Source organism: Acinetobacter sp. YH12135 (assembly GCF_013418565.1).
GTDB classification, from domain to species: domain Bacteria; phylum Pseudomonadota; class Gammaproteobacteria; order Pseudomonadales; family Moraxellaceae; genus Acinetobacter; species Acinetobacter towneri.
The window spans coordinates 57,672-115,342 of sequence record NZ_VPBU01000006.1; the positions used below are offsets into that span (position 1 = coordinate 57,672).

Sequence of the window (57,671 nt, forward strand, 5' to 3'; positions counted from 1 at the left end):
CTTTATTTGCTACCGCCGTGTTCATTGACACGTAATCGGTGAAGTTTTTCACTTCAAGTTGAATACCTGCTGCTTTGGTTTCAGGTAAGTCGGCAATAAAACGCCAAATATCTGCATCTGAACCAGTCGATGCCATAGTGACAGTGTGTAGAGCAGAAGAATCTTTTTGTGCCGCGTCAGTCGCAGGCGCTTCTTGTTTGCCACAGCCAGCCAAGCCAACTGAAAGACCAAGTACAAGACCAAGGAGCTTTTTCATGAATATATCCCGAGCAAGTTTAAGCCGTGCCTAAAGTTGCCAATGATTGAGAAGAATCAAATCAGCACGATGGATGGAATCGCATGATGATGATTTTGTATGTTTCTCAAATATGTTGTAGGTATTGTTTGAGTACTGAAAAAGTCAGCCCACAGCTCAATCAATAATTTTGAGATGGATGGGCAATTCACTTTTTCAAAAGATGCACCATCATAACAATAAAAAATAATTCTATATAGTGCTGTGTATGTTATGCATATCACTGTTTTTACAACAGAAAGCGAATAAGTCAAAATAAGTTCTTATAAATAAATATATTCTGTAAAGATTAAGGATTTGAACAAGTGTTTAAATATTTAGGTGCTTTAAAATTTATTCTGCAATCGATAGTAAAAAAAGAGATATGAAATTGTCGGTATGAAATCGGCTTAGTTACAAGAATCAGAACATGGCTGTAAATACATAAAAGAAGTTATGAATGATTTTTCCAACGATAATATATCGCCCATATATAAGGCAAACAGAGTAACAATGAACCTATCCCTATAAAAACATAAGCCAAATATATTAATCCTGCAAAAATAAAAAGTATTTGCAATGTAAACTCAACGAATATTGAAATTAAAAATTCTTTGAAGCTTTTTATTTTTTGCATGTTTATTGATCTAAAGTATTTTATAAACGTAGATCATCACAATGTACATGGGTTACAACCTGATAAACAAAAAGCTCGTACAGTGACGAGCTTTTTTATGGACTTAAATTTTTAGGCTAAACTAAAAATTTTAAGCATTTTCACGAGCAATGGCACGATAGCCAATATCTTTACGATATTGCACACCATCAAAGGTAACTTTTTCGCACAGTTCAAGGGCTTTAGCTTGCGCTTCGCCAATGGTATTACCGAGCGCAGTTACACACAGTACACGACCACCATTGGTCACAATCTCACCATCGGCATTGCTTGCTGTACCTGCGTGGAATACTTTCGCATCTGCCATTTGTGTTTCTAAACCAGAAATCACATCACCTTTGCCTGAAGTTTCAGGGTAACCCGCAGTCGCCAATACAATCCCGACAGTTTTGCGTTCATCCCAGTCTGCTTCGGCAGGTAAGTTGCCAGCAATACCTGCTTCAACCAAATCTACCAAAGATGACTTTAAGCGCATCATAATTGGTTGTGTTTCTGGGTCACCAAAACGGCAGTTAAACTCGATCACTTTTGGTTGACCTTTGTCGTCAATCATTAAGCCTGCGTATAAGAAACCTGTATAAACATGACCGTCTTTTTTCATACCTTCAACAGTAGGACGCATCACTTCATTCATGGTTTTTTCAAATACGTCTGCAGTCACGACAGGGGCAGGAGAGTATGCACCCATACCACCAGTATTTGGACCTTGGTCGCCTTCAAAAATACGCTTGTGGTCTTGTGAAGTTGCCATAGGAAGGATGTTGTCGCCATCAATCATACAAATGAAAGAAGCTTCTTCACCTGCAAGGAATTCTTCAATGACTACACGTGAACCTGCATCACCAAATTTGTTGCCTGCTAGCATGTCATCAATTGCATCAAATGCTTCTTGATTGGTCATCGCCACGATCACGCCTTTACCTGCAGCAAGACCGTCCGCCTTGATCACGATTGGAGCACCATTTTTTTCAACAAATGCTTTTGCCGCATCAACTTCGGTGAATACGTCATAGAATGCAGTTGGAATGTTGTGACGTTTTAAAAAGTGCTTGGCAAAGGCTTTAGAACCTTCAAGCTGTGCAGCAAACTGGGTTGGGCCCCAAATTTTTAAACCCGCTTCACGGCAGGCATCTACTACACCATTGACCAGTGGTGCTTCAGGGCCAACAATGATTAAATCAACAGCATTATTTTTGGCAAAGTCGATGATTGCAGGGTTATTTTGAATATCTAACGCTACATTCTCGCATTTGTTTTCTGTTGCCGTACCTGCATTACCCGGTGCAACGAAGACTTTAGCGACTTTGTCATCTTGTGCGATTTTCCATGCCAACGCATGTTCACGACCGCCGCTACCTAAAACTAAAATATTCATCTAAAAATCCCTCAAAGAATAAAATCCCCCTAGCGAAGCTATGCTTTTCACCCTTGAAAAGGAAGGAGATTGTGCATAAAAACACAGTTCCCTTACGTGAAAAGTCCCCCTTTTATAAAAAAGGGGGATTTCGGAGGATTATTAAATACGACTTCTAATTAATGAGTTTAATTAGTGACGGAAATGACGCATGCCAGTGAAGACCATTGCAATACCAGCTTCATCTGCTGCTGCAATCGTTTCTTCATCACGCATAGAACCACCCGGTTGAATAATGCATTTGATACCAGCTTTAGCTGCGTTATCAATACCATCACGGAATGGGAAGAATGCGTCAGATGCCATTACTGCACCTTCAACCACTAAACCTGCATGTTCTGCTTTAATGGCAGCAATACGAGCAGAGTTTACACGGCTCATTTGACCTGCGCCAACACCAATGGTCTGACGGTTTTTCGCATAAACAATTGCGTTCGATTTTACGTATTTCGCAACTTTCCAAGCAAAGATCATATCGTCAATTTCTTGTTCAGTTGGTGCACGTTTGGTCACAACTTTTAAGTCATCTTTCGTGATCATGCCCAAGTCTTGGTCTTGAACCAATAAACCGCCGTTGACACGTTTGTAATCCATTTGTGGAGCGCGTGCATCAATCGCAGGAAGTTCGCCACATACCAGTACACGTACGTTTTTCTTCGCGCCAGTCACTTCAAGTACGCCATCAGCAATGCTTGGTGCAATGATCACTTCAACGAATTGACGGTCTACAATCGCTTGTGCAGTGGCAACGTCTAACTCACGGTTAAACGCAATGATGCCACCAAATGCAGATTCAGGGTCAGTTGCATAAGCAAGGTCATAAGCCGCTTGAATACCGTCTAAAGATACAGCAACACCACATGGGTTCGCGTGTTTTACGATCACACAAGCAGGTTTTGCAAATGATTTCACACATTCAAGTGCGGCATCAGTATCTGCAATGTTGTTATAAGATAATTCTTTACCTTGAAGCTGTTTCGCTGTAGAAACAGAAGCTTCAGTTGCAGCAGGGTCTACATAGAACGCTGCAGATTGATGCGGGTTTTCGCCGTAACGTAAATCTTGCGCTTTGTTCAATTGTGTATTGAATGTACGTGAAAATTGGTCAGCAGTACCTTCTTCTTTACCTACACGTGCACCTAAGTAAGAGGCGATCATGCCGTCATATTGTGCAGTGTGTTCAAATGCTTTCACTGCCAAATCAAAACGAGTTTCGTAAGACAATGCACCGTTGCTTTTCATTTCTGCAATAACAGTCGCATAGTCAGAAGCATTTACTACAATACCTACAGAAGCATGGTTTTTCGCTGCAGCGCGAACCATAGTAGGGCCACCAATGTCGATGTTCTCAATCGCATCTGCAAGTGAACAATTTGGTTTTGCAACAGTCGCAGCAAATGGATAAAGGTTAACAACAACCAAGTCGATGGCATCAATATTGTGTTCTGCCATGACTGCTTCGTCTAGACCACGACGAGCCAAGATACCGCCATGAATTTTTGGGTGTAACGTTTTTACACGACCATCCATCATTTCAGGGAAACCAGTATGCTCTGATACTTCTACGACAGCAATATTGTTGTCTTTAAGCAACTTATAAGTACCGCCAGTAGATAAAATTTCTACCCCAAGAGCAGCAAGGTCTTGTGCAAATTCAACAATACCTGTTTTGTCAGAAACAGAGATTAAAGCGCGTTTAATAGTCATGATCTTCGTCACAGTTTTCAATTACAGATTAAAACAAACTAGCAAAATGCAGGTAAAAAAAATGCCTGCGGAGGTCGCAAGCATTTTATCACTTATTCACTCATTAAACCGTGAGCTTTTAACTTTTTACGTAAAGTACCACGGTTTAGTCCAAGAATTTCAGCAGCGCGTGTTTGGTTACCGCGAGTGTATTCAAGAACAACAGATAAAAGAGGTTTCTCCATTTCTGCTAACACCATGTCATACACTTGTGAAGGTTGTTCACCTTGTAGTTGTGCAAAATAATGGCGAACTGCGCGATCTACGTGAATACGTAAAGCAACATCAGATTGTGCAGTAAAAATAGGAGATTTGCTATTCATGCGAATTAATCCGAAAATCAGATATCACTGGGATAAAGTGATATATCAATGTGGTCTATAAATTAAATGAACTCCGTTTTAGATCCTAAAACGGGAAGTTCTAAAACTGGAACATTTAGCTTGCCACAACTCTAGGCATTGGTCGAAATTTAAGCGTAACAATACATTAATAATTGTTACAGACCAAAATCAAAACAAAAAATCTACTCTGTACGCGATATATAAAAATAAAGCGCATTAGACAGATCTATATTTGTTGTGAATCTTGCGAGGAGTTTGCAGCACAAAGCTTTCGTGGCGCGTATGATACCATTGTATGAGAAAAAGTGAGCAAGAAAACTGCAATTTTTTTAATTTTTTTCGCTATTTTTTCACTATTTTTTTGTGAATTAAGGCTTGATAATTTCTAAAGTATAGGCATCGAAGTCGTTTCGTGATATTGGAACTAAAATGTCAAACTTAAATGGACTGTTTTTAGGAATACGTTGAATGCTCGAAAGACTTTCGACCAAATACTCCTGTGGGGAATAGATGTAAGTCGATAATGTTTGTTGTTTTTCTTTTAAAGTGACTTTGATATTAGGCAAAGCCAAGCTTTTATCATAGTAATTGATCAGCTCACCCGTAAATTGTGTATTCATACGATCTACACGTTTAACCTTCACGCGATTTGCTGAAATTAAGCTATAGCGTTCTTCTAAACTGCTACAGTTAAAAAATTGACAGACTTGGGTAAACACAGAATTCAGTGCAGGGCTGCTGTTTAAAAACTTTGGGTTAAACCACAAAATTTGGAAGATCAACAAGCCAATCAATAAAAGATTAATAATTCCCCAAAGTAAGTAGTAACCATTGCCATGCTTTTTTTCACTTTCAAGATCAGGCGCAGACAACTTCATGGCAGGAATGTTGCCAATCGGTTCAGTACTGAAATAATTGAGGTTATTCAGATAGGTTTTCAGATCAATATTGGAATGTTCAACTTTACGCTGAAAAATATCTAAAATATGTTGCGGTTGCGCAAGTTCAGCAGTTGCCTGCATAAAACTGCGGTTTTGAATGTGATGTAATTGTGATGTGACTGAGTTTTTATTTTGAGGAAAGGCAAATACCAAATGCGAAAGAGCATTAAAGGTATTGTCGCATTTAGGACAACAAACCATCCCTTGCGCAACGGTCAGCTGCGCAACGGATACTTTATAAACAGTTTGGCATTCAGGGCACTTGGTTTGCTTGTCACTCATAACTCAAAAATTACAGTTAGTGGGGATGGCGTTTCCCAGAAATTCGACACCAGTTTTCTTCACGTTTTTCGACTTGTACTATATCAAAAAATTCAGAATAAACACTAGAAACTTCAGCAACTTGCTCTTCAATTACACCTGCAAGTGCGAACTCGCCCTCAGATTTAATTAAAGTTGCAAACTCTGGCGCAAGCATCATTAATGGGCCTGCCAAAATATTGGCAACCAAAATGTCTGCTTTTTCATTGCCAATGGTTTCATTGAACTCTTCTGGAAGTCCAACATATAAGTTTTTAAGTACACCGTTGAGTTCAGCATTTTGTTTGGTCGCTAAAACTGCTTGCGGGTCAATATCAGTCGCATAGACTTTTTTTGCACCGAGCAACAAAGCCGCTACTCCTAAAATACCTGAACCACAACCGTAGTCGATCACGACTTTATCTTTTACATTGGTTTTACCTAACCATTGCAGGCACAGGAACGTACTGGCATGGTTACCTGTACCAAAAGCCAAACCTGGGTCAAGTTTGATATTGACTGCATCTGCCTCAGGTGGTTCTAACCATTCAGGTACAATCCAGAATTTCTCTGCAATCTGGATTGGCTCGTAGTAATCCATCCATGAGCGTTCCCAAACCTGATCTTCCAAAAATTCACTGCGTAAAGGGGCATCTGGCATTTGCGCACGAATAAAGGTTTCTAAGGCTGCAACATCAATTTCTTCACCTTCGTCTTGTGCATAAATACCTGTCACAATGACTTTGTTCCAAAGTGGTGTTTCACCTGGTAGTGGCTCAAGTAAGTCCTGATTTTCCGCATCATCTAAGGTTACGCTGACTGCGCCCAATGAACTGAGCAGGGTTTCAGTAAAATCGACTTGCGCTTGATCAACAGTAATATGTATTTGTAACCACTTCACGGAGATAACCTAAAATTTAATGCGTAAGCGCTATTGTAACTGAACTGCTGCAGGCGCTGTTATTTTTTATTAGGATTGCGAAAGGGAAAACTCTATACGATTGGAAGTTTCAAATTCGCTTTATGCTTATAGTCGAATAATGTGACAAAAATATAACTCTAAAAAATATAAGTTAAGAATTTGTTTGAACCATCATCGCTCAATCATCCCTAAAACAGTCAAATTGCTGGATTGGGGATGATTGAGAGACTTGTTTTAGGATGCAGATTGCTCCGATGCAGGAGTCGGCACAAATTTATTTAGTAATGTGCCTAAAATTGCGGCAAAAATATACATGAAAATAGAATAAACCGCAGCAGGCATGGCAATGGTTGAGCTTGCCATAACGGTTAGGGCGATGGTCATTGCAAGGGTACTGTTGTGAATGCCAATTTCAAAGGCGCAGGCACGGGCTTGTTGGCTGTTCACACCAAAGAAACGCGGGACAAAATAACCAATCAATAAACTGCAGGCACAGAACAGAGCAGTGGCAAGTCCTACATCTGCCAAATAAAGCATGATGTTATTTCGCTCTTTGGCAATCGCGCCAATAATAATCACTATCAGAAAAACCACAGCAAAAATACGCACAGGTTTGTTTAAACGGTCTGCCGTTTGCGGGCTAAAATGGCGTACCAACATCCCCAAAGTGACAGGGATAATAATAATTAAAAACACCTGTAATACTTTGGCAAACTGTAAGCCGACTTGTTGCCCATCCTGCATAAAATGTTGAATGGCAAAGTTGACAATCAGGGGCAAGGTAAATGCTGCAATCACGGAATTCACGGCAGTGAGGGTGATGTTTAGTGCAATATCACCTTTATATAAGTAGCTAAATAAGTTGGCTGTTGGCCCACCTGGAGATGCTGCTAGTAGCATGAGTCCGACTGCAAGCAGTGGTGGTAAATTCAGCAGTTTACAAATAAAGAATGCAATTGCTGTCAGGACGACCAATTGACAAAATAAAGCAATAAACACTGCTTTGGGGTGTTTGCTCACCCGTTTAAAGTCGTTAGGAGTGAGTTCTAAGCCAAGTCCAGCCATGACCACGGCCAAAGCCAGCGGCAAAAATATTGTGATTAATCCTGAATCCATAAACACTCCTTTGTTTTTACATCTACAATAATTTATTTGATATTTAACTGTTTGTTTAATATGTAGTTAATTTTGCTCACGTTTTAAATTGTATTTTTATTGTGGTTTAAACTCTGCTCCTGTTTGTGTTGATGGGCAAGTTTGGCCGATTGTCTAGCTAACATACTCCCTAAAATAAAGCTGAACATATACATAAAAATGGTGTAAATCGCAGAAGGAATGGCAATTTCAGTGCTTTGCAAAACCGATAGCGCAACGGTTAAAGAAACAGCAGTGTTATGAATGCCAATTTCAAAACAACAAGAGCGTGCTTGTTGATCAGGCACACCCGCCAAATACGGCACAAGATAACCAATAAGTAAACTTAAAAAGCAAAAAAGCGCTGTGGCGATACCAATCGCACTGAAATAGTCAAAGACATTGGCGCGTTCGCGGAAAAGCGCATAAAAGAATAAAGCGAAAATGAAATAAATGGACATCAAACGCATAGGTTTGCCCAACTGTAATGCAATTTGTGGCATTGCATTACGCACCGCCATTCCTACACAAACAGGCACAATAATCAGTAAAAAAACCTGTGCCATTTTTTCAATTGGCATGCCAATTTGTTGTTGATCGGTCATAAAATACAGAAAAGACAAATTAACAATAAAAGGCAGCGTAAAGGTCGCCATCACAGAGTTCATTGCGGTTAGGGTAATATTTAGGGCAACGTCACCTTTATAAACATAGCTAAATAAGTTCGCAGTAGGCCCCCCTGGTGAGGCAGCAAGCAGCATTAAGCCAATTGCCAAGAGCGGTGGCAATTCTAAAAATAAACAAATTGAAAATGCTAAAACAGGCAAAATGACCAATTGTGAAAAAAGCGTTAAAAAAATGACTTTAGGAAATTGATTGACCCGAATAAAGTCTTTAGGCGTGAGTTGTAAGCCTAAGCCCATCATCATCACAGCTAAGGTCAGTGGTAGAAAAAAGGTAAAAAAGCCTGAATCCATAGCACATCCTTTATTTTTTTCTTATGGGTATAATTTTCCCTCTCTTTGCAGTGTAATTGTTTTTTGAGCTTGTGCAATAAACAAAGCAGTCACTTCTTATAAATGACTGCTTTGGTGTTATTTTCATGCTTTCAGTTTGAATGAATACCCGATCTGTTCATGAAAATATAGATTAACTGATTGATCACATTGCAGCAGGGCGTGGTGGCGTAAAGCCTAAGGCACATTTGCCTTTTAACTCAGTACCATTGACTGTAATGACGGTGCTTTGCGCATCTGCCATACAAGAACGGTATAATTCAGGCTCATTGCCTTGTAATTGCACTGCTTTAGATGAACTAAAGAATTGTGGTTCACAGGTACCATTCCAGATAATCCCACGATAAGCAAAGCTTACAGGTGCGCCCTGAGTTTTACCTTTACAGACTTGCTGGAATTTTTGCGCGTTATAGACGGTTTCTACTTTATCATTTGCCTGCACTGCAAATGGACTGAAAAATAAGCCACAAAGCATACAGGACAGCAAAATTTTCTTATTCATGATGTTTCCCTTTGTTTCTCATATCTGTGCTATTAGGATAAAAAATAGACAAATTAAAACAACGGTGATCTGGTTAATTTTTAGGTCTAAATGTTTTTATGTACAGTAAAAATGCAAATTTGGATTACAAAATATTAATTTTGTAGCGCGGTTAAGCCAATAAAATCGACTGAATCTGTCAACTTATGCCACAAGTTTTGCTATAATATTCCGTCTTTATTTTTTATCTCTCATTGACCATTATGCACTATCCTAAAGTTTACGATGTCATTGTTATTGGTGGCGGTCACGCAGGCACCGAAGCGGCGCTTGCAGCAGCACGTATGGGTCGTCAAACCTTACTCTTAACTCATAACATTGAGACTTTAGGGCAGATGAGCTGTAACCCTGCAATTGGCGGGATTGGTAAGTCGCATTTGGTACGTGAGATTGATGCCTTAGGCGGCGCAATGGCATTGGCTGCCGATAAAAGCGGGATTCAATTCCGTATTTTAAACTCGCGTAAAGGTGCTGCTGTTCGTGCAACACGTGCGCAGGCAGACCGAGTTCGCTTTAAAGCTGCGATTCGCGCCACTTTAGAAAACCAAGCCAATTTAGATATTTTCCAACAAGCAGCCGATGACCTGATTGTAGAAGGCGATACTGTAAAAGGTGTAGTCACTCAAATGGGGATTCGTTTTGATGCGAAAACCGTGGTATTGACCACAGGTACATTCTTGGGTGGTGTGATTCACATCGGTTTAGAAAAATCGAGCGGTGGTCGTGCAGGCGATCCTCCATCAATTGCTTTGGCGGCACGTTTACGTGAATTAAATTTGCCTGTTGGGCGTTTAAAAACAGGTACGCCACCACGTATTGATGCACGCTCAGTCGATTTTTCGGTCATGATTCCGCAGCCAGGTGATTTCCCATCACCAACCATGTCATTCATGGGTGATGTGTCGATGCACCCTGAACAAGTGAACTGCTATATCACCCATACCAATGAACGTACTCACGAAATTATTCGTGGTGGTTTAGATCGTTCACCGATGTATACAGGTGTGATTGAAGGTGTTGGCCCACGTTACTGCCCATCGATTGAAGATAAAATTCACCGTTTTTCTGATAAAGACTCGCATCAGGTATTTTTGGAGCCTGAAGGTTTAGATACACATGAATTGTATCCAAACGGGATTTCAACCTCTTTGCCGTTTGATGTGCAGTTCGAGTTAGTTCGTTCAATTCGTGGTATGGAAAATGCGCATATTTTGCGTCCGGGCTATGCAATTGAATATGATTACTTCAATCCACAAGCCTTGAAATTCACTTTGGAAACCAAAGCCATTAATAACTTGTATTTTGCAGGTCAAATTAATGGTACGACTGGTTATGAAGAAGCGGGTGCGCAAGGTGTGTTAGCTGGTTTGAATGCGGCACGTCGCGCTTGGGATCAGGAACAATGGACACCAAAACGTGACGAAGCTTATATTGGTGTATTGGTTGATGATTTGATCACGCTAGGTACCAAAGAACCGTACCGCATGTTTACCTCACGTGCGGAATACCGTTTGATGTTGCGTGAAGATAATGCCGATCAGCGTTTGACGCCAATTGGTCGTGAGCTTGGTTTGGTGGATGACACTCGTTGGGCAGCTTACTGTGAAAAAATGGAAGCAGTAGAACGTGAAACAGGGCGTTTACAACATTTGTGGGCTGCACCAAACAACCCAATGGGTAAAAAATTTGTTGAAATGACAGGTGCAGATTTATCCAAAGAATGTTCTGCGATTGATCTGTTAAAACGTCCAAATATCAGTTTTGCGCAAATCGCAGAATTAACGGGTTCAGACGTTTCTGCACAAGTGGGCGATCAAATTGAAATTGCAGTGAAATATGCAGGTTATATCAACCGTCAGCATGAAGATGTCGCACAATTAAAACGCTTGGAAGAAACCAAAATCCCTGCCGATTTTGATTATGATGCAGTGTCAGGTTTATCGCGTGAAATCACGCTAAAATTGAAGCATGTTTTGCCTGAAACTTTGGCACAAGCCAGTCGTATTCCAGGTGTGACACCTGCCGCAGTTCAATTGGTGATGATCACCATTCGTAAAAATGCACAGTCACGTAAATCTGCTTAAGGTTTGATGGATTGATGAAGAAGCCCACAATTTAAATTGCGGGCTTTTTTATGCGCCAAAGTAAATCAGATGCTAAGCAAAGAAGAAGTTGCGTATAAGAATAAATCTGATTTCGACTGCATATCTTATGATTTCACAGCTAGATCAGGAGCATTTAAAGTGACACTTATCAACATAGATAGGAGCAAAATATGACTTTAAAAAGCATTCGTTATAGTACAGCTGAACTGGCATGCCCACGCTGAACGATGCCGAGTCAATTTTAATTTTAACTTCAATCAGCAATCACAATAATTTGATTTAAAAGAGAACGATAATGCTATCGCCCCAATATATTTGGGGCTTTTTTATTCCTGAGTTTGATACACCGCATTGGCAACTTCTACAGGTTCAATCTGAATTAGCTTTTTACCAAAACTACGCAACCACCAAACCAATTGTGAGGTAAACGGCACAGTGGCAGTCACCAACACATTACCATTTTCCAGTGTTTCCATAGTTTGATCTTTGCTTAATTGGCTTTCATCGAAGTATATGGCATCAGCTTTTTGCATGGTAAGTTTGAGCTGAATATTTTCAGTAGCTTTACTGAAATCGACTCTAAAACCTAATTCGCCAGATTCAATATAGGCATCAATATCAAAATTAACAGGATGCAAGGCGCGTGAATCTAAAACTTTGGCTGCTTTAAAACGATGCAGGGCAAAGGTTTGAATGTCGGTTTTGTCAAATCGAGTACAGATTAAATAAATCACCGCACCTTTTTGCACCAAAGCCAAAGGATTCAGCACATAAGTTTTTTCTTCGCCTGAATTGCTGCGTGATTGATAAATACATTCTAGTTGTTTGTCTTGGAGCAAGCCTTCATATATCGCCTGTTGTGCATTGCGGTCTACGACTGGTGGAATTAAAGGTTGTGTTGCAGGCACAATTCGCACACGATTAATCCATTGGCGGACATTGTTTTGGGTCGATAGACTGCGTCGTGCCAAATCAAACCATGGGTTCATTTCTTCAATCAAACTTGGCGGCAGCAGATGTTTTAAATGTTCCTCGACCATCATAAACGTTACCGCTTGAGAGCTGGTCATGTGCGGTAAACTTTGAATCGGTGCATCTGAACGCCAGCGCCAACCTTGTGGTACGGTACCATTACTTTCAATTGGAAAGCGCTGAGAAATTTGATTTAAGTCACGTTGAATCGTACGCAAACTAATGTCGATACCTTCACGTTGCAGGACATCGTGTAATTCACGTGTGCCCATCCATTTACCTGTAGAAAGGCGCGATAAAATTTGCCATTGGCGATATAAACTATTCGATGTTTCTTTTTCTTGTATAGACATATTCAATATTTACTAGGTCAATTCATACGGATGAAAACTTGTTCTTCCACACAATAAGAAAACTCGGAATGATTAGCAAGTTTTTTACTGAAAAAGGGCAAAATATAACCGCAGATTTTGCAGTAAATATCACAAAATTTGGACGGGCAAAGTTAATCAAATAATAGAAGTGAATCAGAAACTATGACCTCAAGCCATACTTGGATCAATTAGAAAAGCAAGATTGAATAGTTGTGTTTAAGTGAAAACCCGTCATTGTTTTGTATGGTAGATACAGGTTTATGTAAATAAAAGCGGTCTGAGTGGATGAGTGCTGTAGGTTAATTGGGCAAGGCGATTGAGGTGCTTTATCGCGATGAATTATCAACAGACCTTAGAGTTAGGAGGATGAAACAACCGTGAATTTATCTAGCAGCGATGCGCGAGAAATTTTTTGGTTAGCCCGATATTTAACCCGTATTCAATATGTATGTCAGCAATTTCCATTTAAACAAAATGATGCTGCTTTGACTTATGCACATGCCTTTTGTTTGCCTGCATTTGATGCAGCTTCTTTAAATGAATTGATTTTAAACGAAGAACAGCCTGCTTCATTTGCGATGCAGTTTGAGCAAACACGGACAAAAATTCAAAACTTGGCACAGGTGTTTTCTAAAGCTACTTATGTTGAATTACAGCAATGTATTCAAAATGCGTGCGATAACGCGAGTTATATTTGTGATGTGGTACAAGACTGCGAAGCACTATTAGATGCAGAACCACAGCAGATATATTTATTTTTCCAATTGGGGCAAAAAATTGAACAATTAGACCGACAAATTCGGTTAAAACAATCGACTGAAAAGACTTTGTCGCAATTGGAAATGATTGTGCAATGCCTAAAAGATTTAGGTTGGACGTCGTTTGTAGACGCATGGCAACAGCTGAAACAGCAACCCGATACCATGCATTTTTATCACTTTAGTGATCATATTCAGCACTTACTTTCGGTGGATTAAGCAGAACTTGTCATGTCAAATTAATCGACAACAATATTATTTTAAGCTCTGTGTAGTTAAAAAAATAGTGGAAGCCGAAGCTCCCATTATGTCTTAACTTATTACTGGCTTTGAACAGCTATCAAATTCAATAGCTTTGACTCGTGCAGTACTTTCGGCTCGGTTACTTAGTCGCGTTCAACCGCAAGTGCAACACCCATACCACCGCCGACGCAAAGCGTTGCGATGCCTTTTTTTGCATCACGGCGTTGCATTTCGTGTAGTAACGTCACAAGGATACGGCAACCAGAAGCACCAATCGGGTGACCGAGGGCAATTGCACCGCCATTCACGTTTACTTTATCTAAGTCTAAGCCTAGTTCTTTGGCAACGCCTAAAGCCTGAGCGGCAAAGGCTTCGTTAGCTTCAATCAAATCAACTTGATCTAAGCTCCAGCCTGCTTTATTCAGGGTTTTCTTTACCGCTTCAACAGGGCCAAGACCCATAATTTCAGGCTCAATACCCGACATTGCATAGGCTTTAATACGTGCTAAAGGTTGTAGACCTAAGGCTGCAGCTTTGTCTGCACTCATCATCAACACTGCTGCTGCACCATCGTTAATACCAGAAGCATTGCCTGCGGTTACGCTGCCATCTTTTTTGAACGCAGGGCGTAATTTATTCAGGCTTTCAAGGGTAGTATTGGCTTTGATGTATTCATCTTCAGCAAATACAATTGGGTCGCCTTTACGCTGTGGAATGCTTACAGCCGCAATTTCATCTTTAAATTTACCAGCCGCTTGTGCTGCAGCCGCGCGTTGTTGTGAAGTCAGTGCCAATTGGTCTTGTTCTTCACGGTTTAAACCAAGTTTTTCTACAATATTTTCTGCAGTAATACCCATGTGATATTGGTTATAGGCATCGGTTAAACCATCAGCCACCATGCTGTCGATCAACTGGGCATTCCCCATTTTTTGACAGTTTCGCAATTGCATATAGTGTGCGCTTTGTGACATTGATTCTTGACCACCAGCAACCACAATTTCTGCTTCATCACACTGAATCGCTTGTGCAGCCAAATGTACGGCACGTAAACCTGAACCACACACCACGTTAAGCGTTGATGCAGGTACTTGCACAGGAATACCTGCAGCAATTGCGGCTTGGCGTGCAGGGTTTTGTCCTACACCTGTAGTGAGTACGTTGCCCATAATCACCTGATCGACTTGTTCAGGCTGTACTTTGGCACTGTCTAAGACTGCACGAATTGCTGTTTGCCCCAATTGTGGTGCAGATAAAGAAGCGAGACTACCTAAAAAGCTACCAATTGCAGTACGTTTTGCAGCAACAATGACAACATCTTTCATTTTATATCCTTAAATTTTATGTTTACGTTTCTGTGGATGCACATGATATATAGCATGTGCATTGCTGTTGTTATATGACTGATTAAAATAAATTTACCAAAACATAGCGACCTGGTGCTGCTTCTATCATTGGATATTGCGCATTACCTAAGGCGCGGGCAGGGACTTGTTCGCCTGCATACGGTGTGACCCAAGCCTGCCAGCGTAGCCACCAAGATTCAGGATGATACTCTGCACCATCTAGCCATTGCTTGGTATTTTCAAACTTGGCAGAGTTGGTATAGCAGCCGTATTTATTACGACTTGGCGGATTCACAATGCCTGCCACGTGTCCAGATTCACCAAGTACCAGTGTAGATTCACCGCCTAAGTAATCTGCACCACGGAAGCTTGTATCCCAAAGTGCGATATGATCTTCCTGCGTTGCAATAAAGAAGCTTGGTGTTTTGACACGAGAAAGGTTGAGTCCAACACCGTTTACTTTCACTGCGTTTGGTGAAATCAATTCATTATTCAAATACAAATTACGCAATAAGAAATTATGAATTTTGGCAGGAATATTGGTGCCGTCGCTGTTCCAATACAAAATATCGAAATCTGAAGGCTCTTTGCCTTTTAAATAGTTCTCGATGTAGTAGTTCCAGTACAGGGTATTTTCACGTAACAAACTGAACGTAACTGCCAATTGGCGACCATCAAAATAACCGAATTGATTATTTAAGGTTTCTAAACCATTAATCACAGGTTCATTAATAAATACGCCTAAGCTGCCTGGGTTTTCAAAGTCGATAATGGTTGCCATATACGTGGCAGATTTCACATGACTTTTCAGGCGTTTTGCCACGTAATAAGCCTGCGTTGCAGCAAGTAAAGTACCACCAATACAATAGCCGATACAGTTGGCTTCTTTTTCTCCTGTAATTTCTTCAATAACACGCAAAGCTTCAACCGCACCTGCGGTGATCAGATCAGCGAAAGTGAGTTCTTTTTGTTCAGCATTTGGGTTACGCCAAGACATTAAAAAGACCGTATGACCTTGCTGACGTAACCAGTTCACCAATGAGTTTTGTTCGCGTAAATCCAGCACATAATATTTATTAATAAATGGCGGCACGATTAGAATCGGGGTTTGATATACATTTTCTGTCGTTGCTTCATATTGCAACAACTGGAAAATTTCATTTTCAAAGACCACTGCGCCTGGTGTATAGGCTAAATCTTTACCCAAGCTAAAAGAGTCACTATTGACTATGCGAATAGATAAATATTTTCCGCTATTGACCACATCATCATGGAAAATTTGCATACCACGGACAAGGTTTTCGCCTTGTTCGGTAATGGTTTGCTGAATCACTTCAGGGTTAGTCCAAAGAAAATTGCTTGGTGATAAAGCATTAATCATTTGACGGGTAAAAAAGTGAATGCGGTAACGCACTTTGTCTGGAATGCCTTCTACGACATCCACCATATTTTGTACCAGTTGGCTAAACAGCAAATAAGACTGCGATAACAGGTCAAAATTGGGTTGTTCTTGCCATAATGGGCTGTTAAAACGACGATCACCACTTTCAGGTTGAATGAATGGTTCGATGTCTTTTGCCACACTGCGCATCATCACATTTTGGTAGATTTGCATTTGACCTTGCCACCAGCTCCATTGCATTTCCATCAAGCGTGCTGGATTTTTAGACAAAGCTTCAAAGAACATAGACATATCTTCTTTGTTGAGCTGTGTTAAGGCGTCATTAATAGGGCTTTGCCCATAATAAAATTCTTGTAGTTTTTTCCAGATATCATCGTGGCTAGAGAAAAATTGTAATATATTTTCTTTGAATTGAAATGAGTTCTGTTTCATTTCATCGCTCCATAGCACATGGCTTTTATCAATCAAATTGAGTGCAAGGCTGAAACTAAAACGGGGAAATTTTCACACTTCCCCGTAACATTCGTCCTGATAACGCATGGTTTTCAGAGCAGTGTTTATTTATTATTTGGCATTGAATCGCTGACTAACTTTTCAAATTCTGCTTTGACTTCTGAAGTCAGTGTTGCTAATTTTTTGCCATCTTCAATCATTTGCTGACTGAGTTTGTTCATAGTTTCTAATTGCTTGGTGGTGCAGTTCACCATGCTTTGCATGTCTTTCACTTCGCTATTGGCAAACATTTGTGCTAAACCAATGTTGGCATAGTTGCGTGCTGCTTCTAATTGTAGGTTGGTTAAGTTAGCAAAATTTTTTGCAACTATACTGTTGAATTTGGTGTACGGTTCAAACACGTTTTTGTATTGAGCATTCATGTTTGAAAATAAGTCGCCGTATAGCATGGGTGTCACTCCAGTAAATAAACTTGTAGATTAAAATGAGGTGTTACACGCTTAGTGCATGTATAAGCCGCCGTTGATTGATAAGGTTTCGCCTGTTACGTATGCAGCATGATCACTCACTAAATACATAACTGCTGCCGCAATTTCGGTAGGGGCGGCAAGACGTTGCAGAGGAATTTGTGCTTCAATGCTTTTAATTACTTCTTCGCGCATGGCTGTGACCATCGGGGTTGCGGTATAACCTGGTGCAACGACGTTCACGCAGATATTTGAACGTGCGCCTTCTTGCGCCAAAGCTTTGCTAAAGCCGATGATGCCTGCCTTAGTTGCAGAGTAGTTGGCTTGACCAAATTGACCTTTTAAACCGTTCACCGAACTAATGTTCACAATGCGACCAGACTTTTGTTCTAACATTTTGTTAAATACAGGCTGAGTCACGGTAAAAAGTGTTTTTAAGTTGGTTTCAATCACTTCAGACCACTGCGTATAGCTCATTTTTTTGAAAGTTGCATCGCGGGTAATACCAGCATTGTTGACCAACACATCTACACGACCTTCAGCATCAATTGCTTCTTGAATGGCTGCTGTAGCCGCTTCATGCTCATTTAAGTTGGTTAAAACAAAGCGCACATCACTTTCTGTAAAGCCTTCGTCTTTAAGCCATTGCTTTTCGCGATCTTCTTCTCTTGGTACAACCGTTGCAATAATTTTATAGCCTGCTGTAACCAGTTGACGGCAAATCTCACTGCCAATACCACCTAATGCGCCCGTCACTAAAGCTACTTTTTGTTCAGACATATTCTTTTCCTAAGCAGAATAAGGTTATAAAAATTAAGGAGTTTTTCCTCTTTATTCTTGTTTAGAAATTAAGCGTTTTATATTTCAAAGAGGCTGCAGTTTGATGATGCTTTGAAGTCAAAAGTAAACAAATATTGGTAATAGATTATTTTCTTATCATGTGGATGCTTTTATAAATGGCTTAAATAGTCGTGAAGTCATTGATTCATCGTAGCGCGCAGCACAAACTTCTGAGAACTGGTGAAATGTGATTAATCCATGAATTTGAAGCGATGTGGCAGTTTAAAGACAGTGCGCGAGCATATTGTTTTTTCTTGAGATTTTGAGTGTGATTTTCAGCTAAATATTTGGATGACTGTAAAGCGCTAAATGCAAATGTGGGTGACCACAAATTTTTATCAATATGAATGGAAATACAGTGAATTTAAGAAAGTAAAAAGCGAAAAGAAAAATATAAGAAAGAAAAAGAGAATGGCTTAGACGATTGCATGCAGCAAAACTGCTACATGCAACAGATCGAAAAAAGAAAGTTAAATGCTGGTTGCCTTGCGCTGTGGGCGAGGGCTTAAACGACACAACAACTCATAGCCAATCGTACCATTGGCTGTGGCAACATCATCCACCAAACGGTGTTTGCCCCATAGTTCAACTTGTGTGCCTAATTCAACGTCTAAACCTGTGACATCAATGGCAATCATATCCATAGACACACGACCAAGTACAGGCGTTAATTTTGTACCAATCGCAACAAAATTTGGCTGCACAAATGTACGTGGATAACCATCGCCATAGCCAATTGAAACAATCGCAATTTGCATGGCTTGTTCTGCAGTAAAGGTTGAACCGTAGCCGACGTGTTCGCCTGCATCAATTTCATTTAGTGCGATCACTTCTGCGCTTAAAGTCATCACAGGCTTTAAGTCGAGTGTATGCACATTATGTGCGGCAAAAGGCGTTGCACCGTAAAGCATAATGCCTGGGCGTACATAATCAAAATGCAATTCGGGATAACGATAGATTGCAGCAGAGTTACAGCAAGAAGCAAGAATAGGGCTGCAATTGTCTTTGACATGCAAAAATTGCGCGACTTGTTGATCATTTAAAGCATGATCACCATCGGCATTGGCAAAATGCATGGTCAACACACAGGTAAAACCTTCGGCTTTGAGCATGTGAATCACATCAATAATTTCAGGAATTTTAAAACCTAAACGATTCATGCCACTGTTGAGTTTGACCCAGACTTTTAAGCCTTGTGTGATGTAATCAGCTTTATGTTGTAGCAGCCAGTCGAGCTGTGCTTGATGATGCACCACACATTCTAATTTGTGTGCTAACACACTTTGCATTTCATCGGCAGAAAAAACACCTTCAATCAGGGTGATGGGCTGCGTATATCCCAATTCACGAATTTCTAAGGCTTCTTCAACGCAAGCGACACCAAAGGCATCGCTGTCTTTTAAGGCTGCTAAGCAGTCTTTTACACCATGTCCGTAAGCATTGGCCTTGACCATGCTAACAATTTTCGCTGTTGGGGCAAGTTGTTTGACACGGTTTAAATTATATTGCAGTGCCTGACTGTCAATATAAACTGTTGCTTGGCGCACCCTAAATACTCCTTGGGAATGACAATTGGTAATTTGTGTTAGATACACTGTGGAGTGATAAATAAATACTAAAAATAGTTCTATTTAAAAATATTCACTATTGTAGACCTATCAACCTCAAATAGACATGAACATTTAAGTTTTTGATCATAAATTAATTTAAGATCGAAAAATCTATTAGGTTATTGATTGCAAATAATTTGTAAAAGTTTCAGACTTTATTTTTCATATAAAACTATACGTTCTAAAAGCTATTATGGTGTTAGATGCTCTCACTCAGGAAATTCTAAACTGTACGAGTTATGGCAAGATTCAGATGATTGTGGAGAGTGGGTTCGTAATTTAAATGAACTCAAAGAGAGATTAAACAATGCATTTTAAACTTGGATATGTTGAATAAATAATGAAAATATTTTGTTATCTGGGATGGAGTACTTTATTTTTTTGTCAGTCAGTTATGGCTTGTATGCCACATTCACCCAATGACGTTTTTATTGCCCGTTACCAAGGTTCACTGGCAGTACAGGAGAGTTCAGACTTCATTTTTGAACTCAGTTCAGGTCAATTTATTTTTCGCTCAATACTAGATGAGGTTAAATATAAAAAGCCTACTCAATGGTACAGTGGATTTTCAGGTAAAAGTACAGCTAAAAACCAATTAATTATTGGTTTAGCTTATGCACCAGATGGTGCTAAACCCCAGCAATATCAAGTAGTTTCATTTGCAACATTAAACTGTAAGAATGACCAGCTTGTTTTATCTAAACCGATTGTCCCATTTTTAGCTTGGAATAAGCAGACATCAAATTGTTCTACAGGCGATAGAGCAGAGGTTGGGATTTTAGATGGTTTTATAGACTATGATCAGACACATTATTTGGCGCAACTGCAACAAAAGTATCCGACATGCGAGCAACTAAATAAAGCATTTCCATCATTTGAAATGGAAGAAAATAGCCAAGATTGGAATTTACTCTCAAGCTGGAAACTATGGTGGGCAAAGTTAATAAGTCAGATTAAATCATGGTTTTAATAAAAAGAGCAATGCAAGCATTACTCTTCATCATCATACTGAGCATAATACTCAGGAGATAAATTACTAAAACGGGTATATTGTCCTTCAAAAGCAAGACGTACCGTACCAATAGGGCCGTTACGCTGTTTACCAATAATAATTTCGGCAGTGCCTGCTTCTTTAGATTCTTTATTGTAAACTTCGTCGCGGTAAATAAACATGATTAAGTCCGCATCTTGCTCAATTGCACCAGATTCACGCAAGTCAGACATCACAGGGCGTTTATTAGGTCGGTTCTCTAATGAGCGGTTGAGCTGTGACAAAGCAATCACAGGGCAGTTCATCTCTTTGGCCAAGGCTTTTAAGCTACGTGAAATTTCTGAGATTTCGCCGACACGGTTATCGCCCATGCCTGGGACTTTCATTAACTGCAAATAATCGACCATGATACAGCCAATTTTACCGCCATGTTGTTTGGCAATGCGTCGCGCACGTGCACGTACTTCCGTAGGCGGCAGGGCAGATGAGTCATCAATATACAAATGCTTTTCTTGCAGTTGTAAAATCGTGCCTGTGACTTTTGACCATTCATCGCCACTGAGTTTACCTGAACGTAAATTCCCTTGATGCACTTTGCCGTATGCAGAAATTAAACGCATTGCGATTGAGTCTGCAGGCATTTCCATAGAGTATACAAGGGCAGGCAAATCATTGTTAAACAAAACACTTTCGACCAAGTTCATGGCAAAGGTGGTTTTACCCATAGATGGACGCGCAGCGACAATAATCAAGTCACCTGCTTGCATGCCCGAAGTTTTATTATCTAACTCCACAAAGCCTGTGGTTAAGCCTGTGATGTTACCTTCCATTTTAGAAAGTTCATCAAGTTTGTCGAATACATCGGCAACCACACTCGAAATGGCTTTTGGGCCTTGCGCTTTGGCATTGTTATTGTGTTGTTCGGCAATTTGGAAAATATTAGTTTCAGCCAAATCTAAAATCTCACTTACACTACGCCCTTTGGTGTCATAGGCATTTTGTAAAATTTCAGAACTGACTTTAATCATGTTTCTGAGGGTTGAGAATTCTTTAATTTTCGTGGCATAGGTTTCTAGGTTATAAAAACTAGAAGGTGAGTCTGCCATGAGCTGCATTAAATATTCTTCACCGCCCGCAGCTTCGAGTAAATTTTGTTTAATCAGCCAGTCATTCACCAAAACAGCATCATAAGGTGAGTTTTCTTTAGATAAAGAATCAATAGCGCGGAAAATATATTTGTGGCGTGTCGCGTAAAAATCAGATTCTTGTAATACATCACCCACTTGTTCAAAAGATTCGGCTACAGTCATCAACGCAGCCAAAACAGCTTGTTCGATGGCTAAGTTATGCGGTGGGGTACGAAACTCTTTAAGCGGGCTGTTCTCATTTGGTTTTAGATCAGACTTTGCAGTATGTTGCTTTGCGCTAGCAGTCGCCTGTGACATATAAATCCCTGATTTTTAAAACAGTAAATGCTGAATAATGCACGGGGGTTAGAACTTGAAACTCATATTCTTTCCACTTCCCGATGATACGCCCTCTAGAAAAAAAAGCGAGTAGATTTTGGTGAAGGATAAGTCAAAGCGTATAGATCGATTTAGGAAAATTGTACTAACTGTATATTCTAAAGACAAAAAAAGAGCATGCGATTAGGCATGCTCTTTTCTTTTGCAGAAAATTACTCAGATACGATAGTAACGAGAACTTCAGCAACAACATCATGGTGCAATTGGATTGCGATGTTGAATTCACCAGTGTGACGAAGCGCACCGTTTGGTAAACGAACTTCTGCACGGTCAACTTCAAGACCAGCATTCGTTAACGCGTCAGCGATGTCACGAGTACCGATAGAACCGAAAAGTTTACCTTCATCACCAGCTTTAGCAGTGATTACGATGTTAACTTCGTTCAATTGGTCAGCACGTGCTTGAGCAGCAGCTAAAATTTCAGCTTCTTGCTTCTCAAGTTCAGCACGACGAGCTTCAAATGCAGCAGTGTTTGCTTCAGTTGCAGCAACTGCTTTACCTTGAGGGATCAAGTAGTTACGGCCGTAACCAGCTTTAACTGAAACTTTATCGCCTAATTTACCAAGGTTCTTAATGCGTTGTAATAAGATAATATCCACAGCTCAACCTCACTTATGATTGTCAGTGTAAGGGATCAACGCTAAGTAGCGAGCTTGTTTAATAGCAAGCGCTAATTGACGTTGGTAACGAGCTTTAGTACCTGTAATACGGCTAGGAACAATCTTGCCATTTTCAGTGATGTACTGTTTTAGTGTATCGATATCTTTGTAGTCGATGTACGTAACGTTCTCAGCTGTAAAGCGGCAGAACTTGCGACGACGGTAAAAACGTGCCATTGATGTTCTCCTTAAGCTTCAGCAGAGTCTTGGTTAGCGTGTTGTGCTTCTTCACGTTGAGCTTTACGCGCACGTTTTTCTTCAGCACTCTTAGCCAATAATGACTCTTCAGTGATAGCGTTTTCACGACGGATGATCAAGCTACGAAGGATCGCGTCGTTATAACGGAACAATTCTTCTAACTCGTCAAGCGTAGTTTGACCACATTCAACGTTCATAAGAATGTAGTGCGCTTTGTGAATTTTGTTAATTGGGTAAGCCAATTGACGACGGCCCCAATCTTCTAAACGGTGAATTTGACCTTCAGCTTCTTTGATGTGAGTTAGGTAACGTTCTACCATACCCACAACTTGATCGCTTTGGTCTGGGTGTACCAAAAGTACGATTTCGTAGTGACGCATTGTCAGCTCCTTACGGTTTATGCAGCCCCTGACTAAATTGAGCCAGAAGCAAGGAGTCACAACCGAAGTTGTGTCGCAAAATTGCGAAGCGTGAATTTTAGAGCTTTTACCAAGTAAATTCAAGGCTTGGTCTAAGAAAAGATCGGCTTGGGTAAAAAGGGAATGTAATATTTTGCATCTATGATTGGAATTTAAATTTTATGCTTTGTATTTGTATGTCACTAACTTTTAGAGTGTTTAATGCAAAAATTATTAAGGACGAATAATTCAAAGACAGATAAATTGTTATTATTTAAATATTGAAGTGTGGAGAGGGTAGGCACTCCATTAAAAGATAGAGCTAAACTCTATCTTTTAAAAAAGTATGATTTGCGTGCTTGGTGCGGTTGCTGTAAAGCTAAAACATAAACTCACAACAGTAATTAAAATAACCGAAAATAGGAAAAAGCGTTTTGCCCATAATTGATCATTTTCTGCTTTGAAGCCAATGACGCCAATATAGAACCAATAAATACAAAGTGCATTCAAAATAACCAGATATAGCCAGTTTGCATAACCAAATACAAACAGTCCATTCATGGCAACGGTAAATAACACCACATAAATTAGTGATTCAATTTTCGTTCGTAAAATTGAACGAGCAACTGGCAAAATTGGAATCCCCGCATTTTTGTAATCATCAAAACGGTAAATTGCAATCGCCCAAGAGTGGGGCATTTGCCAAAGTGCATAACCTAAAAAGATAAGTAGTGCAGCTAAGTCAAATTGATTTGCAACAGCGGTATAACCAATGACAGGTGGGCTTGCGCCTGAAATACTGCCAATAATGGTTTGATGAATTGTTGTGCGCTTTGTCCATAGGCTATAAAAGCCCACATATACGACAAAACCAATCAGCGCAAAAAGAAAAGCGTATGCATTAACTCCAAACCATAAAATACTAAAACCGATTAAGCCCAATACAACCGAATAAATCAGCGCAATTGGAACAGAAACAGTTTTTTTCACTAATGCACGGTTTTGTGTGCGTTGCATTTTTTGGTCGATGTCTTGGTCAATAATATTGTTGACCACACATCCTGAGGCGACAACAAGTGTTGTACCAAGCAGAGTAAGCAGTAGGAGAAGGAAATCTACAGAACCTTGGGCAGCTACAAAGTAGCCACCCAAAGTGGTAATGAAATTACCAAAGAGAATTCCTGGCTTTGTCAGGAATAAATACTTTTTCAGCATGACAACCAGTTTAGATCATCATGTTGTAGTGTAGGTAGTTCATGATCCATACAGAACCAACCAAAAGGATGGCAATGGTCAGAATGGTATACACGAATGCAATCACGTTCCAACGTTGCTCTGAAGAAGAATTCATATGCAAGAAATAAATTAATTGAATAAGAATCTGAGCAACTGCTGTAATCGAAATAACAGTGATCAAAATACCACGGCCAAAACCACCTGCCATTACCATACCAAAAGGAATAATGGTAAGAATAACAGATAGGATAAAGCCAATCGTATATTGCTTAGTGTTACCGTGTGATGCACCAGCAGAGTTGTGATCGTGACTCATTAGAGAACTCCCATCAAGTAAACTACGCTGAATACACAGATCCAAACGATGTCAAGGAAGTGCCAGAACAAGCTTAGGCAAGCTAAACGACGCATGTTAGGAAGAGTCAAACCATATTTCTTGATTTGAATCATTAACACGATCATCCAAACTAAACCTGAAGTTACGTGAATACCGTGCGTACCAACCAAAGTAAAGAACGCAGATAAGAACGCACTTACACTTGGACCATGACCAGCATGAACTAAATGGTTGAACTCATAAAGTTCCATACCAATAAAGATCGCACCGAAAATCCAGGTAATACCTAACCAAGTTAAAACCTTAGCAACATCTTTCTTGTAAGCAGCTAAAACGGCAAAACCGAAAGTTACAGAAGAAATCAACAGGGCAAAAGTTTCTGTTAAAACGAAGCCTAATGACTCGCCAAACAAATCTTTAGCTGTTGGAGTGCCTACTGGAACGTGGCTACTTAATACAGCGAACGCGATGAAAAGTGTACCAAAAATTACAAGGTCACTCATCAAGTAGGTCCAGAAACCAAAGACGGTGATGTCGGTATCATCGTGGTGATGATGCTCATCGTGTCCGTGGTTGTCGTGATGAAGTACTTCAGCCATGTCTTAGTCCTTCTTCAAGTGTTTTTCAAGGATCGCATAGCGTTCGTTTTCAATACGCTCAACTTCAGCAGCAGGAACATAGTAGTCCACTTTCTTCGTGAAAGAACTCACGATGAAGCTGATGATTGCAGCGATAAAGGTAACGAATACTAACCACCAAATATGCCAGATTAACGCGAAGCCCATTACTGTAATAAACATTGCAATAATGAAACCAGCTGCACGGTTGGTTGGCATGTGGATGTCTTCATACTTCGTTGGACGCGCGTATGCAACACCATTTTCTTTGTCAGTCCAGAAAGTATCAATACCATTGATCTTTGGAAGGTGAGCAAAGTTATAGAACGGTGCTGGAGAAGAAGTCGCCCATTCAAGCGTACGACCATCCCATGGATCGCCTGTAAGGTCTAAACGTTGGTTGCGTTGTAAGAAACCAACCACGATCTGCATAACGAAGCAGAATAAACCGATAGCAATTAACACAGAACCGAAGAACGCGATTGACAAGTACGGATCCCATTCTGGGTTGTCATAAGTATTCAAACGACGTGTCATACCCATGAAACCAAGGATATACAACGGCATGAATGCAAAGTAGAAACCGAAGAACCAGAACCAGAATGCTGCTTTACCCCAAGTCTCATTCAGTCTCCAACCAAACATTTTTGGCCAGTAGAAAATGATACCTGCGAACATCGCGAATACAACACCACCAATAATTACGTTATGGAAGTGAGCAATCAAGAATAAAGAGTTGTGTACAAGGAAGTCCGCTGGTGGAACTGCCATTAATACACCTGTTAAACCACCGATACCGAAAGTCACAAGGAAGCCAAGTGTCCATAGCATTGGGGTAGTGTAGGTAATACGACCCTTGTACATAGTGAATAACCAAGAGAAGATTTTCACACCAGTAGGAATCGCAATAATCATGGTCATGATACCGAAGAACGCGTTAACGTTGGCACCTGCACCCATGGTAAAGAAGTGGTGAACCCATACAACAAGTGATAACACACCAATTGCAACGGTTGCGTACACCATTGATTTGTAACCGAACAAAGTTTTGCGCGCAAAAGTCGCAGTTACTTCAGAGTAAATACCAAATGCTGGTAATACTAAGATATATACTTCTGGGTGACCCCATGTCCAAATCAAGTTTACATACAACATTGGGCTACCACCCATGTCGTTGGTAAAGAAGTGGAAACCGAAGTAACGGTCAAGCGTTAACATCGCAATTGTCGCAGTTAAAACTGGGAAAGTTGCAATGATAAGTACCGCAGTAACTAATGATGTCCAAGTGAAAATAGGCATGTCCATAAGTTTCATGCCAGGCGCACGCATTTTGATGATGGTAACGAAGAAGTTAACACCCGTTAATAGCGTACCTAGACCAGAAACCTGTAGTGCCCAAATATAGTAGTCAACACCAACACCTGGAGAGTATTCGATACCTGAAAGTGGAGGATAAGCCATCCAACCAGTTGCAGCGAATTCACCTAATGCAAGTGAAACCATTACTAGACCCGCAGCACCAGCAAATAACCAGAAGCTTAAAGAGTTCAATAATGGGAAGGCTACGTCACGAGCACCAATCTGTAATGGTACAGAGATGTTCATTAAGCCAACAACAAGACCCATTGCCACGAAGAAGATCATGATCACACCGTGAGCGGTGAAAATCTGGTCATAGTGTTCTGGGTGTAAATAACCTTCACCACCACCTTTTGCAAGGAACTGCTGAAGACGCATCATGATCGCATCTGCAAAGCCACGAAGAAGCATGACTACAGATACAAAGATATACATGATACCAATTTTTTTATGGTCTACAGATGTGAACCATTCGTTCCACAAGTAGCCCCATTTTTTGAAGTAGGTAATACCAGCAACAACTGCAAGGCCACCTAAGATCATCGCTGCAACAGTAACCAATACGATTGGATCGTAAGGAATTGCATCTGGACCTAACTTACCTAATAAGCTCATGTCTTATTCCCCTTGAGAAGCAGTCGCATGTTCAACTGCTACATGAGTTTCAGAAGCAGGCGCTTCACCAGCCACTACAGGAGCTGAATGGTCAGCACCATGGTAGTTACTCATATAGTTATTGATCACTGATTCAAACAAGCCTTGCTCAACAGAAGAGTAATAAGTCACAGGATGTGGCTGAGTCTTATATGGACCTTCTTTTAAAGCCGTTGCAGCAAGTTCTTTCTCTAATTCAGTTTTGGCATTACGAACCATTGCATCAATTTGTTTCTGCGAACGGTTACCGTCACGTAAAGAAGCAAATTCAGCTTGATCTAAAACTGTTTTTTGAACAGCTTGAGGATTAATCGTCGTACCTTGACCTGCTTTAACAGCTGTTACCCATTGCTCAAAATCAGCTTGAGTTACAGAGTGAGCTTTAAAGCGCATTTGCGAGAAACCATAACCTGAATAGTTAGATGAGAAACCACGGAATTCGCCCGTGTTATCTGCTAAAACGTTCAAGTGAGTTTGCATACCCGCCATTGCATAAATCTGACCAGATAATGCAGGGATAAAGAACGAGTTCATTGTGAAGTTAGATGTTAAACGAAGGCTTACAGGCGTTTGCTCTGGGAAGCGTAATTCGTTAACAGTACCAATGTTCTGTTCTGGGTAGATGAAGATCCATTTAAATTGTTCAGCAATAACTTGAACAGTTAAAGGAGCTTTGTCGGATTCTAGCGGACGGTAAGGGTCGTACTTGTGGGAACCCCACCAAGTTAACCAAGCTAAAATACAAATAATAATAACAGGTATACCCCAAACTACAATTTCAATTGCAGTAGAGTGTGACCATGTTGGTTGATAGTCTGCGTCTTTATTCGATGCGCGATATTTCCAACCGAACCACAATGCCATAATTGCAGATGGAATAACCACCAATAGCATTAGGTAAATCGCAGTCATCATCAGGTTACTTTGACCTGCTGCAACTGGACCTTTTGAGTTCAGAAGTACTAAATCACCGCCACACCCAGTTAAGAGTGCAGCCATCGTAGATAAAGACAATACAGCTAAAATCGTTTGTCTCATTTTACAACCTCGGTGAAGAGTCCCATTCCCTAATTTAATATGGGATAGCGATTAAAGTGTCGCATGATTAAAAAGACATCAAAAAAGATGAAAAAGTCTTCTTAATCATCGGACACCGCTACGTTGTAGGGCATTATGCCTGATATCGACAAACTAAGCTACACATAAAGCGGCTTTAAGTGGAGGGAATAAAAACCAATTTTTATACTCGGAATTATTTGTGTTAATTTTAATTTATTTATATTTATCAATATTATAAGAAAAAAGGGATGATCAATCATCCCTGAATAAATAAAATCAAATTATTGCTTTACGACTTTGGTTTTGGCGAGTTTATCGTGCAAAGCCTGTCGTTTTGCACCAAATGCAAAGCCATAATCTAAAATTGTGATGAAGGGCATAAACATCATATTCAAAATAATGAAAATGATAGAGCGAATAGTAAACACACGCATTAGGCTGACTTTTTCATCGGTTTCAGCATCGACAATCTTAATTTTAGTCAGACGTTTGCCAATACTTTGTCCAGTTTTAGCCAGCAGGAAGGCTTGTATGCCCAGCATAATCAATAAATAAATTGCCACCGCTTGCCAAGCTTGCATTGGAATGAGCTGAAAGAGTTCAGTTTGCAATTGCATGGCTTGATCAGACGTTGTCGCTGCCTGCATTTTTTGTTGTAAACCAGACAATTGTTCAAACTGGTCCGCATTTAAGAAAAAAGAGGGAAGTGCTGCTGCAGGCAACCATAACAACATGTCTATAATTTTGGCTAAAGCACGTTGGTTAATGCTCGCCAATTCATTTTTTGTTGCCTGTGTTCTTGAATTTGATGATGCTGAGCTTGGTCGTGATGTGTTTGTAGCCGTGTAATCTGTATTTTGAAAAGGTGAATGTTCAGGGGCAGGTGGTATGCTGACGTAGCCTTGTGGTTCATATACAAGTTTACCTTGGGTGAGTTCACCTAAAGCTTTCCATTCGCTCATGCCTTGGTGCCAAGCCAAATCTGTCAGCAACACTTGTTGGCTGGCGAGCATTTGGTTGAGCTGCTCTAAGGTGTATGGCCCAGCTTGTTGATTATTTCGTGCCAAGTAAATTTGCATAAATATAAAATCTCAAAAAATGAATTTGAAAAAAAACCCACGCAGGTGCATGGGTTTTCTTTTAACACGTTTTACTACGCTTGTTGAGCTTTTTCTTCAGAAAGGAAGAACCAAGTGTCTAAAACTGAGTCTGGGTTTAAAGATACAGATTCAATACCTTGTTCCATTAACCAACGTGCAAGGTCAGGGTGATCTGAAGGGCCTTGACCACAGATACCGACATATTTACCTGCTTTACGGCATGCGTGAATTGCCATAGAAAGTAATGCTTTCACTGCAGGGTCACGTTCATCGAACAGGTGAGAAACAATGCCTGAGTCACGGTCTAAACCAAGTGTTAACTGAGTTAAGTCATTTGAGCCGATAGAGAAACCATCGAAGTGCTCAAGGAATTGTTCAGCCAACAATGCGTTGGTTGGTAATTCACACATCATGATCACTTTCAGACCATTTTCACCACGTTTTAAACCATTCAGCGCAAGCAATTCGATCACACGTTTTGCTTCAGCAACGGTACGTACAAATGGAATCATAATTTGTACGTTGGTTAAGCCCATTTCGTCACGTACTTTTTTCAAGGCACGACATTCAAGCTCGAAGCAGTCACGGAAATTGTCAGACACATAACGACTTGCACCACGGAAGCCCAACATTGGGTTTTCTTCTTCTGGCTCATATAACTTACCACCAATTAAGTTTGCGTATTCGTTTGATTTGAAGTCAGACATACGCACAATCACTGGTTTGTCAGCGAATGCAGCAGCAAGGGTAGAAATACCTTCAACCAATTTTTCTACATAGAATTCGATTGGCGATGAATAGCCCGCAGTACGCGCCATAACTGCTGCACGTGTTTCACGTGGTAAGCTGTCAATATTAAGCAATGCTTTAGGATGCACACCAATCATACGGTTGATGATGAATTCTAAACGTGCAAGACCAATCCCTTCGTTTGGAATTTGAGCAAAGTCAAATGCGCGGTCTGGGTTACCAACGTTCATCATGATTTTGAACGGAAGTTTAGGCATAGATTCGATTGAGTTCTTTTGAACTTCAAAATCTAAAGCACCTTCATAAATGAAACCTGTGTCGCCTTCGGCGCAAGAAACTGTAACTTCCTGACCATCAGTCAAAACTTCAGTTGCATTACCACAACCTACAATTGCAGGTACGCCTAATTCACGGGCAATAATTGCAGCGTGACAAGTACGACCACCGCGGTTAGTGACAATTGCAGCAGCACGTTTCATCACTGGTTCCCAGTCTGGATCAGTCATGTCTGAAACAAGAACGTCACCTTCCTGAACTTTGTCCATTTCTTTAATAGACGTTACAACGCGGACTCTACCAGAACCGATACGCTGACCAATTGAACGACCTTCACAAATGACCGTACCTTTTTGTTTCAATAGGTAGCGTTCCATAGTACCGACGTTTTCACGGCTTTTTACAGTTTCAGGACGTGCTTGAACGATGTAGATTTGACCGTCATCACCATCTTTTGCCCATTCAATATCCATAGGCGCTTGATAATGTTCTTCAATAATTAACGCTTGTTTCGCTAATTCTTGTAGTTCGTGATCATTTAAAGAGAACTGTTGGCGATCTTGTTTTTCAACATCGACCACAACTACAGATTTACCAGCCGCGCCTTCTTCACCATAAATCATTTTTTGGTGTTTAGAGCCAAGGTTACGACGTAAAACTGAGTGTTTGCCTGCTTTTAATAAAGGCTTAGAAATATAGAATTCATCTGGGTTAACTGCACCCTGAACCACCATTTCACCCAAACCATAAGAAGCAGTAATGAATACAGCATCACGGAAACCAGATTCTGTATCTAGGGTAAACATTACACCAGCAGCGCCAGTTTCTGAACGTACCATACGTTGTACGCCTGCAGACAAAGCAACGACATCGTGGTCAAAGTTTTGGTGTACACGGTAAGAAATCGCGCGGTCGTTGTACAAAGATGCAAAAACTTCTTTAATGGCAATTAATACGTTGTCAATGCCACGGATGTTTAGGAATGTTTCTTGCTGACCTGCGAAAGATGCGTCTGGTAGATCTTCTGCAGTTGCAGATGAACGAACGGCAACCGCGATGTTTGGGTTGCCGTTAGAGAGTGCTTCAAAAGCAACTCGGATTTCTTGTTCTAGTGATGCAGTAAGCGGAGTGTCGACAATCCATTGACGAATTTTTGCACCAGTTTCAGCAAGCGCATTCACGTCATCTACATTGAGTGTTTTTAGCTCTGCTTGAATTTTAGCGTTTAGGCCACTTTGCTCGAGAAATTCACGATAAGCAGCAGCTGTTGTTGCAAAGCCACCTGGTACCGATACACCAGCATTAGATAAGTGGCTGATCATTTCGCCCAAAGATGAGTTTTTCCCACCCACGAGCTCAACATCGTGTTTCCCTAATTTTTCCAGACCAATTACGCGCGCTTCCAAAGTTGTTACTCCACTTTTGCAGTATTAATCACTATCTTGTCATGAAATTATAATAAATCTACTTAGCAATTTGGTTTTACTAAGCGACAGTCATGTAAGATCGGTTTACTATAAAGATTATATAGCACTAAGACAAATGTTTAAGGAGAATTTTAATGTCAGATGGTAAACAAATTAAGCGGAGTGTTTTTTTTATTTCCGATGGAACTGCAATTACGGCTGAAACCCTTGGACATTCACTCTTAGCGCAATTTCCAAATGTGGACTTTGATATTCATATTCATCCTTATATTACGTCTGAAGAAGCGGCTATGAATGTGGTGGCAGAGATTAATGCCCGAGCACAAACTGATGGTCAATTACCTTTGGTGTTTGATACCTTGGTTGACCAATATGTGCGTGACATTATCAACACTGCCAAAGCAATTAATTTAGATGTATTTGAAGGCTTAATTAGTAAGCTTTCTGAAGAGTTAGGGACACCACCAACCACTTTGGTCGGGCAGACGCATGCCGTAACAGATTCTGAATCTTACAAGGCACGTATTGATGCGGTGCATTTTGCCTTAGATAACGATGATGGCGCACGTACACGCCATTACGACAAGGCCGATCTGATTCTGATTGGGGTGTCGCGTTCGGGTAAAACGCCAACTTCCATCTACCTTTCTTTACAGTTCGGGATTCGTGTGGCGAACTATCCATTGACTGAAGAAGACCTCGATGACAACCGTTTGCCAGCCGTATTAAAGCCGCATAAACATAAGTTATTTGGCTTGATGATTGATGCTGAACGCCTTGTGGCAATTCGTACTGAACGTAAAGCCAATAGCCGTTATGCAAGTTTTAATCAATGCCAAATGGAATTGCGTGCGATTGAAGGTATTTATATTTCAGAAGGGATTAAATATTTAAATGTTTCAGAAATGTCGATTGAAGAAATTTCAACACGTGTTTTACAAATGACAGGTTTAAAACGTCGTATTGGTTAATGAAACTATATGTATTAAAAGAGCCAAAATTTTATTTTGGCTCTTTTTTATTGGATTTAAATAGAATAAAAATCAAGCTACTATTTATTTAAATGATAATGCTTTTAGTGTGACTTAAAATGTAGTGATAATGGTATCAATTAGATGTTCTTGTCCATCAATACTATGCACGCTATGTGCACAGACTTTGACAATTGGCCAAGTAATCAAATGGCAATTTTCGCGTTGTAAAGCTGAATAATAATGATCAGATTTAAAATAGCGTTGATGTGTATCTGCAATGTTTGGTGTGAGTTGACGTTTAAGCCACGTGTCTTTGACTTGAGCATCTAAAAAGCGTAAAGCCAAAATATTTTTGACGCGGTTATTAAACAAACGTCGATTTTTAAACACCAAAGGATGGCTAATTAGGCGATGGATGCCACGTTCTGTACTTGGCAGGACAAAATGCGGTGCAATTTGAAAGACTTGAACAGATGTTGCTTGCTGACAAATTCTATCGAGTTGTGCCACGCTGTCCTGATTTGCACCAATAACTGCAACGCGTAAACCTGTGAAGTCATGCTGTTTGATTTCAGTTGCAGGAATGCATTCGCCTTGGAATTCTTGAAAATCTGCCAAGCAGTTTTGAAAAGCGTGTCTATGTACGTCGTGTTTAGGACTGACCATGCTGAATCTCTTGATATATTCATTTTATAAATTAGAACATTTACTCTATTTTGTTGGGGCAGTACTGTTTGGTAAAGTCTTTTGTGCAGGCGAGCCAGTCATTCCTAAAGATTGAAAATTAATTCAACTGAGATTACTGAGATTTAAGCGAAAGAGAACAAGAAAACGGATTTAAGTTATTTATTTTAAATGTTTTTAATTGATGAAACCTTGTAGCTCAATAGAACTACAAGGTCGGAGCTAATTAAGTATCTAACTTCATTTGCATGAGCAAATCAAAGTTATGTAAGCGTTTTTCTGTGTCATAGATGTCACAGGTAAAAATAAACTCATCGACATCATACTTCGCCAATAAGTTTTCCAATCCTGCTTTGACAGTCGCCTTTGAGCCAATTTGCGCCATGGCATAAAAACTATCAACTGACATTTTTTCTGCAGGTGACCATAAGCCATCCATACTTTCGACTGGAGCTTTGAGTTTTAGGCTTTGTCCACGCATTAAACCTAAAACACGCTGATAGGCACTAGTCGCCAAAAATTCTGCTTCTTGGTCGGTATCTGCAACCACTGTTGGCACACCCATAGACACATAAGGCCGCTCTAAATATTCTGAAGGCTCAAAATTGTCACGATATAACTGAATGGCTTGAGCAAGCATACGCGGGGCGAAGTGTGAGGCAAATGAGTAGGGTAGTCCTAATTTTGCAGCAAGTTGTGCGCTAAATAAACTTGAACCAAGCAACCATACAGGAACGTGTGTCCCTTGTCCTGGCGTAGCAACAATACGTTGTTGTGGTTCAGCATCTTTAAAGTAATGCAAAATTTCTAAAACATCTTGCGGAAATTGATCTTCAGTTTCCTGTCGCCCACGACGCAGCGCACGCATGGTCACTTGATCTGTGCCTGGTGCGCGACCTAAACCGAGTTCAATACGGTTAGGATATAAAGTCGCTAAAGTTCCAAACTGTTCAGCGACCACTAACGGTGCGTGGTTGGGGAGCATAATACCGCCAGAACCGAGTTTAATTTTTTGCGTATTTGCTAATAAATAACCCAAAAGAACTGCGGTTGCTGAGCTGGCAATGCCATCCATATTATGATGTTCCGCCAACCACAAACGGTCATAGCCGAGTTGTTCTGCGTGTCGTGCTAATTCAAGTGCATGATGCAGTGAAAACTGTACTGATTGATCATCACGTACAGGTGCGAGTTCAAGAATGGCAAATTTTGTGTCTTGCAGGGAACGCATCATTTATTCCAGCTTGATTAAAGAGAGTTTTATCATACGATGCTGCACTGATTTTGTATATCGAAAATTTTCGATATATGGGCGAGTCATGAGATATTGCCATTTAACAACGCGCGACATTCATCCAAAAAGCACGCTTTATAAAAAAACATTTATCCAAGCAAGTAGTCAGCAAACAAAAAGCACCCGAAGGTGCTGATTGTTAGAAGTATCGTGAGAAATTAACGACGTTTACCATTTTTATAGTGACCTAAATGTAAGCCATTGTCTTTGCGGTAACGGTCATTATAACGGTAGTCATTGTAGCGATAGCCACGGCTATCATAGCGGCGGTCATAACGATCATCACGACGGTCTTCACTAACTTTTTGACCTAATACTGCACCACCTGCAGAGCCGAGTCCTGCACCGACATAGCCACCATTGTTGCCTGCCATATTGCGACCAACGCTATATCCACCTGCACCGCCCAAGGCAGCACCAATCATGGCACCGTTACGGTCACGTTTATTGGCAGAAGCTGCAGCACCGCCCGCACCACCAATGGCTGAACCAATCATCGCGCCTGTTTGTCCACCCATTTGTTGACCAATTGCTGCTCCGACAGCACCACCCAAGGCAGAACTTACGGCAACACGTGTATCGTTTGCATGCGCAGTACTCATAAGCAAGGCAGAACTTGCGATAACGCTACCCAATAAAATACGATTAAGTTTCATGCGGATGCTCCAAATATTGATTAATATGTTTTGTAATGAAGATATAGAAACAGATGGCAAAGATCGTGAAGGGCAATGAGGTAAATCTGCAAAGTTTGGTAAAGACTTTGTAATTGCACTGCTAAATTTCTTCATATTGATTATGGTCGTTTTTTTGAACTGATATATGAAGAAAAATTAATCCTATAAAAAAGCATCAAACCTGTGTTGATGCTTTTTTGCTGCTCTATGCCTATCGTTCAAGATTAACGATGGTTGCGTTTTTTCTTCCATTTACGTTCTTGATAGCGGTCATATTCTTTATCTTTCGAGATTTTATTGCCGAGTGCTGCACCACCTGCTGCACCTAAAGCTGAACCAATATAACCACCATTGGTACCGCCCATATTTTTACCTACGGTATAACCCGCACCACCACCCAAAGCACCACCAATTGCAGATTCAGTACGATGACGCTTATCACTCGCCACGGCTGCACCACCAGCACCGCCTAAGGCAGCGCCTAGTGTTGCACCCGTAGTACCACCCATATTTTTACCAATAGCTGTACCTGCAACACTGCCTAAAGCACTGGCTGCGGCAACGCGCGTGGTATTGTCTGCATAAACGTTGGCACTGAGCATTGAAGCTGTGGCTAAAGCTGCTGTCATTAACATTGCATTAAGTTTCATGTTGAACTCCATGTCCATTTATAGGACTTATTTATGATCAATTTTGATGGGCTCAATTTAACAAAGCGCCGCTTTTAAAATGTGGAGAGTGCAGACGAGATTGGTGTTCTTTGGTGTGGGCTTTGTATGAGTTTGATTAAAATTGCTAAAAAAATGTCCAAATGCGGATGCTAATTGCGGTACTTGGTGAGTTGTACATTCACCGCAATGCACAGCATCATCAAGCAGAAATACTGCTAGAACATCTGCAGATAGGCATTTCAAACATCGTACAGACTTAATAATGATGTTATTTGGGTGGTAGAATCGGTAAACTATGCGCAATTTTTTATTTCGCTGTGCTGCGTGTTGCATGTAACAGCCTTTGCATTGAGATTTTTTAAACAATGAAAGAATCGTTACGTTTACGATTAGATCAGCTTTCTGACCGCCATGAAGAATTGACTGCTTTGTTGGCAGATGTTGAAGTGATTTCAGATAACAAGCGTTTTCGTCAATTATCACGTGAACACAGTGATTTAGACGAAATTACGGCAGTGTGGTCACAATACACACAAGCCGAAGCCGATATTGAAACAGCCGAAGCAATGTTGTCTGATCCTGACTTTAAGGAAATGGCGCAAGAAGAAATTAAAGACAATAAAGCGCTGATTCAGCAACTTGAAGCTGACTTAAATATTTTAATGATTCCAAAAGACCCGAATGATGCCAACTCGGCTTATTTGGAGATTCGCGCAGGGACAGGTGGCGATGAAGCCGCGATTTTCTCGGGTGACTTATTCCGCATGTATAGCAAATATGCCGAAAGTCAGGGCTGGAGAATCGAAATTTTATCTGAAAATGAAGGTGAACACGGCGGATATAAAGAAGTCATTTGCTTGGTGAATGGCGAAGGCGTGTATGGCCGTTTGAAGTTTGAAAGTGGTGCGCATCGTGTGCAACGTGTTCCTGCGACTGAATCGCAAGGTCGTGTGCATACATCAGCGTGTACTGTGGCAATTTTACCTGAAGTAGATGTAGACACCACGGTAGATATTAACCCTGCCGATTTGCGTATCGATACCTATCGTGCTTCGGGTGCGGGTGGTCAGCACGTTAACAAAACCGACTCTGCAGTGCGTATAACCCACATTCCGACGGGTACTGTGGTGGAATGTCAGGAAGAGCGTTCACAGCATAAAAACAAAGCGAAAGCGATGGCGTTGTTGGCATCACGTTTGGAAAATGCCAAACGTGCTGCAGCAGATGCAGCAACTTCAGAAATGCGTCGTGATTTGGTGGGTTCGGGTGACCGTTCTGAGCGTATTCGTACCTATAACTATCCGCAAGGACGTATGACAGATCATCGTATTAACCTGACTTTATATAAGTTGGATGCGGTGATGGAAGGTGATTTAACCGAACTACTAGATAGTCTGCATCGTGAATATCAGGCAGATCAGTTGGCGATGCTTGCTCAGCAAAACGGTGGTTAATGAATATTGCACAAGCCTTGGCGCTACGTGGTGAAGTCGATAGCTATGAGCGTCAAGAAAATATTTGGTTGTTAGAGCATTTTTTAGGACTCAGTGCGCTTGAATTAAAATATCGTGCAGATCAGGAATTGAGTGCCGCGCAAGAGCAGATGTATGTGCAGGCTTTGGCACGTATAGCAGCAGGCGAGCCTTTGGCGTATATCACAGGTTCACAGCCATTTTGGACACTGGATTTAAAAGTCACGCACGATACTTTGGTGCCACGTCCTGATACCGAGGTTTTGGTCGAAACTGTGTTGGCTTTGTCATTACAACGTGATGCTGTAATTGTCGATTTAGGCACAGGTACAGGGGCGATTGCTTTGGCTTTAGCATCTGAACGTCCAGATTGGCAGGTAACCGCAACCGATATTTACCTGCCAACGCTTGCAGTTGCTCAAGAAAATGCAAGCAAGCATGCTTTAAATCAGGTGCAATTTGCCCGTGGTGCATGGTTTGAGGCATTGGGTTCAGCAGCCGAGCCACGTTTTGATTTAATTGTATCTAATCCGCCGTATATAGATGCTAATGATGCACACATGTCTGCTTTGGCAGCAGAGCCTGAACGTGCATTGGTGGCAGCAGATCAGGGTTTGGCAGATATTCTGCAGATTATTTCGCAGGGTAAGCACTGGCTGAAAGCAAATGGATGGATTGCACTAGAGCATGGCTATGACCAAGCTTTAGCAGTGCAAGCGATTTTTGCAGAACACGGTTTTTCTGACATTCGTACAGTCAAAGATTATGCAGGCAATGATCGGGTGACTTTAGCACAATGGCTTGCTGGCTGATGTGTTATATCAGTTAAAAATCTTGTGAGATCTATTTATCAGCTTGCAAACATAGACGAATGATTAGCAAAGTTTAAGTGCAAGACCAATTTATGAGCCTCAACTCAACTGATGTCAGCTTAGGTTGCCTTTCACTGCCAAAATTGCAGGTGGCAGTTCTTCGCCAAGTGAACTCAGCATTTCCCGTTCAATTAATCGCACCATGGAGTTGAGCGGTAAATCATTGTCTTGCAGGCCAAAAGGTTCTTCAAGTTGTTCGCTGAGAGCATCTAAACCTAAGAATAAATAGGCAATTAAACCCACCAAAATTGGTGTCCAGATTCCTAAACTTGCTTCTAAACTAAAAGGCAGAATAAAGCAGAAGCAATACACAGTGCGGTGCAACAAGACTGAATAAGAAAAAGGCAAGGGTGTGCTGAGAATTCGATCGCAACCTGCTTGCACATTACCCAATTCAACAATATGTTGATTCAAGCCTTGATAAATAATATCGGAAATTTCACCTGTTTTCAGTGCGCTGACTAACTCTTTTTGAATGCTTTCTAAAATAAACTGTGCGGCATTAATATGCGGAAATAATGCTTCATAATCTGCAGATGTGAGGTTGACTTTGTTTTGATAAAAATCGATAGGTTGGTTTTGATTGCGTAAACGGTTACGCAATAAATTACTAAACAACATGACCCGATACATCAAGACCCGACGCTGTTGATCTGGCAGTACGTATGAGTCACGTGAAATATGCCGTGATGTTGCAATTAACGTCCCCCACAATTTTCGACCTTCCCACCAACGTTCATAACTGGCGTTATTTCTAAAACTGAGGAAAATAGACAAAATAATACCGAAAATGGTAAAGCCAATGGCTGGTACGCTCGGCACTTGAAAAAAGTGGTGAGAAGACAAATACACTAAGACCGTAGAAAGGAAGACCACAATTGCAAGTGCAGGTAAGACCGTGGGTAAAATTGTCCCATACCATGCAAACAGTAGGGTAAAACTGTTGTTTTTATTGCGAATAATCATCTTGATGCATCCTTGAAGCTGTCCTTAGTGTTTCATAGACAAACAACGCTTGGCAAGATGATAGCTAGCTTTTGATTCAAAAAGCAGCAAGCGGCTTAAAGTCAATTTTTCTTATTTATTATTGCAACAGCCAATAAAAAAGTGATGCCATGAAGACATCACTTTTTAAATACTTTCAGCAACTGAATGCTCAAAGTTTTAGCTTACATCGGGTAATCTTGCAAACAGTCTGGAATTTCAACTTGTGCCAAACTGTCTGTTTCTAAAGCTAAACATAGTGCAACAATTTTAGCGGTATCGCACAGGTGTTCATCTTTGAGTGCTAAACCTGCTTGTAAAGATTGTAAATCTTCTTGGCAAATATCTAGGGCTTGCGCTGCTTCAAGTGCATCTTCACGTTTGAAAAACGCAGACATGACATTGCGTAACTGTTCTTCTGAGGTATTTAGAATACTTTGATTGAGTAATTCATCTAATTGGTCAGAAGCTTGGTTGAGGGAGTGAGAGAAATTTTGAACTAGATTGTGTTCAAGTACATCCATCATCTTAAGCATGGGGAAACCTCCAAAGATGCTCGTACATTTAATATTACAGGGGGAGTATGACAGCCGAATTGCATAAAATTTATGCTTTAAATTGATTGAAAAGTAAACTAAATTTAATACTTTGACAATGCAGTGCCGATGAACGTCCAGTTCACTGCTCAACCTTGAAATCACAGCGATGAGTTTTCTTTTATAATTAAGTTGTTTGTAAAATACACAAAATAGTGGCTGAGTAGTAGGTGATAAGTCACGCAATTATGAGCTTTCAATTATGAGCTTTCGGTATATTGTCGATATGCACCAGGATTGACCCCAGTCCATTTTTTAAAGGCACGATGAAAAGCGCTAGGATCATGGAAATTTAATTGATCGCTAATTTCCTGAAGTGATTGTTGGGTTTTGCTCAACAATTCAATTGCCGTATCTCGACGGATTTCATTTTTTAATTGCTGATAGCTGGTGCCTTCCTGCTTTAAACGCCGTTGGAACGTCGCTTCAGACATATTGAAATGTTGGGTTAATTCGTTCAGTTCTAACCACTCACTCGGCGGCAATCGCATTAATTGTTTACGGATTTTATGACTCAGCGCATGTGGGTTTTTATAACGCACCAAAAGGTTAAAAGGTGTTTGTTTTAAAAAGCGTTTCCAACTTTTTTTATCCTGCTTGATTTTTAAATCAAGATGTTTTGCCTCAAAATAAATCTTATGCGCTGTACACGCATATTCAATTTCATCACAGAAACGGACACGATAATCAGCATCATCCTGCGGGGCAGCACATTTGAGTTGCATGTTTAAAATAGCGATACGTTGTCCTGTCAGCCAGCACATCAAGCCATGAATCAGCATTAAATAAGTGGCATAACTAAACATCGGTTTCACTTGATCTTTATCGTGAATGGTTAAGATTGCATATTCACCATCTACGTTTAATTCACCTGAAAAATCATCCAGTATTAAATTAAAGAAATTTAAAATGTCCTGTAATGCGGCCTTTAAATGCTCTGCTTGGTACACCCATTTAGACAAGAGTTGATAACTGCCACGACGCATAGCATGGCTGTCCATGCCAAAAAATTCATCGTTCATGGCATCTGCCAGTGCAATCCACAATTGACCATATTGCAGAATTGACACCCTCGCTTTGTTGGAATGTAACAGCTCTGCAGGAATACCCGCCGTCTGCAAAATCGCATGCGTATCCATACCGCGTTGCTGTGCAGTATGCAAAGCTTCATGGACTAAAGCAATTGAAATTGTACCTTTGCTGTAAGTGAGCTGAGTTGCATTCATGGGATGGCGTGGTATTCCATTTACAAGTTGAGTGTTCAAATACATCATAGTCGATGCAGGGTTTGGAAATTGTACTCTAGCTTGAGTGTGATTAATCTGTTTCTTAAGTTGTATCAACCTGAAAATTTATAAGGAAAATAAAATGAAAATTCAAGGAAAAGTCTGTGTGGTCACGGGTGGTGCATCGGGTTTAGGCGCTGCGACTGCACAACATTTAGTTGCGCAAGGTGCAAAAGTTATTTTGGTTGATATGAATCAAGAACTTGGGCAGCAGCTTCAACAGCAATTGGGCGAAAATGCAGACTTCGTAGCTGTAGACGTGACCGATGAAAACCAAGTACAGCAGCTTTTTAACCATATTGAGCAAAAATACGGACAGTTAAATGGCTTGGTGAATTGTGCAGGCATTGCACCGTCTGCCAAAGTCTTGGGACGTGATGGTTTGCATGATTTGGCAATGTTCCAAAAAGTGCTGAATATTAATGTCACGGGCAGTTTTAATATGATCCGTTTTGCGGCACAACTGATGGCGAAATATGACTTAGCCGCCGATGAAGAAGAGCGTGGTGTGATTGTGAATACTGCTTCGGTTGCAGCATTTGATGGGCAGATTGGACAAAGTGCGTATTCTGCATCGAAAGGTGCAATTGTGGGGATGACGCTGCCTTTGGCACGTGAATTGGCACGTGAAGCCATTCGGGTGATGACGATTGCCCCCGGTATTATGGAAACCCCGATGCTGAAAGCATTTCCACAGCATGTGCAAGATGCTTTAGGGCAAATGGTGCCATTTCCACCACGTTTGGCAAAGCCTGAAGAATTTGCGCAATTGGTGGGTCATATTTTTGAAAATGGTTATTTAAACGGTGAAGTGATTCGTTTGGATGGCGCAATTCGTATGCAACCGAAATAAGTTATGACGATGCTATATCCATAAAATAGCCTAAGCAAAAATTCAAGTATTGAAAAACTGGATACTAAAAAACCGTTGCAATACAGCACAAGGATGTTGCGCGCATTCCTGACAAAAACAACATCTACCATATAAACAGAGGGTCACCATGATTTTAAGCCATGAACAAAAAATGATTCAGGATATGCTGCGCAGTTATGCACAGGAAAAGCTTAAACCAACTGCAGCGGCACGTGATAAAACTGCTGAATTCCCTGCAAAGGAGTTAAAAGAACTGGGTGAGCTAGGTGCTTTGGGCATGACCGTTGCAGAAGAATGGGGCGGTGCAGGTTTAGATTATGTATCTCTCGTTTTAGCCTTAGAAGAAATTGCTGCGGGTGATGGTGCAATTTCAACGATTGTGAGTGTGCAAAACTCATTGCCATGCGGAATTACACAACGCTACGGCACAGAGGCGCAAAAACAAAAATATTTAACTAAACTGGCAACAGGCGAATGGTTAGGCTGCTTTTGTTTAACTGAACCACAAGTCGGCTCTGATGCCAGCGCGATTGAATGTAAAGCTGAAAAAGATGGCGAGGATTGGGTTTTAAATGGCACCAAGCAGTTTATCACCACAGGCAAATATGCAGATGTTGCTTTAGTTTTTGCTGTAACGGACAAAACTGCGGGTAAAAAAGGCATTTCCTGCTTTTTAGTCCCGACGAACACACCAGGTTATATCGTGGCACGTTTAGAAGACAAAATGGGACAGCACTGTTCCGATACCGCCACCATCGTGTTGGAAAACTGCCGTATTCCTGCAGAAAACCTATTGGGGCAAGAAGGTGAAGGCTACAAAATTGCACTCTCTAATTTAGAGTCGGGGCGTATTGGTATTGCCGCGCAATCGGTGGGTATGGCGCGAGCAGCTTTAGATGCAGCCGTGGACTATGCCAATGAGCGTAAAGCTTTTGGAGTTGAAATTGTGCAACATCAGGCAGTCGCGTTTCGCTTGGCAGATATGGCAACACAGATTGAAGCTGCACGACAGCTTATTCTACATGCCGCAAGCCTCAAAGATGCAGGCTTACCGTGTTTAAAAGAAGCATCTATGGCCAAGCTTTTTGCTTCAACCATGGCAGAGCGTGTGTGTTCAGATGCGATTCAAATACATGGGGGCTATGGCTATGTATCTGATTTCCCAGTTGAACGTATTTACCGCGATGTGCGCGTTAGCCAAATTTATGAAGGTGCATCCGATATTCAGCGTTTGGTGATTGCACGTGAAGTGACTAAGCGTTAAAGCTGAGTATCTAAAACTTTAGTCGGTGTCCAAAGCTTGCAAGGTTATTGCAGGATGTGGAAATTGAGAAAATGTTCAAATCATGTTTAGCTAACTTGATTGAAAAATACGCGAAGATCATGTCGTGATTGCGTTGCATGATCGACTTCAACACAGCAAACCTAATTTAAATTTTAAAGAGCGATTCAATCCTAACTTGTAAAAACGGTTAAAACAATAACGCATATTGCTGCAAATGAATTGCAGTGTCATCAGTTTAAGACGGAGCTTAAAAGAATGAAAACTTTGCAAGAGGCATATCAACAGTTTGATATTGAGCAACTGATTCAAACCCAATTGGCAGGAACGCCAACGGCACTTAATGCCTATGAAGAATGTTGCGGACGCTATACGGGTACTCAACAAACTGCCTTAATTTGGGAAGGCAAACACGGTCAAACTGCATCGTGGACATTTGATCAACTGGCAGAAGCATCTGGAAAATTGGCAAATTATTTTACTCAACTGGGCTTAAAAGCAGGTGATTGTATTGCAGGATTATTGCCGCGTACGCCTGAATTGTTAATTACGGTTTTTGCCACATGGCGCATTGGGGCAGTGTATCAGCCTTTATTTACAGCCTTTGAATCTAAAGCGATTGAGCACCGTATTCAAACTGCAAAGACGCAGCTCATTGTGACCAATACTGAGCAGCGTCCAAAACTAAATGCCTTGTCTAATGTGAAAATTTTAACTGTGGACGCAGCAAATCAAGCTCAAAATCATGATACAGATTTTTGGCAAGTTCTAAGCACTCAAGACACCTACTTTGAAACCGTGTATCGCAGTTTTGAAGATGATTTTCTGATGATGTTTACATCAGGCACTACGGGTTTAGCTAAATCTGTACCTGTGCCTTTAAAAGCCATTGTGGCATTTAAAGGTTATATGCAGCATGCAGTCGATTTAAGAGCAGAAGATTCATTTTGGAATTTAGCCGACCCTGGTTGGGCTTATGGCTTGTATTACGGTATTACAGGGCCACTGAGTTTGGGGCATAGCATTATTATGGATGAACGTCCATTTAGTGTTGATCATGCACTGGAAATTATCCGTAAATATCAGGTGAGTAATTTAACAGGTTCACCAACCGCATTTAGAATGTTCTTTGGTTTTAAAGAAAAGTTTGATGGTGATATTCAACGACATCTGCGTGTGGTTAGCAGTGCAGGCGAGCCGCTCACACCAGAAGTGATTCATTGGTTTAAGCATGATTTACAAGTCAATATTTATGATCAATATGGACAAACCGAATTGGGGATGGTGATTGCCAATCATCATGCACTGGAACATCAGAAAAAAGTAGGTTCTGCGGGTTATGCTATTCCCGGACATCGTTTCGCGGTTTTAAATGCACAGCATCAGGAAGTCGCTCACGGCGAAATTGGCACACTTGCACTGGATGAATCACAATCGCCTTTAATGTGGTTCAAAGGTTACGATGGGGATGACCGTAAATCATTTGTGGGACAGTATTATTTAACGGGTGATACGGTACGTTTAAATGAATTTGGTGGGATTGATTTTATTGGTCGTGCAGACGATGTCATTACAACTTCGGGTTATCGTGTCGGGCCTTTTGATGTAGAAAGTACTTTGCTTGAATGTGAGGAAGTGCTTGAATCCGCAGTAATTGGTAAGCCAGACCCAGAGCGTACAGAAGTGGTAAAAGCCTTTGTGGTGTTAAAAAATCAATATCAACCAAGCACTGCATTGCAGGAAAAGCTGCAACAGTATGTGCGTTCACGCTTATCGAAACATGCCTATCCTAAAGAAATTGAATTTGTCAGCAGTTTGCCTAAAACATCCAGTGGAAAAATTCAGCGTAATTTATTGAAGCAACAAGAAATTGCAAAACAAAATGCTTTTAAAAAAGTGAGCTAAATTCAGCCAATAGGCCCTGTTAATTATTGCGCCATAAGAAAAACGCCATTCATACAGATTGGCGTTTTTTTAAATCTGTATTCTTTATTTAAACCACCCGATTATGCAAGCACGAACTCAATCGATAGAAAATGTGTGCATCATATTGGTGATGTGATATTTTCAACTTTATGCTGACACAATGAACAAGGCTGCATGTACTTCGATTACGATAAAAGCATGTAGGCAGCGCAATACATATTGGGGGAGAACATCATGGTAACAGCTCATTTAAATTTCACGCAGCCGTCAAAGCGGATATTTACGAAGTCGATATGGATGGGCGCAGCTTTACTGTTGTGTGCCTCTGGCAGTTATGCACAAAACTGGAACCCAGCGCCAACTGCTGAAAGTACAGCCTATTCCAGCTATCCAGCAGCAAAAACGCCACAAAAAAATTATGCAGTCTTTGCCGAATACGCCAATTTTGAAGCAGATTTTGACAGTGGCGATACAGTAGAACTAGATGGTTTTGCTTTGGGTGTTTCCACCACGCCACATCGCTCAGGTTTTTATGGCAGATTGGAATTCTTAAAAAACAATGAATACGATTTGGATTATTATGAATTCAATATGGGCGGGAATTTAAACCTGATCAGCTATCATGGTTTTTATTTCAATACATACGCAGGTCTAGGTTATAGCGGCGCAAGTTCAAAGCTGCTTGCCAATGATGTCAATTTTGTCACTTTACCTGTGGGCGTAGAAGTCGGTTTGAACTTTGTTCCTGATTTCTCGATTTACGCCACTGCCGGTTATAAATGGTTATATGACAGCACCTCGAATACCACCTGTAAAGATGGGACAACCTCAGACAAAGTCGGGAATACGGTATGTTACTGGAATGGTGGAATTGCCTATTATAATGAATATATAGGCGATGCCGATGGCGTTACTTATAACGTAGGCATGCGGATGCACTTTTAAGCAAGTCGTTGCACATCTCCATCTGTTCAAATACGCAACAATTCAACCGCCGTCATGGCGGTTTGCTTTGAATACCCGTTATACTTGGCGTTTTGGTTTTGCAGAATAGGGCATTTTCTTGGAAAGCATATTCGATACTCAGTTGGAATTGAGCGATGCAGAAATGCATCTATATAGCCGACAAATTTTATTGGATGGCTGGGATATTGAAGCCCAAGAAAAATTAAAACTGGCCAACGTACTTGTTGTGGGGTGTGGCGGGATTGGCTGTTTAAGCGCAGAATTACTTGCACGTGCAGGCGTGGGAAAAATCACTCTGATTGATGCTGATGTGATTGAAACCAGTAATTTGCAACGACAAATCGCCTATACCCCCGCAGATTTAGGCTTTTATAAGGCCGAAATTCTCGCAAAAAGATTAATGCAAATTAATCCTTATATCGAGATTGTTTGTTTAACCACGCTGTTAGATGCGCAAAATGCAGGCACTTTAGTTGCCCAACAAGACCTAGTTTTAGATGGTTGTGATAATTTCAGTACCCGATATTTGGTCAATCAATATTGCCGACAATTGAATGTACCTTTACTCAGTGCCTCTGCCATTGGTTTTCAAGGGCAAATGTTCATGGTCGAAGGTGATTCTGCTTGCTATGAATGTCTGTTCCCGAAAGAACAACATGCCAATGAAAGTTTGCGCTGCGCTGACAGTGGCGTATTGGCAACCACTCCCAACGTCATGGCCAGTTTACAAGCGCATCATGCCTTATTGTACTTGGGTTTAGGCAACACCGCGCTGAAACAAAAGCTATTACTTTGGGATGGTTTAAGCATGAAACAACGCTTATTGTCGTTTGATCAAGACCACAACTGTCCAGTTTGTCAGGCAAGATAGCCTTTTTACTTGGCAATTTTTTGTTAAACTCTCACTACTTTAATATGACTCAGACATGATGAAAAATAATATCTGGTTAGATGGTTTACGTTCAGTTGCTCGCATGGGTGAAACTGCCGTAGTGGCAGCCAAAGCAGGCATTAAATATGCCACTGAAAAGCCAAGTAATGCCAAACTCATGCGCGAAACATTTGAATCTTTAGGTTCAACCTACATTAAACTTGGGCAGTTTATTGCCAGTACACCGTCATTGTTCCCACGTGAATATGTCGAAGAATTTCAAGGTTGTTTAGACCAAACTCCAACTTTACCGTTTAGCTATGTACAGCAAGTATTGGCATCTGAATTTGCAGGGCGCAATTTAGATGAAATATTTGCCTCAATAGATGAAAAGCCTTTAGCTTCAGCATCTATCGCACAAGTACATGCTGCAAAATTGGTGAGTGGCGAAGATGTAGTGATTAAAGTGCAAAAACCGGGTGTAGAAACCATTCTCTATACCGATTTAAACGTCTTGCACTGGGCGACTAAACTGCTCGAAAAAGCTGTACCTAAAGTCAAATTTGCGTCATTGGCCGATATTGTCGAAGAAATCAAAACCCGTATGGTGCGTGAAGTCGACTTTATTGAAGAAGCACGTAACCTAGATGATTTTATTAATTATCTGAATTTAACCCAAAATACAAAAGCCACTGCACCTAAGGTCTATCATCAATATTCCACCCGTCGCGTATTGACCATGCAGCGTTTGTATGGCGTACCTTTGACCGATTTTGACGTGGTGAAACAAGTATCTAACGATCCATCGCAAGTGTTGATTACTGCCATGAATACATGGTTTGGTAGCTTGATGATGTGTAACAGTTTCCATGCCGATTTACACGCAGGCAACCTGATGTTGCTTGAAGATGGGCGTGTCGGCTTTATTGATTTTGGTATTGTTGGACAGCTGAATCCTGAAGTGTGGACTGCATGTATGGCTTTTATGGATGCTCTACAAAATACCAACTACACGCTTATGGCTGAAAATATGCTCAAAATGGGCATGACCGACAAGCAAATTGATACTCAGGTTTTGGCAGCAGATTTAGAGCGTTTATTTAGTGGCGTATTGCTGGCCGATCCTCAAGAGTTGCTGACTTCTAACCCTGCCGATTTAAATGACATTATGCTCGATATGGTTGCTGTGGGTGAGCGTCATGGGATTCGTTTCCCGCGTGACTTTGCTTTACTGTTCAAGCAAATGCTGTACTTTGACCGTTTCATGCGCGTTTTAGCACCTTATACCGATATTTATGCCGATCAACGATTGCAGATGGTACAAAGCATTGATCCGAATTTGTTGTTAAAGCATTAATTATCCATATTGGGCGAATCAAGCCTTCTGGTTGCATGTTTTAAAGCCACCGATCTTTTGTTTTATGAGTTCAGTGTGGCTTTAAAATACGGCAAATATCCCTTTCAATAGACAGAGATAGAAGGATTTAAAATGAAATATAGAGTGTGGTCATGGATGCAATTATCATTGAAGGCTTAAAGGTAGAAACAGTCGTCGGCTGTTTTGCATGGGAGCGTCAAATTCAACAACCACTCATGTTGGATTTGATCATTGCCACCAATTTAAGCCAAGCTGCAGCTTCAGATGAGTTGCAAGACACGCTCAATTATGCAGAAATTTGCAGCATTTCAGCGCAAGTGATTCAGCAGGCTGCACCCAAATTGATTGAGCATGCAGCACAATTGGTATTGGATGCACTTTTTACGACTTTTGCCGCAGTTGAATCCATTACCATCACCATTCGCAAACCTGCCATTATTCCAGAAGCCAATTCTGTAGGAATTCGTCTTGAACGCCACCGAAACGATTTTTGCTCTCGCTTTGGCGAGTAACTGCGAAGCACCACGTCAGTTTAAAAGTGCCTATCAGCAAATTGCTGCATTGGGTGAAGTGCAATTTTCGCATATTTATCTGATTCCATGCCGTGATGGGATTGGTGCAGACTATTGGAATTCTGCTTGTTTGCTAAAAAGCCGTTTAAGCTTTGAGCATCTAAACGTCATCCTTAAGGAATTGGAAGTTGCAGCAGGGCGTGTGCGCCCATCGCATGACATTCCGCTGGATATTGATATTATTGCGTGGGGTGAAAATTTAGCTCAAATGCAATTCAATCCGAAAAAAATGCCACTTGCTTTAGATGTTAAAATTCCAATGTGGGATATTTGGCAAGATGAGGCTTTTGTGCATTCTGCGCATGACTATCCCATTGTGAGTTGTGAAGAGTAAATCAGCCAGTAAAATTGGCAGATCAGTGATGCATTTTTAAATTTTGGTTGTGAAACGTGATCTGATTTCGGCTTACATCATTGTGTCATATCTTGCTGATATGTTTGTATGAAAAACCATCAAAAATAATATTTTTCTGTATTTATACGGCTTTGCACTTAAAAACTATCCACAAAATCTGCGGATAAATCTTGGGATAACTCAAAATCGGCTCTTTCTCTGTTATTTTTTGATCGTTTTAATTGAGCTATTTTTCTATTTGTTGGCATAAAAAAACGCCCACAATCGTGAGCGTTTAAGTGTTATCAATTCATTAAATATAATAACTGGTCTTGGTCATGAGTTTGGAAATCGCAGTCATGGTCAAACGTACAGGTACAGGCAAATCTACACCACCTGCTTTGAGCGCCGTATCGCGATGATGCAATTCATCTTCATTCATTTGGACTAGAATTTTACGTGAACGATCATCTTGTTCAGGCAATTGGCTAATATGATGTTCTAAATGCAAGCTGACTTGACGTTCAGTTTCTGCCACAAAACCCAAACTGTATTTATCGCCCGCAATACCTGCAATTGCACCCATCCCAAAAGACAAGCCATACCATACAGGATTAAGCAAACTGGTGTGACTGTCTAACTCTTTTAAGCGGTCTTCGCACCACGCCAAATGGTCTTGTTCTTCAATTGCAGCCTGTTCCATTTCACGACGTACATTGGGCAATTTCGCAGTTAAAGCCTGACCGTGATATAAGGCTTGTGCACAGACTTCACCACTATGGTTTACTCGCATTAAGCCTGCAACATGACGTGCTTCACTCACAGCCAATTTGGTTTCAACCGTATTGCCCGGGTTTTCACGTTGAGCCGAAGTTGTGCCAGGTACTAAACTACGTAAGGCTTGGTCAAATGAATGAATAAACTTGTCGATGCCTGTGTAATGACGCATGAAATTAATCCTCCAAAGAGTCCTGTGCAGTATCTAACATTGGCTTGAGCTTTAACAAGAGCCAAAAGGTGAAAACAGCACTTAAAACAGCCGTAATACTAAATAAAATTTTTAAATCAATTTTTAAAATGCTTAAAATTAAAATCGAAAAAATGGCAGATGACACCATAAATACCGCATTTAAAATATTGTTGGCTGCGACCACACGTGCGCGGTGCGAGCGAGGGGAATAGGCTTGCATCATGGCATACAAGGGCACAATGTAAAAACCGCCACTAATGCCCAGTAAAGTGACTGCACACATGACATGATAATAACTCCAGCCTTGCTGAAAGACTTCGGCTAAGCCCAGTAGTGCGCCTGTTTTTTCTGGTACAAAAGCCAATGTGCCTGCCAAATAAAAAGCAAAGACGGTTAAACCGACTGCGCCAATAGGCACCATTTTAATATTGACCTCGGTACCGCCTATTTTACGGCAGAGCAAAGAACCTACGCCAATACCGACAGAAAAGAGTGTCAGTAATAAACTCACCACATTTTCAGAAGCATGCAAGTTTTGTTGAGTGAGTTGTGGAATTTGGGTTAAATACGTTGCCCCATAAAACCAATACCAAGAGTTTCCAAGTAAGATCAAAAAAATCATCGGCAGGCTTTTGGCATATTTTAAAGTCTGGAAACTGGTGCGGAAAAAATTCCAGTCAATTTGAATGTCGGGTGCCGTGACGCGCTGCGTCAGCACAAAACGACTTGAGGCATAACCAATTAGTGCAATAATCACCACAGTTAAGCTAATCCAGACTAAATTGCCTGCAGATACTGAAATCACTGCACCGCCTAAAATCATCCCCAATAAAATTGCAATGGATGTACCTGACTGGAAAATTGCATTGCCCGACATCAGTTCATGCGGTTTGAGTACTTCAGGCAAAATGGCATATTTGATTGGGCCAAAAAAGGTCGATTGTGCGCCCATTAAAAATAAGGCAATCAGCAATAGCCACAAATTTCCTAAAATAAAACCAACGGTACCAATCAGCATGATGACAATTTCAAGCAGTTTGATGGCACGCACCAATTGGGCACGTTCATACTTGTCTGCTAATTGTCCTGCGGTGGCAGAAAAAATAAAATACGGCAAAATAAACAACAAGGCTGCTAAATTATTCAAGGTGCTGACATTTGCAGATTGCTGGCTAATCAGACCATAGGTAAAGACTAAAAGCAGCGCTTGTTTATACACGTTATCATTGAGTGCGCCAAAAAATTGAGTGAGAAACGTCGGCAAAAAGCGACGACTCCTCAACAAATGTTCATTTTTTTCCATGCGTGATTAACTTCGTTTAGTTTTATTAAGAAATGTGACCGCTTGATATAATAGTACAGAAAATCATGTATGATGTTTCAAGTCTTTTCACTGATGAAAAAATCAAATAAATTGGTGTTTGTACGCGGGTTCATTGGGGTTTTTCCATAAAAATTAAATCAGTTTAGAGTTTTTTATGCTTGTAAATACAAACTTTAAAAAATCAGTACTGTGTTCCAGTATGCATGCAATTTTATGCTGGAATATGCCGAAAAAGCTCGGACTAAGTCTGTTTTTAGGTTTAGTTGCATCTTCAAGTTTTGCAGAAAGTCTTACTGTACCCAATTCAAACGCTCAGCTTGCTGAAAATCCTGTACCGCTACAGACTCCAACTGCAGAAGAAGCACAAAATTTAGCTGCAGAAATTAAACAACTGGCAGCAGCACAAGGTAAAGACAGTGCCCAAGATCTACAAAAAATAGAAGAAGCTTTAGAGCAAGCGCAAACACCTGAATTTAATAGTCTAGAAATGCTGCAACAGCAACAACAGGCAGGGGCATCTTTTGCTGAATTTCAGCCTATCGAATTTGAAGACTTAGAAGATTTACCCATTGCACCTGTAGATCAGGGGCTTGCCAATGAAATTTTTCAGGTGGCAGAACAAGCCAAACAAGAAGCGATGCTAGACCGCAATGGTCAAGTGCCAGAAACGTTGGTTAAAGACGCAACACAGCAGGAGCTACTGCAAATTGATCAAGCACCTGTAAATGTCGATCAGCTCATAACCAATATTCAGGCAGACAGTAATTTTGTAGTGGAAGCCAATCCTAACGATACCTTAATGGCTGAATTGGGCTGGATGACGCAGGTGGAAAATGCCGATAAACCCGGTTTTTTCAGACGTTTACTGTATAAAGTCCGTCCACCGCGTGAGCTAAATACAGCCAAAGTGCCGCGTATTAGTGCAGATGTGGTCATTACCGCAAATGGTGTCAATGGTACACAAAACTCAATTGGAGAGGTATCGCCCGATGCTTATCGTACAGCGGTAGATCAGTTAAGTGCCAATATTAAGGCCAAACTGTCCAGTTTTACCCAGGAGTCTTTTGCAGATTTTCCATCGGCATTGCCGCAACTGCGTACATTGTCAAATCAGGCTGCGCAGGCGGTGGGTTTTTATAATGCCGAGTTTAAGTTTGAAAAACTCAGTGATAGCCGCGTGCGTGTGCAGGTTGTGCCAAATCCACCTGTGGCGATTAAACAGCAAAATATTGAATTTACAGGTGAAGGACAATACGAGGCACAATTTCAGGTTATTGGTGTCTTGCCTGATCAAGAAGTAGATGATGTGTTTAATCATGGTTTGTATGAGCAAACCAAAAAACGAATTACCGATGCCGCTTCAGATAACGGTTATTTTGACAGTTACTGGCGTTTGCATGACGTTAAAGTCGCTCAACCTCAAAATACAGCCGATATCAATTTACGTTATGAAACAGGCGAGCGTTATAAACTCGGAAATGTTGAATTTCGTATGAGCGATCCAAATCAAGAATTCCCTTTGGATATGGATATTCTGCAAAGTATGGTCACTTGGCAGGACAATGCTGACTATACTTTTTGGCGTGTAAATGGTTTGGCCAATAACCTCACCAACTCGCGTTATTTCAACTACACCTTAGTTGATACGATCCGTCCTGATCCTGTAGAGCATCCTTTGGAATTGCCACCTGATATTCAGGCTTTGGTCGATCAACAAAAAATCTCAGTTTACGATGCCACAGTCGTCGATCAAAAACGGGTGGCGTCATCTCAGGAAGTGACGCAATCTGTGGTGAACGAAGCTGAATTTGCTGGCACAGAAGAAGGTGCGAGCAACGATAAGCTGCGCATGCTACAAGCACAGCAAGAAGACAAACAATCAGAAGAAGAACGCTTAAAACAGCAAGCACGCATAGACAAAAAAATTCCTGTGATTGTGACTTTAAATGCAGACCGCTTAAATAGTGCCGAAGTCGGTGCAGGTTACGGAACTGACACAGGCGTGCGTTTGCGTGGGCAATATCGCCGTGCCATTGTCAATAAACGTGGTCACTCTTTCGATGCCAACTTAGAGCTTTCGCAAATTCGTCAAGCCATTGATGGACGTTATAATATTCCTTATAACCATCCCTTGAATGATTATGTCGCGTTGGTTGGCGGTTATGAGCGTGAAGAACGTGACGATGTTGCACAAGGTGGCGGCTTGATGATTGAATCTGCGGTTGCAGGTGTAGACCGTGTGATTAAAAACCCAATGGGCAGTTGGCAACATACTTTTGGCTTGCGTTATCGACTGGATCGCTTAACTGAAGATGGCACTGTATTTTTGGAAAAAGTGCCTGATGCGTTTATTGCCAATGGTGATGTCGAGCAACAATCGTTATTGCTTGGCTATGAAGTTTCACGTACCGACAGTAACCGTCGTGTTAACCCAAGCAAAGGTTTCCGCCAAATTTATAAAATAGAACTGGGGAGTGAATCACTGCTCAGCGATGCAGATTTAGCCATTCTAAATGCAGGTTGGCGTTTTATTTATTCATTGGGTGAAAATGACGATCATCAGTTTGTCGGACGCAGTGACTTAGGTTATATCTACACCGAAGATTTTAATAAAGTGCCTTATAATTTGCGTTATTTTACTGGTGGTGACCAGTCTTTACGTGGCTTTGACTACAAGTCTTTAACACCACAAATTGAAGGCTTTAAAATTGGAGGTCAGGCTTTGGCGGTTGGTTCATTAGAATATAACTTTCAATTTAAAGAGGGGTGGCGCGCAGCAGTATTTAGTGATTTTGGTAATGCTTACGATAAAGACTTTAGCAACGACACCGAATATAGCGTAGGTTTGGGGGTACGTTGGGCATCACCAATTGGCCCAATTCGGATTGATGTGGCTTCTGGTATTTCAGATGATAACCATCCAATCCGTTTACATTTCTTTATTGGCTCTCAACTATAAATTTAAGACTTAGAGAACATTATGGCTGAAGTTGAACAGCAACCAGAAACTCCAGTAACGCCACCTAAAAAGCGTCGAATACTCAGGAGTGTTTTACTGTCACTGCTGTTGATGCTGGTTTTATTGGTGTCCGCTTTGGTGGTGATGTTCTCAACAGACCGTGGCTCAAAGTTCTTATTAGACAGCGTATTGCAGCGCCAAGAAATTATTCATTATGAATATGAAGGCGGTAATTTATGGCGCGGGATTATTCTACGCAATATCATCGTCAGTTTAAAACCTGTTGATGTCAAAATTGACCGTGCCGATGTCATTCTTGGTTGGCGTGCCATTTTAGATAAAGAAATCCATCTCAATCGTGCCGATGTGCGTAATCTGCGGATTTATCCGAAAGGCCCACCAAGTGATGATCCATTCAAATTCAATGAAATTCGCTTACCTTTTGTTTTGCGTTTAGATACTGCCGATGTCGATCATTTATTGATTCAAACCGCCTCTGGTACGCAGGTCGATTTTTACGATATTCATTTAAATAATGCCTTGTGGTCGGGTACAGAACTGAAATTTGAAGATTCCAATATGGATATGGGATATTTGAATGTACGCAATGCCACAGGCGATATGAAATTTGAAGGTAAATATCCGCTTAATGTGGTGGGTGATTTAAATATTCCCTCTTTACATGACAGCTTAAATATTCACGATATTAAAGTAGTAGGCAAAGGCACACTCGACACGATTCAGGCGGGTGTTGCAACAAATACGCCTGATTTGCTCACGGGATGGGTAGTGTTGCATCCAATGCGTAAGCAAGTGCCAATGTTTGGTGAGTTACAATTTAAAAACTACCGTTGGCCTATTTTGACCGAGCAGGAACTTTTTACCCAAGCAGGTGCAGCTAAATTTAAAGGCGATATCAAGCGTTTAGATATTGATGTCAATACGGATTTGAGCGGTAAACACATCCCTAGAGGTCAATATACAGGTCTGATGTATACCGATTTAGTTCATCAACTGAATATCAGTAATTTAAATGCACAACTTATGCAAGGTGCTGCCAATGTAGCGGGCATTGTCAGTTGGGATAAAAAAGTCAATTGGGATTTAACAGGACGTCTGGATAAAATTAATCCTAAAGATCCACTAATTCCTCAAGTGGTCAAAGACTTTTTACCGCCAAGTTTAGATGCCAATTTAGCATCTAAAGGTCATTTGGAAAAAGGCACACACTTAACTGCACAAGTCGATTTTGACCAATATGAAACTTGGAATTTAAAACTCGATCAAAAACCTGCGCAGGGCAAAGCGGCAAATCCGATGTTGCTTGATGTGCGCTGGAACAACATAGACCGTGCTGTGCCGTATGTGGGTTGGTTAAAAAGTGAATTGGGTGATGTGCAAATGGCCTTGGTAGAAGGTCAGCAAGATATTTTTGTGGCGACCAAAGTCAGCACACATGAAAAAACCATGTTACCTGCAGGTATGTACCAAGCTAAACTGAATTTAAAGAATAATCGCTTAAATATTCCTAATTTTAAATTTGATACCGCAGATAGTCATTTGGCAGGCAGCGCCGTCATTGATTTACCAACCGACAAACGTCAGTTGAAATGGAATGCAGTATTGGCTGCGAAAAACTTTAATCCGCAAAGTATCAGCACCGCAGCACCTGTTAATGTGTTAAATGGGCAGTTTAAAGCCAATGGTTTTGCATTGCCGAATCAGCAAATTATTCATTTGAAAGATATTAATTTGACAGGGCGTTTGGTCAATCAAAATGAAAACGTACATTTAACTGGGCAAAGCACCATCGCTTTATTGTTCCATGATGTGAAAGCTGGTGGTGGCTTTAAAAGTTTTGCCGTGAATTATGATGGTGGGTTAAATGCCAGTGCCATTCAAGGCAGTGAAGGACATTTAAAACTAAAATTATCGGGTACGCCGGAACTAATTAAAATTAGCGACTTACGCCATAATGGTGTTGCAGGGCAAATTGTGGCGGATGGTTTGCTGCATTTGAATCAGGGGGTGAGCTGGAATTTAAACGCTTCTTTAATTCGCTTTAAGCCGCACTATTTTGTGTCCAGTGTACGTGGTGAATTATCGGGCAATATTCGCACTCAAGGTATTTGGTCAGACACTCAAAAACGGATCAACATTGAACGTCTGAATTTGGCAGGCATGCTCAATAATAAACCTGTACGTGGTACGGGGAATTTAGCCATGTTGATTGATGCTAATCA

At 40.9% G+C, this 57,671-nt stretch carries 51 protein-coding genes (2 of these 51 cut by a window edge); 16 read left to right on the plus strand and 35 right to left on the minus strand.

What is annotated here, in order from left to right; all coding sequences use genetic code 11:
* The 9 genes from FTU70_RS05170 to FTU70_RS05210 form a co-directional block, all read right to left on the minus strand.
* A protein-coding gene (locus FTU70_RS05170) for a MetQ/NlpA family ABC transporter substrate-binding protein (RefSeq protein ID WP_096900915.1) crosses the window boundary here: on the minus strand, positions 1-256 show its 5' portion. Its footprint begins 617 nt before the window's first position; 256 of the gene's 873 nt are visible here — the first part of the coding sequence; the start codon lies at positions 254-256; its stop codon lies off the left edge, out of view.
* Positions 257-1,041: 785 nt separating this feature from the next.
* Entirely contained in the window at positions 1,042-2,325 is a 1,284-nt protein-coding gene (gene purD / locus FTU70_RS05175; protein WP_004973125.1) for a phosphoribosylamine--glycine ligase, read from the minus strand.
* Between the two features lie 171 nt (positions 2,326-2,496).
* Positions 2,497-4,071: a bifunctional phosphoribosylaminoimidazolecarboxamide formyltransferase/IMP cyclohydrolase gene (gene purH / locus FTU70_RS05180; RefSeq protein WP_096900914.1), complete on the minus strand. Its 1,575-nt coding sequence runs from the start codon at positions 4,069-4,071 to the stop codon at positions 2,497-2,499.
* Positions 4,072-4,163: 92 nt separating this feature from the next.
* Complete coding sequence (gene fis / locus FTU70_RS05185) at positions 4,164-4,433, minus strand: DNA-binding transcriptional regulator Fis (RefSeq protein WP_001086304.1); 270 nt, start codon at positions 4,431-4,433, stop codon at positions 4,164-4,166.
* Between the two features lie 389 nt (positions 4,434-4,822).
* A complete protein-coding gene (locus tag FTU70_RS05190) occupies positions 4,823-5,677 on the minus strand; it encodes a DUF3426 domain-containing protein (protein WP_004973129.1) in 855 nt (284 codons plus the stop codon).
* Positions 5,678-5,693: 16 nt separating this feature from the next.
* Positions 5,694-6,596, minus strand: coding sequence for a 50S ribosomal protein L11 methyltransferase (prmA, locus tag FTU70_RS05195; RefSeq protein ID WP_004973131.1), 903 nt, complete (start codon positions 6,594-6,596; stop codon positions 5,694-5,696).
* A 255-nt stretch (positions 6,597-6,851) separates the two neighbouring features.
* Positions 6,852-7,733 (minus strand): bile acid:sodium symporter family protein, encoded by an 882-nt coding sequence (locus FTU70_RS05200; protein ID WP_096900912.1) that lies wholly within the window; start codon positions 7,731-7,733, stop codon positions 6,852-6,854.
* An 83-nt stretch (positions 7,734-7,816) separates the two neighbouring features.
* Positions 7,817-8,728, minus strand: a complete 912-nt coding sequence (locus tag FTU70_RS05205) for a bile acid:sodium symporter family protein (RefSeq protein ID WP_004973134.1) — start codon at positions 8,726-8,728, stop codon at positions 7,817-7,819.
* Between the two features lie 184 nt (positions 8,729-8,912).
* Positions 8,913-9,269: a hypothetical protein gene (locus FTU70_RS05210; protein WP_180060217.1), complete on the minus strand. Its 357-nt coding sequence runs from the start codon at positions 9,267-9,269 to the stop codon at positions 8,913-8,915.
* A gap of 242 nt (positions 9,270-9,511) precedes the next feature.
* On the opposite strand from FTU70_RS05210, the gene mnmG reads away from it, so the two are divergent.
* Positions 9,512-11,392 (plus strand): tRNA uridine-5-carboxymethylaminomethyl(34) synthesis enzyme MnmG, encoded by a 1,881-nt coding sequence (gene mnmG / locus FTU70_RS05215; protein WP_096900911.1) that lies wholly within the window; start codon positions 9,512-9,514, stop codon positions 11,390-11,392.
* A gap of 347 nt (positions 11,393-11,739) precedes the next feature.
* Here the strand turns inward: mnmG and FTU70_RS14265 are convergent, their stop codons facing one another.
* Positions 11,740-12,738, minus strand: a complete 999-nt coding sequence (locus tag FTU70_RS14265; RefSeq protein WP_218946822.1) for a YafY family protein — start codon at positions 12,736-12,738, stop codon at positions 11,740-11,742.
* 398 nt (positions 12,739-13,136) lie between these two features.
* Between FTU70_RS14265 and FTU70_RS05225 the strand changes: the two genes are divergently transcribed.
* Positions 13,137-13,736 carry a hypothetical protein gene (locus tag FTU70_RS05225; protein WP_004973138.1) on the plus strand — a complete coding sequence of 200 codons (600 nt, stop codon included), beginning with the start codon at positions 13,137-13,139 and terminating at the stop codon, positions 13,734-13,736.
* A 167-nt stretch (positions 13,737-13,903) separates the two neighbouring features.
* Here the strand turns inward: FTU70_RS05225 and FTU70_RS05230 are convergent, their stop codons facing one another.
* The 5 genes from FTU70_RS05230 to alr form a co-directional block, all read right to left on the minus strand.
* Positions 13,904-15,082 (minus strand): acetyl-CoA C-acetyltransferase, encoded by a 1,179-nt coding sequence (locus FTU70_RS05230; protein WP_004973139.1) that lies wholly within the window; start codon positions 15,080-15,082, stop codon positions 13,904-13,906.
* An 82-nt stretch (positions 15,083-15,164) separates the two neighbouring features.
* A complete protein-coding gene (locus FTU70_RS05235) occupies positions 15,165-16,937 on the minus strand; it encodes a class I poly(R)-hydroxyalkanoic acid synthase (protein WP_167846072.1) in 1,773 nt (590 codons plus the stop codon).
* Between the two features lie 125 nt (positions 16,938-17,062).
* A complete protein-coding gene (locus tag FTU70_RS05240) occupies positions 17,063-17,407 on the minus strand; it encodes a phasin family protein (RefSeq protein ID WP_004973142.1) in 345 nt (114 codons plus the stop codon).
* Between the two features lie 51 nt (positions 17,408-17,458).
* Complete coding sequence (locus tag FTU70_RS05245; RefSeq protein WP_004973144.1) at positions 17,459-18,205, minus strand: beta-ketoacyl-ACP reductase; 747 nt, start codon at positions 18,203-18,205, stop codon at positions 17,459-17,461.
* A gap of 530 nt (positions 18,206-18,735) precedes the next feature.
* The gene (gene alr / locus FTU70_RS05250; RefSeq protein WP_167846070.1) at positions 18,736-19,812 is read right to left on the minus strand and encodes an alanine racemase; all 1,077 of its coding nucleotides are present in this window, start codon (positions 19,810-19,812) and stop codon (positions 18,736-18,738) included.
* Between the two features lie 466 nt (positions 19,813-20,278).
* Here alr and FTU70_RS05255 point away from each other — a divergent pair, with 466 nt between their 5' ends.
* Positions 20,279-20,845, plus strand: a complete 567-nt coding sequence (locus tag FTU70_RS05255; RefSeq protein WP_180060241.1) for a hypothetical protein — start codon at positions 20,279-20,281, stop codon at positions 20,843-20,845.
* Between the two features lie 20 nt (positions 20,846-20,865).
* Here the strand turns inward: FTU70_RS05255 and dnaB are convergent, their stop codons facing one another.
* The 11 genes from dnaB to ppsA all read right to left on the minus strand — a co-directional run bounded on the left by dnaB (position 20,866) and on the right by ppsA (position 32,441).
* Positions 20,866-22,311, minus strand: a complete 1,446-nt coding sequence (dnaB, locus tag FTU70_RS05260) for a replicative DNA helicase (RefSeq protein ID WP_004973149.1) — start codon at positions 22,309-22,311, stop codon at positions 20,866-20,868.
* Between the two features lie 233 nt (positions 22,312-22,544).
* Positions 22,545-22,991 carry a 50S ribosomal protein L9 gene (gene rplI / locus FTU70_RS05265; protein WP_004973150.1) on the minus strand — a complete coding sequence of 149 codons (447 nt, stop codon included), beginning with the start codon at positions 22,989-22,991 and terminating at the stop codon, positions 22,545-22,547.
* Between the two features lie 9 nt (positions 22,992-23,000).
* Positions 23,001-23,228, minus strand: a complete 228-nt coding sequence (gene rpsR / locus FTU70_RS05270) for a 30S ribosomal protein S18 (RefSeq protein WP_004719336.1) — start codon at positions 23,226-23,228, stop codon at positions 23,001-23,003.
* Positions 23,229-23,239: 11 nt separating this feature from the next.
* The gene (rpsF, locus tag FTU70_RS05275) at positions 23,240-23,629 is read right to left on the minus strand and encodes a 30S ribosomal protein S6 (protein ID WP_004973153.1); all 390 of its coding nucleotides are present in this window, start codon (positions 23,627-23,629) and stop codon (positions 23,240-23,242) included.
* 354 nt (positions 23,630-23,983) lie between these two features.
* Positions 23,984-24,862, minus strand: a complete 879-nt coding sequence (gene cyoE, locus FTU70_RS05280) for a heme o synthase (RefSeq protein WP_180060219.1) — start codon at positions 24,860-24,862, stop codon at positions 23,984-23,986.
* Between the two features lie 10 nt (positions 24,863-24,872).
* Entirely contained in the window at positions 24,873-25,199 is a 327-nt protein-coding gene (locus FTU70_RS05285; RefSeq protein WP_004973158.1) for a cytochrome o ubiquinol oxidase subunit IV, read from the minus strand.
* Positions 25,199-25,819 carry a cytochrome o ubiquinol oxidase subunit III gene (gene cyoC, locus FTU70_RS05290; protein WP_180060221.1) on the minus strand — a complete coding sequence of 207 codons (621 nt, stop codon included), beginning with the start codon at positions 25,817-25,819 and terminating at the stop codon, positions 25,199-25,201. Before cyoC ends, FTU70_RS05285 begins: the two co-directional genes overlap by 1 nt.
* Before the next feature lie 3 nt (positions 25,820-25,822).
* Positions 25,823-27,811 (minus strand): cytochrome o ubiquinol oxidase subunit I, encoded by a 1,989-nt coding sequence (gene cyoB / locus FTU70_RS05295; RefSeq protein ID WP_180060223.1) that lies wholly within the window; start codon positions 27,809-27,811, stop codon positions 25,823-25,825.
* Positions 27,812-27,814: 3 nt separating this feature from the next.
* Positions 27,815-28,888: a ubiquinol oxidase subunit II gene (gene cyoA / locus FTU70_RS05300; RefSeq protein WP_180060225.1), complete on the minus strand. Its 1,074-nt coding sequence runs from the start codon at positions 28,886-28,888 to the stop codon at positions 27,815-27,817.
* Between the two features lie 302 nt (positions 28,889-29,190).
* Positions 29,191-29,988, minus strand: coding sequence for an RDD family protein (locus FTU70_RS05305; RefSeq protein ID WP_180005686.1), 798 nt, complete (start codon positions 29,986-29,988; stop codon positions 29,191-29,193).
* Positions 29,989-30,062: 74 nt separating this feature from the next.
* Entirely contained in the window at positions 30,063-32,441 is a 2,379-nt protein-coding gene (gene ppsA, locus FTU70_RS05310; RefSeq protein WP_004973175.1) for a phosphoenolpyruvate synthase, read from the minus strand.
* A gap of 155 nt (positions 32,442-32,596) precedes the next feature.
* Between ppsA and FTU70_RS05315 the strand changes: the two genes are divergently transcribed.
* Complete coding sequence (locus FTU70_RS05315) at positions 32,597-33,433, plus strand: pyruvate, water dikinase regulatory protein (protein ID WP_096900902.1); 837 nt, start codon at positions 32,597-32,599, stop codon at positions 33,431-33,433.
* A 114-nt stretch (positions 33,434-33,547) separates the two neighbouring features.
* Here FTU70_RS05315 and FTU70_RS05320 read toward each other — a convergent pair whose 3' ends face one another.
* The 4 genes from FTU70_RS05320 to FTU70_RS05335 form a co-directional block, all read right to left on the minus strand.
* Entirely contained in the window at positions 33,548-34,102 is a 555-nt protein-coding gene (locus FTU70_RS05320) for a flavoprotein (RefSeq protein ID WP_180043853.1), read from the minus strand.
* Between the two features lie 244 nt (positions 34,103-34,346).
* Positions 34,347-35,351 (minus strand): LLM class flavin-dependent oxidoreductase, encoded by a 1,005-nt coding sequence (locus tag FTU70_RS05325; protein ID WP_004973182.1) that lies wholly within the window; start codon positions 35,349-35,351, stop codon positions 34,347-34,349.
* Between the two features lie 221 nt (positions 35,352-35,572).
* Positions 35,573-36,070, minus strand: a complete 498-nt coding sequence (locus FTU70_RS05330; protein ID WP_004973185.1) for a hypothetical protein — start codon at positions 36,068-36,070, stop codon at positions 35,573-35,575.
* Between the two features lie 245 nt (positions 36,071-36,315).
* Positions 36,316-36,741 carry a glycine zipper 2TM domain-containing protein gene (locus FTU70_RS05335; protein WP_180060227.1) on the minus strand — a complete coding sequence of 142 codons (426 nt, stop codon included), beginning with the start codon at positions 36,739-36,741 and terminating at the stop codon, positions 36,316-36,318.
* 386 nt (positions 36,742-37,127) lie between these two features.
* Here FTU70_RS05335 and prfA point away from each other — a divergent pair, with 386 nt between their 5' ends.
* Positions 37,128-38,216: a peptide chain release factor 1 gene (gene prfA, locus FTU70_RS05340; RefSeq protein ID WP_004973192.1), complete on the plus strand. Its 1,089-nt coding sequence runs from the start codon at positions 37,128-37,130 to the stop codon at positions 38,214-38,216.
* Positions 38,216-39,046 carry a peptide chain release factor N(5)-glutamine methyltransferase gene (prmC, locus tag FTU70_RS05345; protein ID WP_167846066.1) on the plus strand — a complete coding sequence of 277 codons (831 nt, stop codon included), beginning with the start codon at positions 38,216-38,218 and terminating at the stop codon, positions 39,044-39,046. Before prfA ends, prmC begins: the two co-directional genes overlap by 1 nt.
* Positions 39,047-39,160: 114 nt before the next feature.
* Here prmC and FTU70_RS05350 read toward each other — a convergent pair whose 3' ends face one another.
* The 3 genes from FTU70_RS05350 to FTU70_RS05360 all read right to left on the minus strand — a co-directional run bounded on the left by FTU70_RS05350 (position 39,161) and on the right by FTU70_RS05360 (position 41,912).
* Positions 39,161-40,072: a bestrophin family protein gene (locus FTU70_RS05350; protein WP_004973196.1), complete on the minus strand. Its 912-nt coding sequence runs from the start codon at positions 40,070-40,072 to the stop codon at positions 39,161-39,163.
* A gap of 203 nt (positions 40,073-40,275) precedes the next feature.
* Positions 40,276-40,626, minus strand: coding sequence for a hypothetical protein (locus FTU70_RS05355; protein ID WP_104852119.1), 351 nt, complete (start codon positions 40,624-40,626; stop codon positions 40,276-40,278).
* Positions 40,627-40,886: 260 nt separating this feature from the next.
* Entirely contained in the window at positions 40,887-41,912 is a 1,026-nt protein-coding gene (locus tag FTU70_RS05360) for an AraC family transcriptional regulator (protein WP_178865887.1), read from the minus strand.
* 142 nt (positions 41,913-42,054) lie between these two features.
* Between FTU70_RS05360 and FTU70_RS05365 the strand changes: the two genes are divergently transcribed.
* The 8 genes from FTU70_RS05365 (at position 42,055) to FTU70_RS05400 (ending at position 50,175) form a co-directional block, all read left to right on the plus strand.
* Positions 42,055-42,825, plus strand: coding sequence for a 3-hydroxyacyl-CoA dehydrogenase (locus tag FTU70_RS05365; protein ID WP_004973201.1), 771 nt, complete (start codon positions 42,055-42,057; stop codon positions 42,823-42,825).
* Between the two features lie 148 nt (positions 42,826-42,973).
* Entirely contained in the window at positions 42,974-44,110 is a 1,137-nt protein-coding gene (locus FTU70_RS05370) for an acyl-CoA dehydrogenase family protein (RefSeq protein ID WP_004973203.1), read from the plus strand.
* Positions 44,111-44,386: 276 nt separating this feature from the next.
* Entirely contained in the window at positions 44,387-46,033 is a 1,647-nt protein-coding gene (locus tag FTU70_RS05375; RefSeq protein WP_131260808.1) for an AMP-binding protein, read from the plus strand.
* A 255-nt stretch (positions 46,034-46,288) separates the two neighbouring features.
* Positions 46,289-46,999 (plus strand): hypothetical protein, encoded by a 711-nt coding sequence (locus FTU70_RS05380; protein ID WP_180060229.1) that lies wholly within the window; start codon positions 46,289-46,291, stop codon positions 46,997-46,999.
* A gap of 163 nt (positions 47,000-47,162) precedes the next feature.
* Positions 47,163-47,891 (plus strand): HesA/MoeB/ThiF family protein, encoded by a 729-nt coding sequence (locus FTU70_RS05385; RefSeq protein ID WP_096900943.1) that lies wholly within the window; start codon positions 47,163-47,165, stop codon positions 47,889-47,891.
* A 58-nt stretch (positions 47,892-47,949) separates the two neighbouring features.
* Positions 47,950-49,248, plus strand: coding sequence for an AarF/ABC1/UbiB kinase family protein (locus FTU70_RS05390; RefSeq protein ID WP_026438367.1), 1,299 nt, complete (start codon positions 47,950-47,952; stop codon positions 49,246-49,248).
* 152 nt (positions 49,249-49,400) lie between these two features.
* Positions 49,401-49,781 (plus strand): dihydroneopterin aldolase, encoded by a 381-nt coding sequence (gene folB / locus FTU70_RS05395; protein ID WP_019838257.1) that lies wholly within the window; start codon positions 49,401-49,403, stop codon positions 49,779-49,781.
* Positions 49,738-50,175, plus strand: a complete 438-nt coding sequence (locus FTU70_RS05400; RefSeq protein ID WP_167846061.1) for a 2-amino-4-hydroxy-6-hydroxymethyldihydropteridine diphosphokinase — start codon at positions 49,738-49,740, stop codon at positions 50,173-50,175. The genes folB and FTU70_RS05400 overlap by 44 nt, the downstream gene beginning before the upstream one ends.
* A 313-nt stretch (positions 50,176-50,488) precedes the next feature.
* Here the strand turns inward: FTU70_RS05400 and coq7 are convergent, their stop codons facing one another.
* Both coq7 and FTU70_RS05410 read right to left on the minus strand, forming a co-directional pair.
* Positions 50,489-51,124, minus strand: coding sequence for a 2-polyprenyl-3-methyl-6-methoxy-1,4-benzoquinone monooxygenase (gene coq7, locus FTU70_RS05405; RefSeq protein WP_004973212.1), 636 nt, complete (start codon positions 51,122-51,124; stop codon positions 50,489-50,491).
* Between the two features lie 4 nt (positions 51,125-51,128).
* The gene (locus FTU70_RS05410) at positions 51,129-52,448 is read right to left on the minus strand and encodes an MFS transporter (protein ID WP_167846059.1); all 1,320 of its coding nucleotides are present in this window, start codon (positions 52,446-52,448) and stop codon (positions 51,129-51,131) included.
* A gap of 175 nt (positions 52,449-52,623) precedes the next feature.
* On the opposite strand from FTU70_RS05410, the gene FTU70_RS05415 reads away from it, so the two are divergent.
* Together FTU70_RS05415 and FTU70_RS05420 are read left to right on the plus strand one after the other, a co-directional pair.
* Positions 52,624-55,428 (plus strand): autotransporter assembly complex family protein, encoded by a 2,805-nt coding sequence (locus FTU70_RS05415; RefSeq protein ID WP_180060231.1) that lies wholly within the window; start codon positions 52,624-52,626, stop codon positions 55,426-55,428.
* A gap of 21 nt (positions 55,429-55,449) precedes the next feature.
* On the plus strand, positions 55,450-57,671 hold the 5' portion of the coding sequence (locus FTU70_RS05420) for a translocation/assembly module TamB domain-containing protein (protein ID WP_180060233.1). 2,290 nt of this gene lie beyond the right edge of the window; the window shows 2,222 of its 4,512 coding nt (coding positions 1-2,222); it begins with the start codon at positions 55,450-55,452; the stop codon falls past the right edge of the window.

Bases quoted from the DNA above. Each gene is read 5' to 3' on its own strand.
- purD (WP_004973125.1), bottom strand. From the start codon at position 2,325: ATGAATATTTTAGTTTTAGGTAGCGGCGGTCGTGAACATGCGTTGGCA.
- purH (WP_096900914.1), bottom strand. From the start codon at position 4,071: ATGACTATTAAACGCGCTTTAATCTCTGTTTCTGACAAAACAGGTATT.
- fis (WP_001086304.1), bottom strand. From the start codon at position 4,433: ATGAATAGCAAATCTCCTATTTTTACTGCACAATCTGATGTTGCTTTA.
- FTU70_RS05190 (WP_004973129.1), bottom strand. From the start codon at position 5,677: ATGAGTGACAAGCAAACCAAGTGCCCTGAATGCCAAACTGTTTATAAA.
- FTU70_RS05200 (WP_096900912.1), bottom strand. From the start codon at position 7,733: ATGGATTCAGGATTAATCACAATATTTTTGCCGCTGGCTTTGGCCGTG.
- FTU70_RS05205 (WP_004973134.1), bottom strand. From the start codon at position 8,728: ATGGATTCAGGCTTTTTTACCTTTTTTCTACCACTGACCTTAGCTGTG.
- FTU70_RS05210 (WP_180060217.1), bottom strand. From the start codon at position 9,269: ATGAATAAGAAAATTTTGCTGTCCTGTATGCTTTGTGGCTTATTTTTC.
- mnmG (WP_096900911.1), top strand. From the start codon at position 9,512: ATGCACTATCCTAAAGTTTACGATGTCATTGTTATTGGTGGCGGTCAC.
- FTU70_RS14265 (WP_218946822.1), bottom strand. From the start codon at position 12,738: ATGTCTATACAAGAAAAAGAAACATCGAATAGTTTATATCGCCAATGG.
- FTU70_RS05230 (WP_004973139.1), bottom strand. From the start codon at position 15,082: ATGAAAGATGTTGTCATTGTTGCTGCAAAACGTACTGCAATTGGTAGC.
- FTU70_RS05235 (WP_167846072.1), bottom strand. From the start codon at position 16,937: ATGAAACAGAACTCATTTCAATTCAAAGAAAATATATTACAATTTTTC.
- FTU70_RS05240 (WP_004973142.1), bottom strand. From the start codon at position 17,407: ATGCTATACGGCGACTTATTTTCAAACATGAATGCTCAATACAAAAAC.
- FTU70_RS05245 (WP_004973144.1), bottom strand. From the start codon at position 18,205: ATGTCTGAACAAAAAGTAGCTTTAGTGACGGGCGCATTAGGTGGTATT.
- FTU70_RS05255 (WP_180060241.1), top strand. From the start codon at position 20,279: ATGCCACATTCACCCAATGACGTTTTTATTGCCCGTTACCAAGGTTCA.
- dnaB (WP_004973149.1), bottom strand. From the start codon at position 22,311: ATGTCACAGGCGACTGCTAGCGCAAAGCAACATACTGCAAAGTCTGAT.
- rpsR (WP_004719336.1), bottom strand. From the start codon at position 23,228: ATGGCACGTTTTTACCGTCGTCGCAAGTTCTGCCGCTTTACAGCTGAG.
- rpsF (WP_004973153.1), bottom strand. From the start codon at position 23,629: ATGCGTCACTACGAAATCGTACTTTTGGTACACCCAGACCAAAGCGAT.
- cyoE (WP_180060219.1), bottom strand. From the start codon at position 24,862: ATGCTGAAAAAGTATTTATTCCTGACAAAGCCAGGAATTCTCTTTGGT.
- FTU70_RS05285 (WP_004973158.1), bottom strand. From the start codon at position 25,199: ATGAGTCACGATCACAACTCTGCTGGTGCATCACACGGTAACACTAAG.
- cyoC (WP_180060221.1), bottom strand. From the start codon at position 25,819: ATGGCTGAAGTACTTCATCACGACAACCACGGACACGATGAGCATCAT.
- cyoB (WP_180060223.1), bottom strand. From the start codon at position 27,811: ATGAGCTTATTAGGTAAGTTAGGTCCAGATGCAATTCCTTACGATCCA.
- cyoA (WP_180060225.1), bottom strand. From the start codon at position 28,888: ATGAGACAAACGATTTTAGCTGTATTGTCTTTATCTACGATGGCTGCA.
- FTU70_RS05305 (WP_180005686.1), bottom strand. From the start codon at position 29,988: ATGCAAATTTACTTGGCACGAAATAATCAACAAGCTGGGCCATACACC.
- FTU70_RS05315 (WP_096900902.1), top strand. From the start codon at position 32,597: ATGTCAGATGGTAAACAAATTAAGCGGAGTGTTTTTTTTATTTCCGAT.
- FTU70_RS05320 (WP_180043853.1), bottom strand. From the start codon at position 34,102: ATGGTCAGTCCTAAACACGACGTACATAGACACGCTTTTCAAAACTGC.
- FTU70_RS05325 (WP_004973182.1), bottom strand. From the start codon at position 35,351: ATGCGTTCCCTGCAAGACACAAAATTTGCCATTCTTGAACTCGCACCT.
- FTU70_RS05330 (WP_004973185.1), bottom strand. From the start codon at position 36,070: ATGAAACTTAATCGTATTTTATTGGGTAGCGTTATCGCAAGTTCTGCC.
- FTU70_RS05335 (WP_180060227.1), bottom strand. From the start codon at position 36,741: ATGAAACTTAATGCAATGTTAATGACAGCAGCTTTAGCCACAGCTTCA.
- prfA (WP_004973192.1), top strand. From the start codon at position 37,128: ATGAAAGAATCGTTACGTTTACGATTAGATCAGCTTTCTGACCGCCAT.
- prmC (WP_167846066.1), top strand. From the start codon at position 38,216: ATGAATATTGCACAAGCCTTGGCGCTACGTGGTGAAGTCGATAGCTAT.
- FTU70_RS05350 (WP_004973196.1), bottom strand. From the start codon at position 40,072: ATGATTATTCGCAATAAAAACAACAGTTTTACCCTACTGTTTGCATGG.
- FTU70_RS05355 (WP_104852119.1), bottom strand. From the start codon at position 40,626: ATGCTTAAGATGATGGATGTACTTGAACACAATCTAGTTCAAAATTTC.
- FTU70_RS05360 (WP_178865887.1), bottom strand. From the start codon at position 41,912: ATGAATGCAACTCAGCTCACTTACAGCAAAGGTACAATTTCAATTGCT.
- FTU70_RS05365 (WP_004973201.1), top strand. From the start codon at position 42,055: ATGAAAATTCAAGGAAAAGTCTGTGTGGTCACGGGTGGTGCATCGGGT.
- FTU70_RS05370 (WP_004973203.1), top strand. From the start codon at position 42,974: ATGATTTTAAGCCATGAACAAAAAATGATTCAGGATATGCTGCGCAGT.
- FTU70_RS05375 (WP_131260808.1), top strand. From the start codon at position 44,387: ATGAAAACTTTGCAAGAGGCATATCAACAGTTTGATATTGAGCAACTG.
- FTU70_RS05380 (WP_180060229.1), top strand. From the start codon at position 46,289: ATGGTAACAGCTCATTTAAATTTCACGCAGCCGTCAAAGCGGATATTT.
- FTU70_RS05385 (WP_096900943.1), top strand. From the start codon at position 47,163: ATGCATCTATATAGCCGACAAATTTTATTGGATGGCTGGGATATTGAA.
- FTU70_RS05390 (WP_026438367.1), top strand. From the start codon at position 47,950: ATGAAAAATAATATCTGGTTAGATGGTTTACGTTCAGTTGCTCGCATG.
- folB (WP_019838257.1), top strand. From the start codon at position 49,401: ATGGATGCAATTATCATTGAAGGCTTAAAGGTAGAAACAGTCGTCGGC.
- coq7 (WP_004973212.1), bottom strand. From the start codon at position 51,124: ATGCGTCATTACACAGGCATCGACAAGTTTATTCATTCATTTGACCAA.
- FTU70_RS05410 (WP_167846059.1), bottom strand. From the start codon at position 52,448: ATGGAAAAAAATGAACATTTGTTGAGGAGTCGTCGCTTTTTGCCGACG.
- FTU70_RS05415 (WP_180060231.1), top strand. From the start codon at position 52,624: ATGCTTGTAAATACAAACTTTAAAAAATCAGTACTGTGTTCCAGTATG.